Genomic DNA, 57671 nt, shown 5'->3' on the forward strand with positions numbered 1-57671 from the left:
TCGGCTGCTGGACAAGAAAAAATAGTTTTAAAAGCATTTGATCTTGGCGCGACTGACTTTATGAGTAAACCCTTAAGTCCAAATGAACTTTTGGTCAGAGTCAAGCGATTACTTCGTTAAAATCAAAATGAATCACCACTACCTTTCAATATGAATTCCTATCAATATTTAATTGATTATCTTAATAACTCTCCACTTATAATTGAGCTTGTATGGAGCATAAGTAGTGTGTTTTTTATACTTCTTATAACTCTGATTATTTATTTAAAATACTTGAGAGGATCCTTAAGAAAAAAAGAAAGGCTAACTGCTGCATACGAGAAAGAATATGAATCTAATCTTATCAATTACTTATATTCGGGAAATGAAGTCGATGAAATAAGTTTAGAACAACAAGCAATTATAGATCAGTTTAACGAGGATTCAAAAGATCCTTTTAAAAGAAAAATTTTAATTTCAGTTTTGGTGAAATTAAAAAATGAAATTTCAGGTGATATAGCTGACTCGGTTCAAAAACTTTATTTTCAAACTAAACTTGTACATTATGCCTTATCTAGATTAAGTCACAAAAAATGGTATGTTATTGCAAAAGGAATTCGAGAATTAAAGAAGTTTCACGTAAAGGAAGCTTACAAAGAAGTGCTTATTCATATTAACCATCCCAGAAGAGAGGTTCGAAAAGAAATGCAACTATACATGGTTGATTTATTTTATTTTGAAGGTCTTGATTTTTTGAATTTATTAGAAACTCAACTTTCTGAGTGGGATCAGATTCAGTTATTAGGAATACTGCAAAAACTAGAAAATCAGGATATTCCTAATATTAAGTCGTGGTTGAATTCCTCTAACGACTCCGTAATTATTTTTGCTCTTAAATTAGCGAAGACATACAATCAATTTGAAGCAAAAGATGAAATTACAATACTCTTAAACCACAGTACTAAAAAAATAAGATTAGAAACAATCGATGTCTTAAGTTATTTAAATGTATTAGAAGCTAAAGAAATTTTGAAAGCTGATATAGAAAACCGCAGTCATGAAGAACAAATTGCTTTTTTTAAAATGATGGAAAACTTATATGAAAGTAAAGACGAATCCTTTCTTGTCAAATATGTACATAATGAAATTTTTGAAATAAAAGTTTCAGCTTTAAAAATTATTAAAGCTCTCAATAAAGACAAATTCAACAATCTTATAGCTGAATCTTCTGATTATCAGTTTTTAAGAATCGCTAATTTCGTAGAAAAAAATTAGCTATGGGAGATTATGCGATATATATTACACTTGAAATTTTTCAGTATTTATTTATACTTTATGGTGTTGCTGCTATTGCTTCTTATCTTGTCCTCTCCGTTGTTTCTGCAATAGAAACTATAGAGTACAAGCGCAAAAATAGTTATGTTAATTATAAAGAAATAATGTCTTCTAACAATTCACCAACCATATCGATTATTGCCCCTGCATATAATGAGAGTTTGAATATTGTTGAAAACGTGCGTTCCTTATTGTCCAATCACTATGTAAATTACGATGTAATTATTGTAAATGATGGCAGTAAAGATGATAGCTTAGAAAAGCTAATTGAAGTCTATCATCTAGTGGAAGTTGATTATCTTATAAACGAGCAAATTCCAACCAAGCCTCTTAGAAAAGGAATATACAAATCAACAAACCCAGCATTTGAGAAACTAATTATTGTAGACAAGGAAAATGGAGGAAAAGCTGATGCTTTGAATATGGGGCTTAACATTAGTAACAGCGAATATGTAGCTTGCATAGATGTTGATTGCTTATTATTAGAAGATTCTCTACAAAAAATGGTAAAACCATTTCTAGAAGTAACTGATAGAAAAGTTATCGCTGCAGGAGGAGTTATCAGAATTTCAAACTCTTGTATTGTAAAAGAAGGGAAATTACACGACGTAAATTTTCCTAAAAAACTACTTGAACAAGGGCAAATACTCGAATACATACGAGCTTTCTTACTTGGAAGAATGGCTTGGAGCAGACTCAATGGTTTACTTGTGATCTCTGGAGCTTTTGGGTTATTTGATAAAAAAATCGCTATCAAAGTTGGTGGTTATGACAAGGACACTGTAGGTGAAGATATGGAACTCGTGGTAAGAATGAGAGGCTATATGGAGGAGCAGAAGAGAACTTATAAAGTAGCCTATATTCCAGATCCTCTATGCTGGACCGAAGCACCAGATAGCTATAAAATTTTTATTTCTCAAAGAAACCGATGGACCCGTGGAACGATTGAAACCTTAAAAAAACATCGAAAAATTGGCTTTAATCCAAAATATAATGTACTAGGCCTGATCAGTTATCCGTATTGGTTCTTTTTCGAAAGATTGGCTCCAATTGTTGAATTTGTTGGCATCATTTATTTTGCTGTATTGATCGCCACAAATAAAATTAGATGGGACTACGCTTTTGGATTTATTATTTTAGCTTATTTATTTACAGTTATATTTTCTTTAATCGCAATTATTACTGAAGAGTTAACCTATCATCAATATAAAAAGAAAGGCACTGGAATTCACTTAATCACGATTGCTTTTTTAGAACCTTTTGTTAACCATCCTTTTGTATTATATGCAGCAATTAGAGGAAATATTGATTACTATTTTAACAAAAAGAAAAAGTGGGGAGAAATGACCAGAAAAGGAATGAAAAAAGCATAAAATTAGAGCTAAATGAACCTGAAATTTAATTATAAAAATAATCTAGAGTATTTATACGCAACAATTTCGTTGATCGTACTATTTTGCTTATTGAGTTTGATTGAAATTTTCAAAAATTTTGGAATACAGTTGTTCGCCTTTAAATTAGTAAATGACGTTTTTACTGGATTAGTAATTGGACTTATATTTTTCCCAATTTATCTTTTTTTAAAACTCGTAAAAAGTAGTTTAGGAATCATTGTTATCAGAATTTTGTTCTCCATAATAGTACTTATGCAATTGGGATTGATTGGCTACAGTCTAACCACTCACATCAATCTAGGTGCTGATCTTTTGGGCTACTCATTGAGCGACATGTACACTACCGTAACGGCATCTTTATCAATATCTTTCATTACATTTTTACCCTTTATAATTCTACCCCTTTTTTATTTTGGATTAATAAAGTTATTTCATTCATTTGGACACAAACTTAATTCCAAGATTTTACTATTAATTTTACTCGTGTTTGGAAGTCTGAATTTAATAATTGCTGGAAGTAGCAAACCAACTGCTCAAAATAAAATAAATTTCTTGTTAAGTGATATCATACGCGCCAAGAATGAAAAAGCTTTAGCCTCTCAAGGAAATATAACTTTTAAGAAGGAATATCCGTTGGAAGAAGCTTCAGAAAACAGCAAAGATGTGTTAGCGCCTTTTTTTGACGTTAAGAATGAAAAGCCCAATATTGTATTTATTATTGTTGAAGGCCTAGGTAGGGACTTTACAGATAATGGTGAATATAGCGGTTTCACTCCTTATTTAGATTCCCTGACTAAGAAATCACTTTATTGGAAAAATTTTGTCAGCAATGCGGGAAGAACATTTGGTGCCTTACCATCACTAATGGGGTCTTTACCTTTTGGTGAAAATGGATTTATGGAAATAAATCCAATTCCTAAACACAATTCCTTAATTAGTATCCTAAAATCGAATGGCTACGCCGCAAATTATTACTGTGGTGATGAATCATCATTTGACAGAAAAAGCAATTTCTTAGAATATAATGGTATCGACAAAATTATAGATATCAATAAATTTGGACCTGGATATGTAATGACCAAAGCAAATTCTGGTGGATTTTCTTGGGGTTATCCAGATGCCGAAATATACCGCAAAACCTTATCGGAATTGAAGGATACTAAACAACCGAGATTGGACATTATAATGACTCTCACGAATCACGAACCATTTGATTTCCCTTCAAAAAAAGAGTATTTGACAAAAGTGGAGCAAATGATAAATACAAAATCTACCTCTGAAAAAGATAAGCTAAAGGATTACAAAGACATATTTGCCTGCTTACTTTATACTGATAATTCTATCCAAAACTTTATGGAAGCTTATTCTAAAAGAGCGGATTACAACAATACTATTTTTATAATTACGGGAGATCACAGATTAATTCCAGTACCTCAAAAAGATAATCTATCGCGTTTTCATGTTCCGTTATACATATACAGTCCGATGCTGAAGAAAACAGCAATATTCAAATCTATTTCTGCACATAGCGATGTAACGCCGAGTTTAGTTTCATTTTTGACGAACAATTATAAATTCAACAAAATAGAAAAAACAACCTGGCTTGCTAAAGGACTTGACACAGCAAGAACCTTTAGAAATGTAAATACTATTCCATTGATGCGGTATAAAGGAAGTATAAATGATTATATCTACAAGGAGTATTTTTATTCTGATGGGAATATGTTTAAAATTGATGAAAATTTCAATGTCAATGAAACTGGTGATGATATGAGAGAAACAGTCAACAGCTCATTTAATGATTTTAAAAGACTAAATTCTTATTTGACTACCAAAGACAAAATTACTAACATTACATCTAGTTTCAAGAAACCAGTTTATGACTTTACTAATGAAGAGCGTTCGACTATTAAAAAACTAACCAAAGGATTAGATCGAGATCAGATTTTCTTTTTAGCAAGAGATTTGGCATTCAAAAAAGAGCGTAAAACAGCACAGTTATTATGTAATTACATTTTAAATGATCTTCCTAATTATGGAGATGTAAGAACCCTAAAAGGCCGTGTCTTAGCTTGGGATGGCGATTATAAGAATGCCGAAAAAGAACTACTAGAAGTAATAGACAGAACTCCTTTCTATGGAGATTCATACTTGGCTATAATGGATGTTTATTGGTGGTCTGGCCAAAATAAAAAAGGAGTCGCAATAGGAAAGAAAGCATTAGGCAATCAAATAAACAATCCCGAATTAGGATATAAATTGGCGCAAGCCTACAAAAGAATGAATAATAATTCCGCTTCAAAGAAAACCATTGATAGTCTTTTAGTACTATATCCTGAAAATAAAGAATACTCAACTTTAAAAAAATCTTTAAAATAATGATTACAAAAATAATTACAAAACTGACTTTTTTAATCGTACTCTTTGGTTCCATTCAAATGCAAGGCCAAGAAAAGGTATATAATGGAAACCCTGACACTTCATTTGAGACTGCTCGAAATTTAGCTTTCAATCAGCAGCGCAAAGCGGCACAAGATACATTGATCAATATCTTGTCTAAATATCCTAATTATAATGAAATACGCTCGTTTCTAGCTACGACTTATTCATGGGACGGTGACTACAAAAAAGCAAGAAAAACATTTGCTGTTGTTTTAGAAAAAGATTCAAGAAGTCAAGACACTTGGATTGCTGCAATAAAAAATGAACTATGGGCCGATTTACCATATGCAGCATTAGAAATGACAAATAATGCTTTGAAAAAATTTCCTCATAACGCTGAATTTCTTTATTTAAAAGCAAGCGCAGAAGAAAGTACTAACAATCCGTTAGATACGTTAAGTACCATTCAATCCATTTTAAATCAAAATCCAGACGATCAAAAAGCTCAAGATTATAAGAAAAGTCTAAACACATTACTTCGAAAAAACTCAATTGGTATTAATGCTTCCGTTGATTTGTATTCTTCCGTTTTTGATCCAATGCAATATTATTCTATTAAATATAGCCGCCAAACAAAATACGGAAGTATTACTCCTAAGCTAAATTTAAACAGACGCTTTAATGAAAATGGAGCTCAGTTTGAAGTAGATTTATACCCTAAAATTAGGAAAGGATTGTATGCTTATGTAAATGTTGGAGTCGCTAATTCATTTTTATTTCCAGATGTAAAATATGGAGCTGAGTTATTCCAGTCTTTACCAAAAAGCTTTGAAGTGTCGGCTGGATTTAGAACTTTGAAATACTCATCAACCACAAATATTTACACTGGTTCAATAGGTTGGTATAGTGGTAATAGTTATTGGTCTTTCCGCCCTTATTTTACTCCGGGAGAAACTGGAACGAGTACATCAGGAACCTTGACCTATAGAAAATATCGCAGTGATGCCGATAATTATTTAGGTATTTCAGTTGGTATGGGATTCTCTCCGGAGTTCAATCAGTTTGCCTTTAGTGCAACCGATCCAGCAATTGTAAACCTTGAATCTCAAAAATTTAATATTGGATATTATTTTACTACTGCAAACAAGCAAAATGCCTGGGGAGTACAAATGGGTGTTGCACATCAAGAAATAATTTTTGACCAAGGAAATTTCTTTTGGATTTATTCTCTTGCCTTATCTTGGGACCTAAAATTCAAATAATAACCGATGAGATTTACATATTTTAAACAGTTATAATTTTATTAATGCACTAAGATTGTTGAATTTTTAATTATCGAATAATCAAATTCATTAGTACTGAAAACAACTATCATTTAATAGATTTTGAATGATTTTCAACATTACTTTCAAAAAGACTATCTTTGCAAAAAAATTAAGCAAATGACTACTTTTGAGCAATTCAATCTTCCTAAATCTGTACAAAAATCAATCGATGATTTAGGATTTACAACACCCACTCCTATTCAGGAAAAAACTTTTTCTGTGATTATGTCAGGGAGAGATATGATGGGAATCGCTCAAACAGGTACGGGTAAAACATTCGCTTACTTGTTACCGCTACTAAAATTATATAAATTTACTCCAGGACATACTCCTAAAATAGTAATTCTAGTTCCTACACGTGAACTTGTTGTGCAAGTTGTAGAAGAAGTAGAGAAATTGACAAAATACATGTCAGTTAGAACTATTGGAATTTTTGGTGGTGTCAATATCAATACTCAAAAGACTACTGTATATACTGGTTGCGATATCCTTGTAGGTACTCCAGGAAGAATCATGGATTTAACACTAGATAATGTGATTCGGTTTGAAGAAATGCAAAAACTAGTTATCGATGAGTTTGACGAAATGCTTAATTTAGGTTTTCGTACGCAACTGACATCTATTTTAGCTATGATGCCTAAAAAACGTCAAAACATTCTTTTCTCGGCTACAATGACAGATGAAGTGGATGCCATTTTGAATGATTATTTTGATTATCCTGAAGAAGTTACACTTTCGGCATCAGGAACACCATTGGAAAACATCAAACAAATTACGTATCAGGCTCCTAATTTCAACACTAAAATAAATCTATTAAAACATTTACTGCACAATAACGAGGAAATGAGCCGTGTTTTAGTATTTGTAAATAATAAAAAAATCGCCGATTTAGTTCAAGAACGAATCGAAGAGGAATTTGAAGATCAATTTGGAGTAATACACTCTAATAAATCACAAAACTATCGTTTGAGCACGATGGCCTCTTTCCAAGAAGGCAATCTTCGTGGTTTGATCACTACTGATATTATGGCAAGAGGTTTGGATATTTCCAACATTACTCATGTTATCAACTTTGAGATGCCAGAACTTCCTGAATTGTACATGCACAGAATTGGTAGAACGGGTCGTGCCGATGCCAAAGGAACTGCAATAAGCTTCATTGCCCCTCGCGAAGAAGAATCAAAAATAGAAATTGAAGTGTTGATGAATATGGAATTATCCATCGAGGAATTCCCTGAAACAGTTGAAATTTCAGCAAAATTAATCGAACCTGAAAAAGACAGACAACCGATTAAGTTTTTGATGAAAAAGAAAAAACTGGAAGGTGATGGTGCATTTCAGGAAAAAAGCAAAAAGAACAAGAAAGTAAACTTAGGAGGTCCTGGTGTAACCAAGAAAAAAACACACGGATCTGTCAATCGTAATATGCTTAAAACAAGAGATAAAAAACGAAAAGACAAAAACAAATAGCATAAAAAAAGGCTTAAAAATGAATTTCATTTTTAAGCCTTTTTCCTTTAAATCCTATCTAGTTTTCAGTAAATACTAAACAAACTGGAGAACACAATTCAATTTTTTTCCCCGTATCACTAATCGCACCCGTAAGTTGATCTCTTTTGAAAATCACAACATCATTAGTGTATTGATGCGCTACCAAAAGAAAATTCCCACTTGGATCTATTCTAAAACTTCTAGGTCCATTTCCTTTAGTGCTCATTTTACCTTTACTTTCTAATTTTCCATTTTTAAGGATTTTAAAAATCGAAATGTCATTTGCCGTTCCGCGATTAGATGCGTATAAAAATTTACCGTCAGGTGAAATATGAATATCAGCAGCGCCTACAGTTCCCTTAAAGTCTTTTGATACAACTGAAGTTTCTTGTATTTTTTTTAGAGTTCCGTTTGAATAACTAAAAACAGTAAGCGTTCCGTCTAATTCTTGCAATAAATAAACAAATTTTCCATCTTTACTAAAAGTTAAATGTCTTGGACCACTTCCCGGTTTTACAGAAATACTATCCTTTTTTTTCAAAATCTCATGAGGTGAATTTGGATTGTAGGCATAAGTGAATACTTTGTCAATTCCCAAATCATTCCCTAAAACGTATTTTTTATCTGGAGAAAAATAAACCATGTGTGCGTGAGGTCCTGTCTGATTTTGCGTAATTCCTTTGCCATAATGTTGTACTACTTGCTTGGCTTCCGTAATACTTCCATCATTATTCTTTCCATACACAGAAATGCTACCACTTGAATAATTAGCAATTATTACATTCTTATCGTCATTTATAATATAACAAGGATCAGTTCCTTTAGCACTTTCTTTGTTTATAAAATCCATTTTACCAGTAGAAGGAAGATAACTAAAAGAACTAACCATACTTTTATCCCCATTTTCATTAACAGCATAGATATAATTATTTTCCTTAGAAACACTCAAAAAACTAGGGTTAATTACGTTTTCTGTAGCATTTTTAAAACTAAAATTTCCTGTATTCGAATCAAAATCATATACATAAATTCCTTTACTATCGCACTTATTAGTATAAGTTCCGATTAATAAATTGAATTTATTTTTTTGTGCTTGTACGCTAGTAATAACGAAAATGAATAAAAGAAGAGCAACCGAATTTTTCATATTTTTAAATTTATTGAAAAGCTAAAATAACCATTATATTTAAAATTACGGAGAAACACTTATTTTAAAAAATCGAAAATATCGATAAATCACACTGAAAACACGAATTAGGATAATTGAAAGCTAGGTCAATCTTCCAAAAAGTAAAAATTTTGTGAAAATAATTTTTCAGAATCATCAGTATTAAGGTTTTTTAGTGAAATTCGTGTCGAAAAACTTTAAACAAATTTGTATTTTTGGCTAATAAATTTCAATGAGCTTCATTGAAATTAGAAACCAGTGAAGTAAATCCAAACTCAGAATGCAATTTAAACATCCCGAAATTTTATACTTTCTGTTCGCGTTAATCGTTCCTATTTTGGTTCACTTATTTCAATTACGCCGTTTTAAAAAGGAGGATTTCACAAATGTTCGTTTACTGAAGTCACTTTCTATTCAAACTAGAAAAAGCTCCACAATAAAGAAATGGCTGCTTCTTGCCTCTCGCCTTTTATTACTTACTTTTATTATCATTGCTTTTGCACAACCTTTTTTTGAATCCAAAGACAGTAAAAATGCTAATAACGAATTGTATATCATTTTAGACAATTCATTTAGCATGCAAGCCAAAGGAAATAAAGGCGAATTACTTAAACGAGCTGTTCAGGAATTGCTTGAAGAAACACCAGAAAACGTAAACTTCTCATTGCTTACCAATTCAGAAAACTATTGGAACACAGATATCAAGTCAGTTCGTAGTTCTTTGCAAAATTTAAAATACAGCGCTACTCCTTTTCAGTTAGATAATATTATGGCTAAATTAAAGGCACATAAATCAGCTTTTAAAAAGGATATTGTAATCATTACAGATGGAATTGGATTAGATAAAAAGCAACTTAAAAACATAGAAGCTGATAATACACCATATTTTATAATCCCTAAAGCAGTTCAAAAAAATAATGTTTCGATCGATAGTGTTTTTATCTATAAAACATTGGAGCAGTTTTATGAAATTAGTATACAATTGTCAGGACATGGAGATAAATTTGAAGCTATTCCTATTTCGCTATACAATTGCACAAAGTTAATTGCGAAAACCACTGTAACGCTAGATAGCCCCAAAAAGAGTGTTAATTTCACTATTCCAAGACAAGCTTTTCATGGTTATGTTTCAATAGTCGATAATGGTTTGCCTTATGACAACACTTTATACTTCAGTATTTCAAAAGCTAAAAAAACGAATGTAATTAGTATTGGTGAACCTACAAAAAACAATTTCCTGTCCCGAATTTACACTCCTGAAGAGTTCAATTTCAACAGCTACACTTTAAGTACATTAGATTACAACAAACTGGAAGAGCAAGATGCCATCGTTTTGAATGAATTAGATGAAATCCCGCAATCACTAATCACCACCCTAAAATCTTTTGTAGAAAAAGGAGGGAATCTTATTGTTATTCCTTCGGCATTATGCTCCATTTCAAATTTGAATTCATTGGTATCGAATTTTAGCAACCTAAAATTTGACGCTTTAGAAAACACAGAGAAACAGATTACTAAAATCAATTTCAATCATCCGATATACAATAGTGTTTTTGAAAAAACAGTAGTTAATTTTCAGTATCCAAAAACAAAAAAGTCATTTCCTTTATCGAGTTCATATCCTGCGGTTTTATCATATGAAGATGGAAGCATTTTCCTCTCTTCGACTAATAATCCAATTGGGACAGTAGCTGTTTTTGCGGCTCCTATTTCTATTGAAAACTCTAATTTTCAGCAATCCCCGCTCATAGTACCTACTTTTTATAAAATGGCAATGTACAATCATAGCAATGGTATTAATGCTTTAATCATTGGAAATAACAATCCACATTTAACTGAAACATCTTTAAATAAAGATGCTATTTTGACTGTAAAAAATTCCGAAGAGCAGTTTATTCCAATCCAGCAAATATTGAATAGTAAAGTCAAGATGACTTTTGGTGATTATCCCGAACAAGCTGGTAATTTTGTCGTTTATAATAAAAAAGAATGGATTGAAAATATCAGTTTTAACTACAATAGAACCGAAAGTGATTTGGCTACAGCCAATGAAAACTTGCTATCAGAATATAAAACAGTCGAATCTATAAAATCACTTTATAACACCTTACAAACTGATCGGGCGGATAATCAAATTTGGAAATGGTTTGTTATCTTTGCGCTGTTATTTCTAATAACAGAAATGGCCATTATAAGATTCGTAAAATAGAAATCGAAGTTCAAATAATTAAAAAGAAACATGAAATTAATCATCAGAGACGCCAAAATTATCGATTCAAAGAGTCCTTTTCACAACAAGACTGCAGATATTTTAATTGTTGATGGTTTTATAAAAAAAATAGGAACCTCGCTTTCCAATACTGAAAATGTAGAAGAGATAAAACTTGATAATTTACATGTGTCCCAAGGTTGGTTTGATAGTAGTATATCTCTTGGAGAACCCGGTTTTGAAGATCGAGAAACGATTTCGAACGGACTTAACGTAGCGGCTAAAAGTGGTTTTACAGCTATTGCCTTACAACCTAACTCCTTCCCTATCATTGACAATCAATCCCAAGTAAATTTTGTACTAAATAAAGCAACTGGATTTGCAACGCAACTGTATCCTATTGGTGCTTTAACTAAAGAAAGTGCAGGAAAAGATATGGCTGAATTGTTTGATATGCAAAAATCGGGAGCAGTCGCTTTTGGAGATTATAATAAGAGTCTAAGCAATGCTAATTTGCTAAAAATTGCATTACAATACGTTCAAGATTTTGACGGATTGATCCTAGCTTTTTCACAAGATGAAAATATTAAAGGAAATGGAGTGGCTAATGAAGGTGTTGTTTCTACTCGTTTAGGATTAAAAGGAATTCCAAATCTAGCCGAAGAATTGCAAATAGCAAGAAATTTATTTCTACTAGAATATACTGGAGGGAAATTACATATCCCAACCGTTTCTACTAAAAAATCAGTCCAATTAATAAAAGAAGCTAAGGCTAATGGACTAAACGTAAGTTGCAGCGTAGCAGTTCACCATTTAGTTTTGACTGATGAAAAATTAGAAGGATTTGATACAAGATATAAAGTGTCGCCGCCATTGCGAACAGAAACCGATAGAAAATCGCTGTTGAAAGGCATCAAAGACGGTACGATTGATATGATTACATCTGATCATAACCCAATTGATATAGAGCATAAAAAAATGGAATTTGATGGAGCCAAAAGTGGAACAACTGGTATGGAAAGTGCTTTTGGTGCTCTAATGACTGTTTTACCTTTAGAAATTGTAATCGAAAAATTAACTTCTGGAAAAGAAACTTTTGGTATTGAAATACAAAACATTAATGAAGGTTCAAGAGCAAACATCACTTTATTCAACCCTGAACCAAAAAATGTATTTACAAAATCATCAATACTTTCAAAATCTAAAAACTCTGCTTTTTTAGGAACACAATTACAAGGAAAAGTTTACGGTATTCTAAACCAAGGACAATTAATTTTAGCATAAAACAATGAACAACAGTACAGAAACAGGAAAAACGGCAGCAATAACGAGTTATATTTTAGGAATTGGCGTTTTTATAGCCATGTCAATGAACTCTGAAGATAAGAATGCATTTGCCTCTTTCCACATTCGTCAAGGTTTAGGTATAACATTAACTTTTATCTCACTGGGGCTTATTATTAGTCACTTTGATAGCTTAATGATTTCAGCGCCCATGTGGATTTTCGTCTTAGTACTTTGGTCTTATGGCATTACAAGTGCGATAAAAGGAGAAACAAAACCTGTTCCTTTATTAGGGACTTTTTTCCAGAAATGGTTGTCTAGTATATCTTAAATTTCAATTTCAGAGTCCAATATCTTTGCAAAACCAATACATTAAAATGAATTTATCTTTAGAATTTAAAATACGCGAACCGAAAGTAAAACTAGAAAAAAACCCGCTTTTACTTTTACTTCATGGATATGGCAGCAATGAAGCCGATTTATTCTCCTTTGCCGAAGAGCTTCCCGACAATTATTATATCATTTCAGCACGTGCACCTTATGATATGCAATATGGAAGTTACGCTTGGTATGCCATCAATTTTGATGCGGATCAAAACAAATTTTCCGACAATGAACAAGCTAAAACGTCTAGAGATTTAATTGCTACATTTATAGATGAGTTAATACAAACGTATCCAATAGACGCTAATAATGTTTCCTTAATTGGCTTTAGCCAAGGATCTATTTTAAGTTATGCAGTAGCACTTTCTTATCCAGAAAAAGTGCAGAAAGTAGTGGCAATGAGTGGTTACTTGAATCTAGATATTGTTACTGAAGATTATCTTAAAAACACCTTTAATAATTTAAAAATATTTGCTTCTCACGGAACTGTAGATCAAGTTATTCCTGTAGAATGGGCTAGAAAAACGCCTGCTATTTTAGAAAATTTAGGTATTGCCGTAACATACAAGGAATATCCTGTAGGTCATGGAGTTGCTCCTCAAAATTTCTATGATTTTAACAACTGGCTTTTAGTACAAAGATAATTAATTGTAAATCGCAGTTTTCAGAAGCCATTCTTGAAAACTGCGATTTAAAATAATATAAGTGACTACTTTTGTTTTTGATATAGTAAAGACTGATTTACTTCAAAAGAAATACTTTCATCTCCATTCACAAAGTACTTCAGCAAAACTTCACCCCAATATTCTCCATCGCTAAAATCAGCAATAATCCATCTGTGATTAAGGACTTTTACTTTGTTGATGATAAATTTATTTGCTCCAATTTGGTCTTGACCTGTGTATGGATTCCCTTTAGGGTTCGAATTCAGATCTAATAATTTTTCAGTAACAGCAGGAATTAATTTCTCGTACTGAATTGTTTTACTAGTACTTACTACATCAAAATAATTTTGTGCGTTTTCATTATTTTCCAATGAAAAATAGTTTGCATCCGCTAATTTAGTCTTTAAAAGTTGGATACTATCGCGCAGCTTTGTAGTCGTTTTTACATATCTATCTTGTTCAAATTTTACTTGTTTAGTCAAAAACATATAAGTAAATACAGTAAAAAGTAGCGTAAGAATAAATAAGTAGAGAAATAATGATTTTTTCATTTTTGAATATAATTATAATGTAATTTCTAAGTTATCATGTGCGAGGAAAACATTTGCAGGAAGTTTTTTTTGAACCTCTTCATGAAATCCCATAATATGACTAATATGTGTAAGATAAGCCTTCTCCGGCTTCAGTAAAGTTATAAAATCTAGTGCTTCTTGCAAATTGAAATGTGTATCATGAGGTTCTTCACGTAAAGCATTTATAACCAATACCTTTAGGTTATTTAGCTTTTGAATTTCGCTATCATCAATCGTTTTCACATCTGTCAAATAGGCGAAATCATCAATTCGGTATCCAAAAACTTGCAGATTTCCATGCATTACGTTTACAGGAATTGTTACTTTATTTCCAATGGAAAAAGGTTGGTTATTAATCACCTCAACGGTTATTACTGAAGGTGCTCCAGGATATTTATTAACCGTTTCAAAGACATAGCCAAATCGTTTTCTTAAATCATTTATAACTCTTTGATGTGCATAAATAGGTATTTCTCCTTGCTTAAAATTAAAAGGTCTGATGTCATCAATTCCAGCAGTATGATCTGAATGCTCATGAGTAAATAGAATTCCGTCAACTTTCGGACAATTGGACGCAAGCATTTGTTGTCTGAAATCTGGTCCGCAATCGATAACAAAAGAAAAATTGTCCCATGAAATCCAAATAGAAACTCTAAGTCTTTTATCTTTTAAATCAGTGCTTTTGCATACGGGATGATTGCTTCCAATTACGGGAATACCTTGTGACGTACCAGTTCCTAAAAAATATACCTTCAACTCTATCGATTTTATTTACAAAAATAGGATTAATTCTCTTTCATTAGAATGCTATTTCATTAACTTTGCAACATATTAGCCATATTAAAAGAAAATGGATACAGAAATAAAATTAAAAGGTGACAGAATCATCGAACAAATCCCTTCAATAAAAGATAAAGCACTCCGTATCAACTTGAACGAGAACATTTACGGAACTTTTGCAGAAATTGGAGCAGGACAGGAAACTGTAAGACATTTTTTTAGAGCTGGTGGTTCTTCTGGAACAATAGCAAAAGCAATGTCAGCGTATGACAAAGATTTTAGTGATGCCGTGTATGGAATCGAAGAAGATGGTCGATATGTTACGGAGAGCCGACTTAAAAAAATGCTTTCGCATGAAACAAACCTTATTGAGCAGCGCCTAAGCAGAGAAAAACATCCTAATAAAATGTTTTTTAGTTATGCAAATACCGTTGCTACTATTGATTTTGCTAAACAATTTAAAGGACACGGCTGGGTTGGAATTAGTTATCAAACAGAACCAGACGAAGCATACAACGAAATTATTCTTCACATTCGTTTTAAAGAAACAGATATACGTTTGCAACAAGAAACGTTAGGAATTCTAGGCGTAAATTTGATATATGGTGCGTACTATAAAAATGATGACCCTAAAAGATTGCTGCGCTATTTATACGACCACTTAGATAAAGATCAGTTAGAAATAGATACTATCAACTTCTCAGGACCTCGTTTTGCTGATGTTGATAATCGTTTGATGAGTTTGCAGTTAGTAAAAAACGGAATGACAGATGCGGTTATGTTTAATCCAGACGGTAAAAACATTCTTCCTGCAGCCATTTTATACAAGAAAAACATACTTGCTTTTAGAGGAAGTTTCCGTCCTGTTACTAAAGTAAATATGGACATGTATGAGAAATCATTAAAAATGTTCGTGAACGAAAATAAAGTAGAAAAGGAAAATACACTTGTGGTTTTCGAAATTACCTTATCAAATCTTCGTTCTGACGGTGAAATTGACGAAAGAGATTTCATGGATCGTGCAGAATTACTTTGTTCACTTGGGCAAACTGTAATGATTTCGAACTTCCAAGAATATTATAAAGTAGTTGAATATTTCTCTAATTATACTAAAGCCCGAATGGGATTAGCCATGGGCGTAAACAATTTAGTAGATATATTTGACGAGAAATATTACCGCCATTTAAGTGGTGGAATATTGGAAGCTTTTGGAAAATTATTTTACCGTGATATGAAAGTTTTCTTGTATCCAATGCTTGGGGAAGATGGCGATATTATCACTTCAGAAAATCTAAAAGTGCATCCAAGAATGAAAGAATTATACAAATTCTTCAAGTTCAATGGAAAAGTAGTAGATATTGATGATTACGATCCATCTATTTTAGAAGTATTCTCACGCGAGGTTTTGAATATGATTAATAATGGAAAACCGGGCTGGGAAATAATGCTTCCTTCAGGTATTTCAGAAATTATCAAGGAACACCAACTTTTTGGCTATGATCCAAATAAAGTTTTAAAGGAAATAAATTAAAATCTAGCAGTTAATACTAAAGATTTTAAACTAAAAAAGCCAAGAAGTACATGATACTGTCTTGGCTTTTTGATTCTTATTAGAAGCTAATCCAGCCTTACGCTATAGTCTTCACTCAAAAACTTTATTTTATTAGCTCGTAGTATGAACTTCCTCTAGTTGCTTTGCTTCTCACATAAAATATAGCTATTCCCATCAGGGCTGCCGCTATTGTCTGGGCCAAAACACAAGACTTTGGAAACATTCGCATTACCTTTAACTCTTGATTCGAATAAATAACCTTACTTCAAAATCTGCGCTGCGTGTTCCTTCGTTTTTACTTTTTCGATAACGTCATCAATAATTCCGTTCTCGTCAATTACAAAAGTAGTTCTGTGAATTCCGTCGTATTCTTTTCCCATAAATTTTTTAGGACCCCAAACTCCAAAAGCTTGAATTACTGATTTATCAATATCTGCTAATAAAGGGAATTGGAATTCATATTTATCTTTAAATTTAGTCTGCGCTACAGCTGAATCAGCACTTACGCCTAGTAGTTCATAATTATTTGCTTTAAAACGCTCATAATTATCTCTTAAGTCGCATGCCTCAGCGGTACAGCCAGGTGTACTAGCTTTTGGGTAAAAGAAAACCACTAATTTTTTTCCTTTATAATCTGCTAATTGGTGCAACTTTCCGTCTTGGTCTAGGCTTGAAAAATCAGGTGCTTTGTCTCCTTTTTTTAATGTTATCATGTTTTTTTATTTAACAGCAATGTGATCGACGTTTTTCTCGCAACGTTCATAAAGCTTTATTAGTACTTATAATTTCTTTGATTCCTATTTACTTCGCCCCAGATGGAAGTGAAAAGCCCAGACTGAAAAAAAGTTTTTTGAGGGAGGACTTGTAATGGACAGCTGGATTAGGCACATACTTAAAATTAAACTATTTTTACAGTCATAAAAATACAAAAATGAACAAACAGGAAAGGGTAACTTTTGTTATAAATACGTTAAAAGAACTATATCCCACCATTCCAGTGCCGCTGGACCATAAAGATCCGTACACCTTGCTGATTGCGGTTTTACTTTCGGCACAATGCACGGATGTTCGCGTAAATCAAATAACGCCTTTACTTTTCGCCAAGGCTGACAATCCGTATGATATGATTAAAATGTCAGTGGAAGAGATTAAGGAAATTATTCGTCCTTGTGGCTTATCGCCAATGAAATCTAAAGGAATTCATGGTTTATCTCATATTCTAATTGACAAACACGGCGGAAAAGTACCTCAAAGTTTTGAATTTCTAGAAGAATTACCAGCTGTGGGACATAAAACAGCTAGTGTGGTGATGTCACAAGCTTTTGGAGTTCCAGCTTTTCCTGTTGACACACACATTCATCGCTTGATGTATCGTTGGAATTTGACCAACGGAAAAAATGTGGTTCAAACGGAGAAAGATGCAAAACGCATTTTCCCAGAGGAAATATGGAATGATTTACACTTACAAATTATTTGGTACGGAAGGGAATATTCACCTGCACGTGGCTGGGATTTAGAAAAAGATATTATCACAAAAACAATTGGTCGAAAAACCGTACTTGATTCCTATTACAAGAAGTAAACAAAGATTTAAATTCAAAAATCCCACTACATTCGATTTGAATAGAGTGGGATTTTTTTTTAAAATTAGACTGAAATAGCGTTTGTCTATTTTTTCTAGTTTGAAATAATTTCGATATTTACATTATTAATTTTTATCACGCTCAGCGCTTTGGAGTAGCTTAATAAAAAAGAAATTGTTTCTTCTCTTGGTTTCATAGACTGTGAAACCGATGCTTTTTTTGAGTAAATTTTTGCCATAAAGTAATAATTATTTGCTTTTATATTACAACGCAGCAAGCTGTAATATATTGCTAATTGGTTAAAACAATTTGGTGCTTATCAATTACTTTTCTCAAATTCATCAATGCGTAACGCATTCTACCTAATGCTGTGTTAATACTTACTCCAGTAGATTCTGAAATTTCTTTGAAACTCATATCTTGATACATTCGCATGACCAGAACTTCTTTTTGATCAGCAGGCAATTCTTGAATAAGCTTTTGCAAATCCATTTCAACTTGCTCAGCAATGATTTTATTTTCGATAGTTAAAGAGTCGTCAGACATAATAGAAAAAATAGAAAACTCCTCTGTTTCCCTAAACATTGGCATCTTTTTATTCTTTCTATAGTGATCCACAACAAGATTGTGAGAAATACGCATAACCCAAGGAAGGAATTTACCTTCTTCGTTATAAGAATTTGATTTCAAGGTTTTAATCACTTTAATGAAAGTGTCCTGAAAAATATCGTTTGTTATATCTCTGTCTGGAATTTTAGAATATATAAATCCGTAAATTTTCGATTCGTGCCTCTTTATCAATTTAGTTAAGGCATCCTCATTACCTGCGACATATTCCTTAACTAATGACGCGTCTGGAAGTTGTATATTAACCATAATGTTACTTTTTAGTTTTAATTAAAATAGGTAGATTTCTCTAAAAAGTATTTTTTTATTATAGGCTAATTTTTTTTTAGTTTGTTAAGCGGTCAAATTTAACTAATTAATTGTTCAAGATGCAAATAAAATTAAGTAAAATTAACTTAAAAATTCTTGATTTATAATAAACAATGACTTATTTCGTTCAATAACGCAAAAAATAACAATAAAAAACGTACCTAAACAGATCCCTTTTCACAATTATAAATAGAGTTGTTAGCTGAAATTTGTGATTTGTTCATTCCCAGTTGTCTATTGAAAATTGTTTACTTTTGTGAAAATTATTATTTTTATGCAAGTTGACCTTTCTAAATTAGATCCAAAGAAAAATATCATCATAAAAGGAGCACAAGTACATAATTTAAAAAATGTAGATGTTGCAATTCCTAGAAATAAATTAGTGGTTATTACTGGACTTTCAGGCTCGGGAAAATCAAGTTTAGCATTTGATACTTTGTACGCCGAAGGGCAACGCCGTTATGTAGAAAGTTTATCTTCCTACGCCCGACAATTCCTAGGAAGATTAGACAAACCAAAAGTAGAATACATCAAAGGAATTGCTCCTGCAATTGCTATCGAACAAAAGGTAAATACTACAAATGCCCGCTCCACTGTAGGAACCTCAACAGAAATATACGATTATATAAAATTACTTTTTGCTCGAATTGGAAGAACGTATTCCCCAGTTTCTGGTCGTGAAGTAAAAAAAAATACAGTAACTGATGTTGTTTCAGAAGTAAAAACTTTTGAATTAGATAGTAAATGGTTGCTCCTCGCTCCTATTCATTTAGAAGAAGGCAGGAAACTCGAAGACAAACTTAAAGTACTTTTGCAACAAGGTTTTGCCCGAATTTTAGTGGACAATGAAATGGTTCGTTTAGACGACTTACCGGATTCATTAGATAAAAAAGAAATTCTTTTAATTATTGACAGAATTGTAGTTAAGGAAGAAGAAGAGTTTTACAATCGTCTTGCTGATGCGGTGCAAACTGCCTTTTTTGAAGGAAAAGGAATTTGCTATTTGCAAGAATTAAACTCGGATAAAAAGTATACGTATTCTAGTAATTTTGAATTAGACGGGATTACTTTCTTGGAGCCAAATGTTCATTTATTTAGCTTTAATAATCCTTATGGAGCATGCCCTGTATGCGAAGGTTACGGAAATATTATAGGCATTGATGCCGAATTAGTAGTTCCAAATACTACTTTATCCATTTTTGAAAATGCAATTTTCCCCTGGCGAGGTGAAAGCATGAGTTGGTTTAGAGATGAATTAGTGAACAACGCTTACAAATTTGATTTTCCCATTCACAAACCTTTCTTTCAATTATCTGAAGATCAAAAAGAATTAATTTGGAATGGAAATGAATATTTTCAAGGTCTAAATGGTTTCTTTAAAGAATTAGAAGAAAAAAATTACAAAATACAAAACCGTGTGATGCTCTCTCGTTATCGCGGGAAAACCAAGTGTTATTCTTGCAAAGGAAAGCGATTGAGAGTGGAAGCATCCTATGTAAAAATCAATTCTAAAACGGTTTCTGATTTAGTTGATTTACCTATTAAGCATTTAGTTCGCTTTTTTGACAGCATAGAATTAGATGTTTATGAAAAACAAATTGCAAAACGTTTATTAGTAGAAATCAATAACAGATTGTCCTTTTTGACAGAAGTAGGCTTAGATTATTTAACACTAAACCGAAATTCGGCAACACTTTCTGGTGGAGAATCCCAGCGTATTAATCTAGCGACTTCTTTAGGAAGTAGTTTGGTGGGTTCCATGTATATTCTCGATGAACCGAGTATTGGTTTACACCCAAAAGACACAGAAAGATTAATAAAAGTATTGATTTCACTTCGAGATTTAGGCAATACCGTTATTGTGGTAGAACACGATGAAGACATCATGAAAGCTGCAGATATGATTATCGACATTGGTCCAGAAGCAGGAACCTTAGGTGGAAATCTAGTGGCTCAAGGAACATTTGAAGAAATTCTAAAATCGACTTCACTTACTGCAAAATACCTTAATGGTGATTTAGAAATTTCTGTACCAAAGAAAAGAAGATTATTCAAAAATTATATTGAAATTAAAGGTGCTAGAGAAAATAATCTTCAAAATATTGATGTTACTTTCCCACTAGACGTTCTTACCGTAATCACAGGAGTTTCTGGAAGCGGAAAAAGTACACTTATCAAGAAAATTTTGTTTCCAGCAATGCAAAAAAAGCTGGAAAATGTAGGTGAAAAAGCAGGCCAATTTACGGAAATGACAGGTTCATTTTCACAAATCAAACATATTGAATATGTAGATCAAAATCCTATTGGTCGAAGTTCACGTTCTAATCCTGTTACGTATATCAAAGCGTATGATGACATTAGAGAATTATACGCCAAAGAAAAACTATCTAAAATAAGAGGTTATCAGGCCAAACACTTTTCGTTTAATGTAGATGGTGGTCGCTGTGAAACTTGTAAAGGAGAAGGTTCTATCAATGTAGAAATGGTCTTTATGGCCGATGTTCAGTTGCCTTGTGAAACTTGTAATGGAAAAAGATTCAAAAAAGAAGTATTAGAAGTGGCTTTTGAAGATAAAAACATACATGATATACTGACCATGACTGTTGATGACGCTATTGCTTTCTTTATCGCTAACAAGCAAGCAAAAATCATTCAAAAACTACAACCCCTACAAGATGTCGGATTAGGATATGTACAATTAGGACAATCTTCCTCTACACTTTCTGGCGGAGAAGCGCAACGTATTAAATTGGCTTCCTTCTTAGTAAAAGGAGCTACGAAAGACAAAGCACTTTTTGTTTTTGACGAGCCTACAACAGGATTGCATTTTCATGACATCAAGAAATTATTAACTTCGTTTGATGCTTTAATAGAGAAAGGACATTCCATAATTGTAATTGAACACAACCTTGACCTTATAAAGTGTGCGGATTGGGTTATCGATTTAGGCCCTGAAGGTGGAGAAAACGGTGGTCAGTTACTCGCTGTAGGAACACCCGAAGAAATTGCCAAAAACAAAAAATCAATTACAGGTGCTTATTTGAAAGCAGTTCTAAAGAAATAAAAAAAAAGCCGATAAATCCATTTCTAGACTTATCGGCTTTCTATTATTATTATAATGTTTCTAGAATCTATATCCTAAACTTAAACCGCTTCTAATCCCAGCCCATGGGCCGCTTATTTTTATTGTTGCGCCATTTGCGTTAGCTTTAGCTTCAATATCTCCTATAGGAAGATCAATATTATCAAGCTCTTTTTGAAGTTCGGCTTGCTCAAACGGAGTCAACGTTCTATCAGTTACACCTGCAAAATCACCTTTTGAAGTACCATAATGAGGTCCAGCAATCCACCAGTCTAAAATTATATTTTTACCCAAATTAAATTGAGCTCCAAACTGTAGTCCAAAAGTATTAGCAGTTAGTTTACCACCCATATCGATATCCTCCTGAGGACCTAAATCACTACTGAATGTAAAATTCACATCACTAATATCATATTTTAAATGCCTGTAAAATGGAGCGATATAAAATCCTTTTCCGTAGCCTTTTCCTAGATAAAATCGAACCTCAGGCGTAATAGCCGAATATCCTAATTGTGCATTGTTGAACATATCTTTGGTATCAGGATCGTCTGATACTAAATCATTTATCTGCGATTTAAAAGGCACGCTTCCTTTAGATATAAAACTATATCCAACTACAACGCCAATGCGTTTAGTCAGAATTCTTTCATATTGAAATTGAACATTTTTAAAAGCAAGACTTGTCAAACTAATTTTTACATTATTATTTTTTGTCATAAAGTCATCATTTGAATCCGCTGTTTGCGAGAAACCAATAAAAACGCTACAAAAAACAAATGTAATGGAGAGTAAAACTTTTTTCATAAATTTTGATTTTAAGTTATTTATGGACCAAATATAATACATTATCCCATATAACATTTCTCTTCGAAAGGATTTCCATCTTCATCTAATGCAACCAGTATTTTTTTAGCTTTTGAAGAAACTTGCGATATATAAATCCACACGATTGACCAAAGTCCAAGCGTGGCACAAAACATAAAAAAATTAGAAATGTGATCTACCTTCTTTTCACTTTTAAGTAAAATAGCATACGGCAATTTATCATTTCTCTCTAAAATCACAAATCCGTTGTTGGTTTTATTAGTTAAAATAGAGGAGAATTTTATTAAATTTTCGTCATTTACACTATTATTACTTTTCATAGTACCTAAGATTATTAACCTGTTAATTAGATTGTTAGTGCTAAAAATAGCAATCGCAAATTTAAAAGCTTATTTAGAATCTCACAATACCCACTTTTAGTGATATTTCGGCTAGATGATTTAGAAAAATTATTTTCTAACTTTTTTCAAAACTACATCTATAGCTTGATTGATTTCAGGAGAAATAGCGAATTTGTAATTAATGTAAACATACATAATGGTAACTAAAATTGATTTTAATCCCATTGAAATTATTGGATTAAAGGGAAATTCCCAGAAGTAAAAGACTAAGAATAATATAAATGTGATCCCAAGAGAATAGATAGTTTGCACTGTAAAAGGGAACAAATGCAGTCGTTTAACCACAAAAAGTAATTTAGCTACGCTATATAAGGTAATCGATAATAATGTCGCAAAAGCACAGCCCATAATACCATAACGTGGAATAAAAATCATATTCAAACCGATCGCTACTGCAACTAAAAGAACACCAAGAAACAGTACTGCTCTGTAGTATTTAGTATTAAAAATAATGGCATTATTATTCCCTAAAATCAAGTCGAAATATTTTGAAATTCCGATCATAAAAACAACTAAGATTCCTCCGCTGTATTCCTCAGGTACCATTTCATAAAGTTGATTAATATTGACAAAAATTCCTAACATCACATAACCACCTACAACTTGTAGGTTAATAGAGGTTTTCTTATACAGACTATCAAGCTCCTTAAATTTATTATCATGCATTAATTTTGCAGTAATGGGATATACAATTTGATGCATCGCACGACTAGGAACCGAAATCACTAAGGCTATAAAAGTAGCAATCGAATAAAAGGCAATGTTATCGATAATCATATACTGATTGAGCATAATTTTGTCTCCATCTAGAAGTAAATTTGCCACACTTCCTGATAAAATTATATAAAAAGTATAAGTAAGTATATCTCTGGTGTTTTTTGGCATTGCAAGTTGAAACGTGGGTTTCTGAATCTTAAAAGCATAAAACATAGTTACGATAAAAGCCAAAAAATACAATGCTGCAGTTCCATATACAAATCCTTCTACGCTCAACCATTCGAAATAAACACCTATCAATAGTATTAGTGAAAACATTCTCAAACCAACTTCCTTGATAAAATTACCGAAAACAGAATGCATATGTACTCTTGCCCAAGCGTAAAAAATTTCGAAATAAGCCATGCATAAACCGATAAATGGAATCAACCAAACGTAACTTTTAACGATCTCATTCTTCTTCGAGAGAAAAAATAAAATTTCATCATAGAAAAATAATGCGATAAGTAACATCGGAATTATTACAACTAAGGGAAACAACACCGTAAAAGATAAAAACCGAGATTTCTCATCTACTGTTTCGTACTGCGAGTAGAATTTGACCAATGTGTTTTGCATGCCAATAGCAAACAATGGCATAATAACATTGGCGCAAGAAGTAATATAATTCGTTAAACCGTAAAAGGTAGCACCCAAAAGAATAGGATATAAATACAGCGTGTTTATAGCTCCAATACCAAAACCCAAATAAGTAATTATTGTATTCTTTAAAGATTGATTTAATACGATTCCCATGAAAGGTTAGCAGTTATAGGTTGAATGTTAGAAATTAGCATGAATCAATTGAGCCAGTTCTTTGGTTAAACTTTTACGGGAATATTTTTGTAAACCCACTCCATTTGACTGTAATTTTCCTTCTAAAAATTGATTATAAAAGTCCAAAATTACACTTTTTAATTTCATTTTTTCCGAATACCTAAGGAACACACCAGTATTAGTACTAGTTATTATTTCTGCAAAATCAGAATCTTGAGGTCCAATGGCGATTATAGGCCTATTAGAGACCATATATTCAAATAATTTACCAGGAATTATACTTTTAGTATCTTCTGAATTAATCTCGATAAGCAACAAAACCTGAGATTTTCTTTGATGAGCAATGGCGACTTTATGTGAAACGTAGCCCAAATTATTCAAATACGGATTTAATCCAAATTGGCTTATGGTTTCTAAAACTTCTTGACTAACCGCTCCTATTAATTTAATTTCTAAATGGGATTTGAAATCAGGAATTTCTTGAATTAATTCAGTTAAACTTTCCCATAAAATCAACGGATTCCTTTCGGATAAAAAAGAGCCAATGTGAGCCAAACTGAATTTGGTATCCAAAGTTTGTTTCTCCACTTGCTCGGAATCGTAACCATTTGTTATAACACTGATAGGCTTAGTTGTAATGGCTTCAAATTCGGTTTTAGTAGTTTTGCTAGTTACAATAATTGTATCAGCGCAATTCAAAACCTTATGCTCTAAAGTTTTATGCTTCTTGGCAGCAAAATTCGACAAACGTAATGATTTATGATACCCAATTGTAGTCCAAGGATCACGGAAATCAGCAAACCATTTTAAATCTAATTTTTGTTTTAATTCTAATCCAATAAGATGCAAACTATGTGGCGGTCCCGAAGTAATGATTGTATCAATATTATTTTCTACAATATACTTTTCTAAATAGGAAACAGAAGGTTTTACCCAAAACACACGTGCATCTGGAATAAAAAGATTTCCTCGAATCCAAAGAAAGGTTTTATCTAAAAAGGACTGTTTCTTTTTATTAGGAATAATTCCTGAGCTGATTTTCTTAGTTTTATTTTTCGAAAGAAATGAAGCTAATTGATAGGGCTCAAATATTTTATTTCGTAGAATCATTGCCTTATCTGAAACTTCATTTACCAGATTTTCATCAACAATAGGATACGTAGGATTTTCAGGAATATAAACTATTGGCTGAATTCCGAAATCTGGTAGGTATTTAACGAATTTTAACCATCGTTGCACGCCAGGTCCTCCCGCAGGTGGCCAATAATAGGTTATAACAAGGATTTTTTTATTTTCCAAAAGTACATTTTCTATTAATATAATAAATGATTGCTGATTGAAGATTAACGAATTTTGAATGCAAATTTAAAAAATTAAAAATCTGCAATCGTTAACCAACAATCTTAAATCTTAACCTGTTTTTTCCTTTCAAAATAGACTCCTCCAATTAAAAGTAATAAGATCCCGAAACCACTGACCAAAGTAATAGTACTTCCTGTTTTTATAACTTGTGGTTCAAATTTGAATTCTATTGTATGTTTTCCTGCTGGAATTTGCAATCCTCTCAAAACATAATCTACTCTTATATGATCTGATTTTTTCCCGTCGATGTATGCATTCCATCCATTCTTATAATACATTTCAGAGAAAACAGCTAAACCTTCATTCGCATTATTTGACTTATAAATTAAATGGTTGGGTTTGTAAGAATCCAAAGTAATTGTTGCCGAACTGTCTTTGGCGAAAGCCTTAACGCTAATTATAAACTCTTTCTCATTGACAATTGCTACATTTTTAGAATCTAAACTGTCCAACGCTTTCATCTCTTCGTCAGGAGTTGTTACTAATTTCACTTGACTCACAAACCAAGCATTTCCGTTAGCATCTGGGTTTGTAGTTGGAAACTCTTTCCCTTCTTTATCTCTTTGAATAACATATTTCACATTAAGCATGCTTAATACTTCAATATTGCTTTTTACAATTTGGTAATCGATCAATTGCTGCATTCTTCTAGGACGAACGGCACTATAACCTCCAATAGATTTATGAAAATAAGAAGCTCTTGCTCCCATTATATCTCCCACTTCAAAAACTCTATAATTTGAGGTATCTCTCAAAATTTGTTCGTCAGATGGTGTTTCTTGAAACGGCATTGTAACTTCACTTCCTCTCACAAAATCCTTAGCGGAAACATAATTTTTATCTACAAAAAACAAGTCGGAAACCATGATTACACCAACAATAATAATCGCTGTTTTCTGCGCTAATTTATCTTTCATTGCAAACCACAGAACTCCAGCTGTAATTAGCATAAAGAAAGCGGAACGCAATAAGTCAGCACTATACAAACTCATTCTATCTAGCTTCAACGCATCAACAAATGCAGGCCCATAACTTTCTCTGTAAGCAGCGTCATTACCACCAGAAAAACTAAACATACTTTTGCTAAGGAACAAGATTATAATAATTCCTAAACCTAGAATAGCAGTTTCATAAAGTGCTTTCAATTGTGATTTTTTATCCAATTGAAAGAAAGATTGTAATCCCATAATTGCCAAAACAGGAAAACATAACTCCAAGACAACTTGTATCGAAGAAACTGCTCTAAACTTATCATATAACGGAATGTAATCTATAAAAAAGTTAGTTACTAGAGGAAAATTTTTTCCCCAAGAAAGAACTAAAGCAACTAATGACCCCGCAAGGAATACATATTTTATTTTACGTTTATCAATAAATAAAGCCAAAACTGCCAAAAAGAAAACTACAGCTCCAATATAAGCTGGCGCAGCTACAATAGGTTGATCACCCCAATAGGTTGGCATTCCTGAAACAAAATCAGTTGCTTGTGCTTCAGGAACTCCTTGACTAATCATGAATTCGAACATATGACTGTCCTTACCCACGGCTTCATTGTTAGATCCACCAAAAATTCTTGGCGCAATCAAATTGAAACTTTCCATAATCCCATAACTATATTCCGTGATGTAGTCTCTACTCATGGCACTCGTAGTTTCATTCTTAGAGCCATTTGGATTGAAAGTCAATTCACTTTTACCACGAATACTGAAATCAGCATATTCTGTTGTTGCTAATAAATTTGTAGCATTGGCACCAATGGCAAAAAACCCTGCAATTGCTAAAGTTCCAAAAGAATAAAGCATCGCTTTGTAATCCTTTTCTTTAACTTGCTGATAGATGAAATAAGCGCAAAGTATCAATAAGAAAATCAGTAAATAATACGTCATTTGGAAGTGATTGGCACTGATTTCTAATGCTGTCGCAAAAAGTGTTATCAGTCCACCGAGAATATATTTTTTTCGAAAAACCAAAATAAATCCAGCAATAACCATTGGCATATAGGCAATAGCATGCGCTTTAGCATTATGCCCAACACCCAAAATTATAATCATATAGGTAGATAACCCAAAGGCTAATGCACCGAAAAAAGCTTTTAATGGATCTATTTTTAGAACCAGCATTAAGCCATAAAACCCAAGGAAATATAAAAATAAATAATCTGCAGGACGCGGTAAAAAACGCAAAACATCATCAATCGCTCCTATATAATCATGAGGATATTTAGCACCTAATTGATAAGTAGGCATTCCACCGAACGCAGAATTTGTCCAAAAAGGCTCTACATTATCCGTTGCTCTAAAGTCATTTTGTTCTTTAGCCATTCCTGTGTATTGCACAATATCTGATTGTGAAATTTGTTTTCCTTGCAATACAGGGTAAAAATAGATCACTGAAACAAGTACAAAACCAAAAATGGCAAGTGCGTGCGGGTAGAACTTATTAAGTTTTTTCAATTTAAAAAAAGTTTGGATTAAAGTAAAAAGCTTGTTAAAAACGCAAACTTAATCTATTTCTTCGTAATCAACATAATCCCCAACTTTTTTGGTTTCGCGTGGATTCTTGGCATTTGCAGTATTGTATATCACTTCTTCTTTGGTTTGTGATTTTTGCCAAGTATTTTGTTGTTGTTTTTGATGTTGCTGTTGCATATTTTGGCCTGCTTTTTCCACTACTTTCTTAACTAGTAAAGGCAAAAACAATTTTGCTAAAAAGCGGAAAATATAGTAGAAAGCAATCATGTAAAAAATTGCTTTTATAAAACCAGTAAATGAAGCTGTTTGCATAAATATATTTTTTTTTCAAAATTAAGAAATCAAACGGTCAAAAGTAAGTTATCATTCTTAAATAAATAATAAAATATAGTACATTTGAAAAGCGTTATTACTTTTTAACCCAAAAATGATATGTCTATAATCAAAACTACACTTCTTGCAGCTATTTTCTTAATTCCAATGTGGCATTATGGACAACATACGGATCAAATAAACTCCAACAGACCTGGAGAAACAATGTCTGCTTTTGCAGTTGGAAAATCCGTATTTCAAATGGAGACCGGCATTTACGGAATTAAAGAAAAACACGAGTTACTAAATTATGAAAATAAGGGACTAGGGCTAGATGTGATGCTACGCTGGGGATTATTTTTTGAGCAATTAGAATTAATTGCTGATTTGCAGTACCAAAATCAACAACACCTGGAAAACTTTGTAATGGACCAACAATCAGGATTAAAAAAGACCGTTTTTGGAGCTAAATATTTGATATTCGATCCTTTCAAAAATTACGAGAAAAAAGTTAATCTTTACAGTTGGAAAGCCAATCGAGCTTTTGACTGGCACCAATTAATACCTGCCGTTTCTGTATTTGCAGGTGCTAATCTTACTATGTCTAACAATCCCTATTATTTTTCGCCAAAAGGAGAAATATCACCAAAAGTGATGTTGATTACACAAAACCATTTAGGCGATGGTAAATGGGTTTTTGTAACAAACATCATTGGTGATTACATAGGTACTGATTTTCCAAGTTATGGTTATGTACTAACTTTAACGAGAGGTTTTAACGATAAATGGTCTGGATTTATTGAAAATCAAGGTTTCAAAAGTGATTTTTATAGCGATGCAATTATTAGAGGTGGAGCTGCTTTTTTATTAAACAAAGACATGCAAATTGATGCTTCAATTAGTAACAGTTTAAAAAACACTCCTTCGATGCTTTATGGAGGCATAGGTTTCTCTTGGCGCTATGATGCAAATTACAAAGAGGTGAGAATGAAGATAAAATAAAGCGAACATAAAAAAAGCGCAAAACATAAAAAAAATAAACATAGAATTTCAAACAATAGTATGATTACAATACAAGAAGCGAAAACAAAAAGCGAATTAAAAGAATATATAAAATTTCCATTTAAGCTATATAAAAATAATAAAAACTGGGTTCCACCGCTAATTACTGACGAGCTAGAAGGTTTTGATAAGGAAAAAAATCCCGCTTTTGAAACTGCCGAAGCTTATTTTTATGTTGCTAAAAGAAATAACGAAATAGTTGGTAGAATTACTGCCATAATAAATTGGAGCGAAGTAAACGATCAGCAAAAAAAGAAAGTTCGTTTCGGGTGGTTTGATGTAATTGATGATATCGAAGTAACAAAGGCATTACTAGAAAAAGTATATGAACTGGGACGTAAACACAATTTAGAGTATGTAGAAGGTCCAATTGGTTTCTCTAATCTAGACAAAGTAGGCGTTTTGACGGAAGGATTTGAGGAGATAGGAAATATGATTACGTGGTATAATAATCCCTATTATGCAAACCATTTCGAAGAGTTGGGTTATGTTAAAGAAAAAGAATATATCGAAAGTAAATTCCCTTTTTCAAACGTAAAACCGGAGTTTTTTGAAAAAGCAAATGACTTGGTTAAAAGAAGATATTCTTTAAATCCACTCAATTTTAAAACAACAGCAGAAGTAATGCCTCACGTGGATAAAATGTTTGATTTATTCAACGCATCTTACGCATCATTATCCTCATTTGTGGCCATTTCTGATTCTCAGAAAGAATATTTCAAGAAAAAATACATCAGTTTTATCAATCCAGAATTTATAAAATTCGTGGAAGATAAAGATCATAATATTGTTGCGTTTAGCATTGTTATGCCATCTTTCACAGAAGCATTACAAAAAGCAAATGGGAAATTATTCCCGTTTGGTTTCCTACATTTACTTAAGGCAAAAAAGCACAGTAAAGATGTGATTTTCTATCTAATTGGTGTACTTCCCGAGTATCAGAACAAAGCAGTAACAGCTGTTATTTTCAAAGAATATTATGAAACTTTCAAGGAAAAAGGAATCGTAAATTGTTTTAGAACTCCCGAACTAGCGGATAATGCTGCAAGTATCAACTTATGGAAACATTTTAATACCGTTGTTCACAAAAGAAGATGTACTTATAGAAAAGACCTATAAATGAAGTACTCTTTGTGCTTTATAACAATTTAAAAAACAAAGCTGTAAATAGCGCTATTGATTTATAAAACAGTACTTAGTAATAAAAAATCATTTTTCTTCACTAAAAAAGTTTACATTTATCAAATGATAAAAAAAGCACTGATTTTCTTCCTTTTGATTTTTCCAGTGCTAAGTAATTCACAAGAATATGTGGATTTGATCAACGTAAGTTATGCCAAATCAGGTGAAACAAAATTCAGAAACAGTCCTGAAAAAACTACAGTTTCTATTTTTGACTCAAAAGTGCTTTTGCCCATAGTTTTAAATCCTAAAACAGCGATCATCACTGGGTTTGATTTTAATATTAAAAATCTTCAATTATTACCTAATGCTGAGTTCAGTGACTTGTATTATACTCGCTTAAAATTGGGTGTCAATACAGAGCATTCGGATAAATGGACGGGATCGTATGCATTACTTCCTGTGATATCATCAGACTATAAAAAATTGAGTTTTGATGATGTTTATATGGGCGGAATAGCGATCTTGACCTATAAGAAAAACAAAAGCTTAAATTATAAATTTGGAGTTTATACAGGAACGGAAGCTTCAGGATATTTTATTACTGCATTACTAGGTATGTATTATAAAATTCCAAATTCTGATTTTGAAATTACTGCATTAATGCCTGGAATTCTTGATGTGAATTATGGTATTTCAAGTAGCACTAAAGTAGGGATTGATTATAAAGGGAGTTCTGAAGCCTTTAAATTTCATGATGAAAATATACTTAAGACGTACGTAGAAAATAGCACTTTAGAGTTTTCATCATATATTGAAAACAATTCATTAACTAAAAACTTACTTCTTCGTTTAAAAGCTGGTCTGGCGACAAATAGATATGATGTTTACGCTGTAGACGACAAATTTGATTTAAATATAACACCATTTAAAATTGGAGACGATAGAACGAAACTTAACGAAAAAATGAATAGTAGTGCGTTCTTTAGATTTGAAGCGATATACCGTTTCAACATTCCTTCGAAGTAAAAGAAGATAAGGGTTTACCAGTTATGGATATTGATACTTTTACTTATTAAAATACTTTCTACGTAAAATAAGTGTATTGTAATCCCATAAAAATACCCCCAAAAAGCTTATCACTTTTTGGGGGTATAATTCAAACATAAACTTACAAGATCATTTTAGATTGAAAATTGAGCTTTGTAACCTCAACATTCAACTTCGTTGTATCCCGTACTTCAAAACCTCGTTCCTTATTTAACGTCCATTAATTCAACATCAAAAATCAAAGTAGCGTTTGGCGGAATTGCTCCTCCAGCTCCACGAGATCCGTATCCTAAATGTGATGGAATTACAAAACGTGCTTTATCACCTACTTTCAGCAAAGCAATACCTTCGTCCCATCCTTCAATAACTTGACCTTGACCTAATCTGAAATCGATTGGTTTTTTTCTTGGATAAGAAGAATCAAAAACTTTACCGTTTTCTAATGATCCTTCATAGTGAACTGAAACCGTTTTACCGTTTTCCGCTTGTTTACCTTCACCCCTTTGAATGAATTGGTAACGCAAACCACTTTCTGTTTTCTCAAAACCAGCAGCTAATTTTTCCATTGCCGCTTCTGCTTCTGCTTTCAAAGCGATATCACGTTTGTTACGCGCTCCTTTGAAAGTGATAAAAGCTTCAATTGCATTCCAGTTTTCAGCTTCTTCACCTACTCTCACGATTTCAATTGACTCTAAAGCATCTCCCTGATCAACAGCATCAACAACATCTTGCCCTTCAACAACATGACCAAAAACAGTATGTTTGTTATCTAACCAATCCGTTGGAATATGAGTGATATAAAACTGTGAACCGTTTGTTCCAGGTCCTGAGTTAGCCATTGCTAAAACTCCTGGACGATTGTGTTTTAAACTTGGGTGAAATTCATCATCAAATTTATAACCTGGATCTCCAGTTCCTGTTCCTTGTGGACAACCACCTTGAATCATAAAATCAGGAATTACTCTATGAAATTTTAATCCATCGTAAAATTTAACTCCTTGTGGTTTTACTTTATTCTCTAATTTTCCTTCAGCTAATCCTACGAAATTCCCTACTGTTCCAGGAGTCAAATCATGTGTCAATTTTACTAAAACAGCCCCTTTTGTGGTGTTGAATTTAGCATATATTCCATTTTCCATTTCTGTATAATTTTTATTGAAATGCAAATTTACGAATTTAATTATAGAATTACCAATAGTTAACTTTTACGACTAATTCTCCTATCTAGAAGAAAGCAATAGGAGATTACAACAATTATAAAAAAAACAGTTTTATCGTTTTTTTTGATTCTAATTTATAAGTCATATTAAACGTTAACCGCGTTAATGTTCTTAATACTCATATAGAATTCTACTTACGAATCTTTTCAACAATTTTATGAAATTAATACTCCAAAAAATAGAGAATTGATTAAAAAAGCAACTTAACAAAAACCATAATCGAACATTTTTAATAATTATTTCAATATTGCAAAAACTTAATTACTTTAGTGCCACAAAACATTTCACAATCAAAAACTAACAAACCAAGATTACATGAAACATTTTCTACTTATCTGCCTTTTATTTTGCGGAATTGTTAATGCACAGCAAAAGCCAACCTTAGAATATTATTTACCAGAGAATGACACTTACAACAAAAACATACCTACACCCAAAAGTATATTCCATTTTGAATTAGGTGAAATGCACACCGATCATACGCAAGTGGCACATTACATGAATGAAGTAGCAAAGGCTTCTAACAGAATTTTTATTGAAACTACCGGCTATACTTACGAAAACAAACCACTACAGTTATTAACGATTTCGAGTCCAAAAAATTTAGCAAACCTAGACGAAATTCTTAAAAGACATCAAGCAGTCACAGACGCTGGAGCTAATAACAAGGACGTTTCTGATATGCCTATTGTTGTATATTTAGGCTATTCCATTCATGGAAATGAATCTAGCGGAACAGGCGCAGCCATTGCGTTAGCTTATTATTTAGCCGCCTCAGAAAGTCCAGAACTTGAAAAAACATTAGAAAAAACAATCATATTATTAGATCCTTGTTTTAATCCTGACGGATTGCAACGTTTTTCTACTTGGGTTAATAGCAATAAAAGTACAAATTTAGTAACTGATCCTAACGATAGAGAGTTTAACGAAATGTGGCCTCGTGGACGATTTAATCATTATTGGTTTGATATGAATAGAGATTGGCTACCTGTACAACTTCCAGAAAGTCAAGCAAGAATTAGATCCTTTAGAAAATGGCAACCCAATTTATTATGCGATTTTCATGAAATGGGAACCAACTCAACTTACTTTTTCCAGCCGGGAGAACCAAGTCGAACCAATCCGTTGACCCCAGAATTAAATCAAATTCTAACGCACAAAATTGCTGGTTATCATGCTAGAGCATTAGACAAAATAGGGAGTTCGTATTTTATAGAGAAAAATTACGATGATTTTTATTATGGAAAAGGCTCCTCCTATCCTGATATTAACGGGTCAATAGGAATTTTGTTTGAGCAAGCGAGCTCAAGAGGTCACGCACAGGAAAGCGCTAACGGAATTTTAACTTTCCCTTTTACAATTAGAAACCAGTTCACAACCAGCTTATCTTCTATAAAAGCCTCTTATGAAATGCGCAAAGAACTATTAGAATATCAAAGAGATTTTTACGTAAAAGCAAAAAGTGATAGCAAAAAAAGTAAAACAAAGGCTTATATCTTTGGTGACGAAAAGGATGCAACTAGGGTAAATGAGTTAGCAAAAATATTAGATCAGCACAAAATTGAAATGCTGAAATTGAAAGAAGATATAACATTTAATAAGAAGAAATTTGATAAAAACGTAAGCTATATTATTCCTGTAGAGCAAAAAAACACAAAGCTAATCAATGCGATTTTTGATAGAGAAACTAAGTTTAAAGACAGTTTGTTTTATGATATTTCTACTTGGAGTTTTGACCTAGCTTTCAATTTGAATTTTGAAGGAATAAATTCTCTTGCTCAAGCAGGCGAAAAGTATGAGCCGCTTAAAAAAAATGGATTAGTTACTAAAAAAAGTGATATTGGCTACTTAATCGAATGGACAGATTACGAGTCTCCTAAACTTTTAAACCTAATTTTTTCTAAAAACTTACGAGTTAGAACGACTAAACAGCCTTTTATCTCTGCTGGTAAAACCTATTCGTATGGAAGTCTTTTCATTCCCGTTCAAAACCAACAAATAGATTCTGATGCGATATTCAACTATTTAAATACAATAATTACAGATTACTCGATCGAAATCGCTGCAGTAGAGACAGGATTCACGGAAGGTATTAATTTAGGAAATCCAAATTTTATAACTCTTTCTCAACCAAAAGTGGCGATGATAGTAGGACAAGGTGTAGATGCATCTGACGCAGGAGAAATTTGGCACTTATTTGATCAAAAAGCCGCAATGCCTTTGACTAAGTTAAATATAGATCAGTTGCAAAACAGCGATCTTAATAGATATACTACTTTAATTCTTCCCAATGGAAATTATTCTGGAATCTCTGCCAAAGTAGTTTCTAAAATTGAACAATGGACACAAAATGGAGGAACTCTTATTGCTTATCAAGATGCTATAAAATGGTTAAATGACGCGAAGTTTATAGACTTAACTTTTAAAACAGTAAAAAGTGAAGCTAAAAAAGTTTCTTTCGAACAAGCTTATGATTATAGAGGTGCGCAACTTATTTCCGGAGCAATATTTGAAACTAAATTAGATTTGTCACATCCTATTAATTTTGGTATGCCTAGAAATACAATGCCTATTTTTAGAAATACATCGATAATTATAGAGCCAAACAAAAACAGCTTCAATAACCCTATCCAATACACGAAAAATCCATTGATCAGTGGATATGTTTCCAAGCAAAATTTAGAATTATTAAAAGAAAGCGTACCTTTTCAATCGATAAAAAAAGGGGATGGAAAAATTATTGTTTTTACGGACAACACTAATTTCAGAGCATTCTGGCTTGGTACAGAAAAATTATTATGGAACGCTATATTTTTCAGTAATTTAATGTAACTAATCTTGTTACTATTTAAAGTAATCAGTTCTTATAAAACTTTTTAAAAATCAAAAAAAATTCCTGCTTCATAAATACTTGCAGGACTTTTTCATACTTACAAAATTGATTGATTAATAAAACGATAAAAACTGACGATAAAAACATTGTACCTTTGACCTCTCAAAACTTACAAATAAATTATGCGCATTGATATTGTTACACTTTTACCAGAATTATTACGAAGTCCATTTGAGGCTTCTATTATGAAACGTGCTATCGATAAAGGATTAGTAGAAGTTCATTTCCATAATTTACGTGATTACACGACTAACAAACAAAAGAGTGTCGATGATTATCCTTACGGTGGTGGCGCTGGAATGGTAATGACAGTACAACCTATTGATGATTGTATTTCGCATTTGAAAAGCGAAAGAGATTATGACGAAATCATATATATGTCGCCTGATGGGGAAACACTAAATCAGAAAATGGCAAATACAATGTCAATGCATGAGAATATCATTATTCTTTGCGGACATTATAAAGGAGTAGATCAGCGTGTGCGAGATCATTTTATTACTAAGGAAATTTCTATAGGAGACTACGTTTTATCTGGTGGAGAATTAGGTGCATTAGTATTATCAGATGCCTTAATCCGATTAATTCCAGGAGTTTTGAGTGATGAAACATCAGCATTGACAGATAGTTTTCAAGATGGATTATTGTCTGGACCTATATATACAAGACCAGCTGATTATAAAGGATGGAAAGTTCCAGAAGTTTTGACCAGTGGGAATTTTGCCAAAATAGACAAATGGCGTGAAGACACAGCATACGAACATACTAAAAACAGAAGACCTGATTTATTAGAGTAATTTAAAAGTGGGGAGTATTTAGTGTTAAGTTTTAATTTGTTTTTAATAACAGTTTCAGTGACAGCTATAAGACGATATTTTTAGTTTCTATTTTTAAATTTGTGAACCCACATATATTTAAAAAAACCATAGGTGAATACTAAAAAATAAACCTTGTAAATTAAAACAATAGTTCTATATTTGCACCCAAATTTAGATCAACCTCTGGCGAGATCCGCGAATGTTGATTTGATAAAACCATAATTAAAGATATCATGGCAGATTTAATGAAATTCGTTCAAGACGAATTAGTAGCAAAAAAAGATTTCCCAGTTTTTGCAGCTGGAGACACTATCACTGTTTACTACGAAATTAGAGAGGGTGAAAAAACTAGAACACAGTTTTTTAAAGGAGTTGTTATTCAAAGAAGAGGTTCTGCTAATACAGAAACTTTTACAATTCGTAAAATGTCAGGTGCAATTGGAGTTGAGCGTATCTTCCCAGTAAACTTGCCTGCTTTACAAAAAGTTGAAATCAACAAAAAAGGTGCAGTTCGTAGAGCTAGAATTTTCTATTTCAGAGAACTTACCGGTAAAAAAGCTAAGATTAAAGACAAAAGAAGATAGTTTACTATCTCTTTACCATAAAAATCCCATCCTGAACCATCAGGTTTGGGATTTTTTTTTGCCCATCTTTAAAATAAAACCAAAAAAAACTTATTTTATCTCCAAAAAATAAGAAAAAATCATTTTACAACTACCAACATAATAATCTCATAATTCCCATATTTCTGCATGAAACTTAAGCTAATTTCAGTCTGATTTTCATATATTTGCTTCGCCAAATTTTAGGCAAAATATACATTTCACATCCTAATTATTAAGGATACGATTATAAAATAAAAAAAATGACACAAAAATCAAAGATTGTTTACACCTTGACTGATGAGGCGCCTTTGTTAGCGACTTATTCTTTTTTACCAATTGTACAAGCATTTACCGCTACAGCAGGAATCGAAATAGAAACCGAAGACATTTCATTAGCGGCAAGAATTTTATCAAACTTCTCAGATTTTTTGGATGCTGACCAAAAAGTAAAAGATTCCTTAGCCGAACTTGGTAAACTAGCTACTTCGCCAGAAGCAAATATCATTAAGTTACCAAATGTTTCGGCCTCAGTTCCTCAACTAAAAGGAGCCATTGCTGAATTACAAGCTCATGGTTATAAAATCCCAAATTTCCCTGAAGATCCTCAAAATGATGCAGAAAAAGAAATTAAAGCTAAATATTCTAAAGTTTTAGGTTCTGCCGTAAACCCAGTTTTACGTGAAGGAAACTCAGACCGTAGAGCTCCAAAAGCAGTAAAAAACTATGCTAAAGTAAACCCACACTCTATGGGTGCTTGGTCAGCTGATTCTAAAACTGAAGTTGCTTCAATGGAAAATGGTGATTTTTACGGAAGTGAAATATCATTAACTACTGCAGAAGCTACTGATGTAAAAATCGAATTTATTGCTGAAGATGGAACAACTACTGTTTTAAAAGCAAGTACTCCATTAAAAAAAGGAGAAATTATCGATAGCTCGGTAATGCATTTAAATGCTTTAAAAACTTTTGTCGCTAAAGCAATTGAAAAAGCTAAAAAAGAAAACATATTGCTTTCTGTACACTTGAAAGCGACGATGATGAAAATATCTGATCCTATTATTTTCTCCGCTATTGTAGAAGTTTACTTTGCAGCTGTTTTCGAAAAATACGCTGCCTTATTTGACGAATTAAACATTGATACCAGAAATGGTTTAGGTGATGTTTATGCAAAAATAGCAGGTAATGCAAAACAAGCTGAAGTAGAAGCTGCCATCAATCAAGCAATTGAAAACGGACCTGCCTTAGCCATGGTTAATTCTGATAAAGGAATTACAAACCTTCATGTTCCTTCGGATGTTATTGTAGATGCTTCGATGCCAGCTATGATTCGTACTTCAGGAAAAATGTACAACAAAGAAGGCAAATTAGAAGATACTATTGCTATTATTCCAGATCGCTGTTATGCTGGTGTATATGAAGCTACAATTGATTTCTGTAAAAAGAATGGCGCTTTTGACCCAACAACAATGGGAAGTGTTCCAAACGTAGGCTTGATGGCACAAAAAGCTGAAGAATATGGTTCTCATGATAAAACTTTCCAAATGACTGCAAACGGAATTGTTCGCGTAGTGGATACAAATGGAACTGTTTTAATGGAACAAGCAGTAGAAGCAAAAGACATTTTCAGAATGTGTCAGGCTAAAGATGCTCCTATTCAAGACTGGGTAAAACTTGCTGTCAACAGAGCGCGTTTATCTAGTACTCCAGCCATTTTCTGGTTAGACGAAAATAGAGCACATGACCGTCAAATTATTGAAAAAGTAAAAACATACTTAAAAGATTACGATACAACTGGTTTAGACATCAGAATCTTAAATCCTATTGAAGCTACTAATTTCACATTAGAAAGAACAAAAGCTGGATTAGACACTATTTCTGTAACTGGAAATGTATTGCGTGATTATCTTACCGATTTATTCCCTATTTTAGAATTAGGAACTTCAGCAAAAATGTTATCTATCGTTCCGTTGATGAATGGTGGTGGATTATTTGAAACTGGTGCAGGTGGATCAGCTCCAAAACACGTTGAGCAATTTACTCAAGAAGGATACTTACGTTGGGATTCTCTTGGAGAATTCTTAGCATTAGGAGCTTCTTTAGAACATTTAGGACAATCTTTGAACAATTCAAAAGCGATCGTTTTATCTGAAACGTTAGATCAAGCAAATGATGCTTTCTTGAAAAATGATAAATCTCCAGCTAGAAAATTAGGACAAATCGACAACCGTGGTTCTCATTTCTATTTAGCAATGTATTGGGCTGAAGCGCTTGCTGCTCAAAAAAATGATGCAGAATTAAAAGCAACCTTTACGCCTATCGCAGCAGCATTTGAAACTAACGAAGCTAAAATCAATGCCGAATTAATTGCAGCACAAGGAAAACCTCAAGCACTTGGTGGTTATTACCAACTAACTCCTGAGTTAGTAAGCCAAGCAATGCGTCCTAGCGAAACATTTAATAGCATTTTAGCTAAAATAGCATAAATCTATTTTTAGAATGATACAAAAGGCAACTGGAAACGGTTGTCTTTTTTTTTACAATACAAGCATACATTAACAATTGTTAAACAAAAAATAACGCTATTTTTATTGTAATTTGCCACTCAAAATCCAAGAAATGTTTATAAAGAAACACGTACTACTTTTTGTTATAATTTTATTTGCTACAACTGCTTTCGCCCAAGAGAAATTCACTATTAGTGGAACTATTATGGATGCGAATACTAATGAAACCTTAATAGGCGTAAACATCATTATTCCACAATTAAAAACAGGAGTTACAACTAACGAATATGGCTTTTATTCGATAACAGTGCCTCAAGGAATGCATACTATTCAAGTTTCTTCTTTGGGATATATTACGGTAGAAGAAGCAATTAGTTTGAATACAAATAGCAAGAAAAACTTCAACCTTTACAGTAACGAAACTGCCCTTAAAGAAGTTATTGTAAGCGGAAACAACACAAAAATAGACATCAAGAAACCAGAAATGAGTGTTAACAAACTCTCTATTTCTGCTATAAAAAAAATGCCCGTTGTTCTAGGTGAAGTTGATATTATAAAATCACTTTTGCTACTTCCTGGAGTTACTAATGCTGGCGAAGGTGCTTCTGGTTTTAATGTACGCGGTGGTGGCGCGGATCAAAATTTAATATTACTAGACGAAGCTACTATTTTTAATTCTTCTCATGTTTTCGGTTTCTTCTCGGTATTTAATCCAGATGCTATCAAAGATTTAAAGTTGTACAAAGGGGGAATTCCAGCACGCTACGGAGGAAGAGCTTCTTCTGTTTTGGACATTTACCAAAAAGATGGGAGCAGTAAAGGTTTTCATGTCAATGGAGGAATAGGATTAATATCGAGTAGAATTCTGGCCGAAGGACCAATAGTTAAAGATAGAGGCTCTTTCTTAATAGGAGGTAGAAGTTCCTACGCCCATTTATTCTTAAAACTGTCTGAAAAACAAAAAAATAACGCTGCATATTTTTATGACTTAAACACTAAATTAAGTTATAAATTAAATCCTAACAACAATTTATATTTATCCAGTTATTTTGGTAGAGATGTATTTTCGTTAAACAAAAGCTTTACTAATATTTATGGAAATTCTACTTTAAACTTGCGATGGAATCACTTATTCTCTGATAAATTGTTCTCGAATTTATCGCTGATTTACAGCGATTATTATTACGGATTGGATTTAGATTTTGTTGGTTTCAAATGGGATTCTGGTATAAAAAACTACAATATCAAGTACGATTTCAAAAATTACATTTCCGATAAATTCAAATTAAACTATGGTGCAAATGGAATTTATTACCAATTCAATCCAGGAACTATAAAGCCCTCTAACGAAAATTCAGGAATCAACTTTGATCAATTAGATAAGAAATACGCATTTGAACCCGCATTATATCTAAATGCTGATCACGAAATTTCTGATAAAATATCAGTTTCCTACGGTCTGCGTTACAGTTTATTCTACCGTTTGGGGCAATCAACTGTAAATATTTATGAAAATAACAATCCGGTAACTTTTAATCCTGATTTACAGATTTATGAAAAAGCAACTCCAATAGGAACAAAATACTACGAAAAAAACAAAGCTATAAAATCCTATAACAACTTCGAACCTCGTTTTTCTTTTGCGTACCAACTCAATGATGATCAATCAATAAAAACGAGTTATAACAGAATGGTTCAGTATTTACAGTTGATTTCAAATACGTCATCACCTACTCCACTTGATATCTGGACGCCTAGTGACAATTTTATAAAACCACAAATCGCTGACCAAGTGGCCCTGGGTTATTTCAGAAACTTTAAAGACGGTGATTATTCATTGGAAGTTGAAACCTACTATAAGAAAGTAAAAAACAGATTGGATTATATTGACGGAGCAAATTTAATTGCAAATAAAGCAATTGAGCAAGTCGTATTAAATGGTCAATTACGCTCTTACGGATTAGAACTAATGTTCAAGAAAAATGAAGGTCGATTAAATGGTTGGATTTCCTATACACTATCAAAATCCGAACAACAAACTCCTGGAAGAACAGCTGCTGAGACAGGAATTAACAATGGCGCTTGGTACAATTCAGTTTATGACAAAACGCACAATCTCGCTATTACAAGTGCTTATAATCTTAATGAAAAATGGTCTTTTGGAGCAAATTTTGCCCTGCAAACTGGTCAACCAGCTACTTTTCCAAATGGCAGGTACGAATACCTAGGTATTGCAGTTCCTAGTTATGGATTGCGAAATGAAAATAGACTTCCAGCCTATCATCACTTAGATATTTCTGCAACGCTAACACCAACAAAAAATGCGAGTAGAAAATGGAAAGGTGAATGGGTTTTTAGCATTTACAACTTGTACAATCGCAAAAATGCCGCTTCTATCAATTTCAGACAAAATGCAGATTCTGGAAATAACGAAGCCATAAAAACTTCTATTTTCGGAATAGTTCCAGCAGTTAGTTATAACTTCAAACTTTAAGTACAGTAGCTCTAAAAAGGGTGAACAAAAAAATAAATATCATGAAAAAATTAACATTATACATAGTACTTTTTTTGGCTATTATATCAAGTAGCTGCGAAGATGTAATTGCCTTAGATTTGAATACTGCTCCACCTAAACTAGTTGTTACTGCAGCTATCAATTGGAAAAAAGGAACATCTGGCAAACAACAAAAAGTGACTTTAACGACAACTACTGGTTTTTACAGCACGGAAATCCCACGAGTTTCTCAAGCAACCGTTACAATTAAAAATAGCAATAATGTAGTGTTTAACTTCGTAGAATCTGCTGTTAAGGGTGAATATATTTGCAATAATTTTATTCCAGTTTTAGATGAAACGTATACATTGACCGTTATTAGCAAAGGGGCTACTTACACAGCAACAGAGACCCTTAAACCAGTTCCTCCTATAACAGAAATCATTCAGAACGATAAAGGCGGCTTTACTGGAGACCAGATTGAAATCAAAACATTTTACATGGATCCTGCAAACGAAACCAATTATTACCTTTATAAATACGCATATTCCAACCAAATAAAATCAAATTTTTATGTGGATTACGATGAATTTTTCAACGGAAATAAATTTTTTAGTATTTCCCAAAATGATGAATTAAAAATAGGCGATAAAATTGAAGTTACCCATTACGGCATTTCAAAACCGTACTACAATTATATGAATATTTTAGTTACTATTTCAAGCAACAGCGGCGGAAGCCCTTTTCAGTCGCCACCAGCTACCGTAAAAGGAAATATTATCAACACTACAAATACTGCTGATTTCCCATTGGGCTATTTCTCGTTAAGCGAAGTCGATGTGAAAAATTACACTATACAATAATCAGTGTAAGTTTAAGGAGCAAATCCGGATTTCCATTTCAAGTTCTCTTGCCAAAAAAGTTTTTATCTATTGTCCTTGCAAGAGCTTGCTCTGGTCGCTTTGGAAGAACAAGAAAAAATACTTTTTCACTGCGAGAAGCTTTTCATTGCAATCCGGGCTAGGCGTATTGGTTTTCAGTTGCTATTTTTTTACCTAACTTTACAATCTACAAATCAAAAAATATTTATTTCTTATCTAGAAAATCTGAAATCTGAAATCTGAAATCAAAATTCTAAAATCTAAAATCTCAATGTCCTCACACCATATCGTACCCGACGACCAAGAACCTGCTTTAATCATTGCTAATGGTGCTGCATGCCATCCTGAACTGTTAGGACAATTATTAGAATGGTCTCCTTTAGTTATTGTATTAGACTCTGCGATGGAAAGAGTAATGGAATTAGACATAAAAGTTGATGTTCTCTTAGGAGATTTTGATCGTGGATTTAATCCAGAACAATATCAAACGTCACAATATCCTATTGAAATAATTCATACACCGGATCAAAACAAAACAGATTTAGAAAAGGCATTTGATTATTTAATAGATAGGAAAATCCCAGCTGTAAATGTTGTTTGGGCTACAGGAAAAAGAGCTGATCACACTATTACTAATATTACGAACATAACAAGATACCGCGAGACATTAAAAATTGTTATTCTCGATGACCATTCTAAAATTTTTTTATTACCTAAAAAATTTGAAAAATGGTACACCGCAAATACTCCTATTTCGTTAATTCCTGTCGGTCAAGTTACAGGAATACATTCTGAAAATTTGTTTTATCCATTACAAGATGACTCCTTAACTATAGGTTATAGAACCGGTAGTAGTAACCGAGTTACTAAAGATGGCATAGTAAAAATTCAACACGACAAAGGTGATTTATTGATGATGGAATGTATGGATTAGTATTGAAATCCTAATTAAAATTATCTTCTATATTGATAAAAAGAGAATACCTATCTTTGCATCGAAATATAGAAAATGAAAGCGAAAACCAATTCAGAAAAGACGAATTTACATCCACGAAATCTTGATAGATTTGGATACAATTTTGAACAATTAATTAATGTTTCTCCTGAACTACAACAATTTGTTGCAGTCAACCAGCACGACATTGACTCGAGCTATAGCGAACAGGCGAAGCAAACCATAGATTTTAGTAATCCTGAGGCTGTAAAAGAACTCAATAGGGCGTTGCTAATACACCATCACAACATTCAAGATTGGGATATTCCTCAAAACTATCTTTGCCCTCCAATTCCCGGAAGAGCTGATTACCTGCATTACATTGCTGATTTATTAGCCACAACGAATAATGGAATAATCCCTGAAGGCGAGCTCGTTCAAGGATTAGATATAGGTATAGGAGCAAATTGTATTTATCCTATTATTGGAAATTCCGCTTATGGCTGGAGTTTTGTTGGAACTGATATTGATGAAAATGCTCTTCAGAACTGTAAAAAAATAATAGCTAGTAATCCAAAACTTATGGATCCTATTAGTTTACAATTGCAAACCGAATCTCGTTTTATATTCAAAAATATAATTACCCCAGAAGACCGATTTGCTTTTACTATTTGCAATCCCCCATTTCATTCTTCTCAAGATGAAGCTACTAAAAGTTCGCTACGCAAAGTAAATAATCTAGAATCGAGAAACGTCATTACTAAAACCACTAAACCTGTTTTAAATTTTGGTGGACACAATGCTGAATTGTGGTGTGAAGGTGGTGAACTAGGATTTATCACTCAAATGGCTTACGAAAGTGCTAAATACCCAATGCAATGTTTATGGTTTACAACTTTGGTATCCAAAAAAGAAAACCTTTCGAGCATTTATAAAACCTTAAACAAGGTAAGTGCTGTCGAAATTAAAACAATTGATATGGCTCAAGGCCAAAAGACCAGTCGAATTGTCGCTTGGACATTTATGAGCCCAGCCCAACAAAAAGCGTGGAAATTTGAGTAATAAAAAATATCTCTTAGTCATAAGAAATTCATTTACATTACATTAAATATTAAATTCTTTATCATATCACGAAAAACAATATGATAAATTGTGATTACGTGAAAACCGGAACGAAAAAAGAATAATTCAACAATTAATACATGTTTAGTTAGAAAAAAGTAATTTTAACGTTATTTATGTAGTATTTTAGCACTCATAACCATAAATAACTAACTATGAAAAGATTTTTAATTATTCTAACCTTAATTTTCTCGGTCGTATTGACCGCGCAGGAAATTAAAATTTCTGGTGTAGTCACCGATGAATCGAAAGCCACTTTACCCGGTGTAACCATTATCGTTAAAGGTACAAAAAAGGGAACTACATCAGATAGTGATGGTAAGTACACAATGAGCGCAAATAATGGTGATGTTTTACAGTTTTCCTATGTAGGACTTGAAACTAAATCAGTTACTGTGCGAGGAGCCATCATAAATGTCACTTTAACAGGAAGTGGTGAAACTTTGCAAGATGTAGTGGTCATGGGAACTCGTAACCCTACACGTACAGTGACAGAATCTGCAGTACCTATTGATGTAATTGCAATGAAAGATATCGCATCGCAAGGACCACAAATTAACTTAACTCAAATTTTGAACATGGTTGCGCCTTCATTTACGTCTAACTCTACGACTGTAGCAGATGGAACGGATCATATTGACCCAGCGCAATTAAGAGGTTTAGGACCAGATCAAGTTTTAGTTTTGGTAAACGGAAAAAGAAGACATACTTCTTCTTTAGTAAATATAAATGGCTCCCCTGGTAGAGGATCGGTAGGAACAGATTTGAATGCTATTCCTTCTTTCGCTATCGAAAAAATCGAAGTTTTAAGAGATGGTGCCTCAGCACAATATGGATCTGATGCTATTGCTGGTGTAATTAACATTAATGTAAAGAAAAACACCAACAAATTAGATGTAAATCTTTTCTCGGGAGGAAACTTTTCTAAAGGAGCAAACGACCATTCTGGTGGAGTTGACGGTGGAAATTATCAATTAGATTTAAACTACGGAACAGGTCTTGGTAAAGAAAAAAGTTTCATCAATGCTACCGCAAGTTTCCAATTAAGAGATGCTACTAGCAGAGCGAAAGATGTAACTGGAACTTTATTTAATGCCTATAATGCAATAGAAGATAGGGCTGCAGCAGCAGGAACCAATATCAATGCTTTATTTGGTAACATTACAAATACGCCAAACGCAGCGCAAATATTAACTGCAATAAAAACATATTCTCCATCCGTAAGTTATTTTACAGCGGCACAGCAAACTGCAATCAGTGGAGCAACTACAATTGCACAAATGCAAACTGCTTTAAACTTTGATGCTACAGCAGGTGAATTAGCGTATAGAGGTTTAGAAAGAAAAGATTTTAATATGAAAGTTGGACAATCTTCTCTTAAAAGTGCTCAAGTATTTTTGAACGCTGCTTATCCTATAAATGATAAACTTGAAGCGTATGCTTTTGGAGGAACAAGCTATAGAGATGGTGAGGCCGCAGGTTTCTACAGAAGACCGAATCAATCAAGAGGGTATTCTGGATTGTATCCAAATGGTTTTTTACCTGAAATTCATACTACAATTAATGACGTTTCGATTGCTGCTGGTCTTAGAGGATTAATTTTTGAAAGCTGGAACTTTGATTTAAGCAATACTTTCGGAAAAAACTCAATAGATTACTCTATTGAAAATACGGTGAATTCATCAATGAGAGAAAATTCTCCAACGAAATTTGATTCAGGTGGTTTGGCTTTCGCCCAAAACACAACTAATTTTGACGTAAACCGTAAATTTGGAAATTTGAACGTTGCATTTGGTGCAGAGTATCGTCATGAAAATTTTACAATAAATGAAGGTGTGCCAGATTCATATAACTTGTATGACATTACAGGAGGTATTGTAACTGGAACGACACCAGCTAATATCAAAGTGACTGACTTTTATAACTCAGCAAGACCAGGTGGAGCACAAGTTTTCCCAGGATTTAGACCAGCAAATGCTGTTGACAAAGGTCGTAATAGTTATGCTTTATATACCGATTTAGAATACGATGTTACTGATAAATGGTTATTAAACGGAGCACTTCGTTTTGAAAACTATTCTGATTTTGGAAATACAACTAACTTTAAAGTAGCAACTCGTTATAAATTAACGGATAATATTAATTTACGTGGAGCGGTTTCGACAGGTTTTAGAGCACCTTCATTGCACCAAATCTACTTTAATTCAACAGCTACCCAATTCGTAGGTGGAGTACCGTTTGAAGTTGGAACATTTAGCAACGACTCACAACCTGCACAATTATTGGGAATTCCAAAATTAAAGCAAGAGGAATCTAAAAGTGCAAGTATCGGTTTTACTGCCAAAATTCCGTCGGCAAATCTTACTTTAACTGCCGATGCTTACATTGTACAAATTGATGATAGAGTCGTTCTTACAGATCAATTTTCAAGACCAGGAGGAAATCCAGCGCCAGGAACTGCAAATGCAAATTTAAATGCTTTGTTTGATACTGCTGGTGCAACTGCTGCTACTTTCTTTGCTAATGCTATTGACACGGAATCAAAAGGTATTGATGTTGTACTAAGCCATAAAACAAGCTTTGGGAACAACGTTTCTTTAAAATCAGATTTATCGGGAACATTCTCGAATACCTATAGAGTCGGTAATATTCACGCTTCTCCAATTTTAGAAGCTGCGGGTCAAGTGAACAGATACTATTCGGAAGCTAGTAGAGTATATTTACAAGAAGCAATTCCTAGAGTAAAAGCAAATTTGACAAATTCACTTTCTTATAAAAAATTCGATTTCTTCTTGAGAAACGTTTATTTTGGAAAAGTAACGGATCCTAACACAGCTGATGTAAATGGAGATGGAAGAGTTGAAGGAGCAATTATTAATGGTCAAGTGGTAGAAGTAGAACACCCAACTTGGGGAGCAAAAATAATCACTGATTTATCAGTTGGTTTCAAAGTTACACAGGCTGCTAAAATTGTAATTGGTGCTAATAATATTTTTGATATCTATCCAGATGAAAACTTAGGTACACAATCAGTAATTAGGCCAACATTAGTTGGTGGAGCTGTTGCTTACACTGCAGCGCCTTCAACTATTGATTTATCTAATGCTAATCAATTTGTGTATTCAAGAAATACTTCTCAATTTGGTATGAATGGACGATTCCTTTTTGCTAGATTAAGTTTTAGTTTCTAAGAACTTATATTTTATTATAAAAACCATCACGCAGGTCGTGATGGTTTTTTTTGGCTTAAACTTAAGTATAAAAAGACTTCAAACTTTGTACCTTTGCTGTTCTAAATATTTGCCCCTTAATTACATGAATTTCCAAGTAGTATCCGATTATCAGCCTAAAGGCGACCAACCGCAAGCCATAGAAAAATTAGCCCAAGGAATTATTGATGGTGATCCATTTCAAACACTTTTAGGAGTTACCGGTTCGGGAAAAACGTTTACCGTTGCTAATGTAATTCAGGAAGTACAAAGGCCTACATTAGTTTTGGCACACAACAAAACATTGGCTGCTCAATTGTACTCGGAATTCAAGCAATTTTTCCCTAATAATGCGGTGGAATATTTTGTTTCCTACTACGATTATTACCAACCAGAAGCTTTTATGCCTGTAACAGGAGTTTTTATTGAAAAAGATTTATCTATCAATGAAGAACTGGAAAAAATGCGTATGTCAACTACCGCTTCGTTGCTTTCTGGAAGAAGAGATATTTTAGTGGTCGCATCGGTATCGTGTTTATACGGTATTGGAAATCCTGTAGAATTTCAGAAAAATTTAATTCCAATTGAAAAAGGACAAATGATTTCTCGTACCAAATTATTACACCAATTAGTACAGAGTTTATACTCTAGAACAGAAGCTGATTTTAATCCGGGAAGTTTCAGAATAAAAGGTGATACGGTAGATGTATATCCGAGTTATGCTGATGAAGCGTACCGAATCCACTTTTTTGGTGATGAAATTGAAGAAATAGAAAGTTTTGATACTAAAGATTCTAAAGTCCTTGAAAAATTTGAAAGGCTTACTATTTATCCAGCCAATATGTTCGTGACTTCACCTGACGTATTGCAAGGAGCCATTTGGGAAATCCAACAAGATTTGGTTAAACAAGTTGATTATTTCAAAGAAATTGGAAAACATTTAGAAGCAAAACGATTAGAAGAGCGAACCAATTTTGATTTAGAAATGATTCGGGAATTAGGTTATTGTTCTGGAATTGAAAATTATTCGCGATATCTAGATGGTCGTTTACCTGGAACAAGACCTTTCTGTTTGTTAGATTATTTCCCTAAAGATTACTTAATGGTGGTCGATGAAAGTCACGTAACGCTTTCACAAGTGAGTGCGATGTATGGAGGAGACAGAAGTAGAAAAGAGAATTTAGTTGAATATGGTTTCCGACTTCCTGCAGCGATGGACAATCGTCCGTTGAAATTTGAGGAATTTGAAGCGATGCAAAATCAAGTGATTTATGTATCAGCAACTCCAGCTGATTATGAATTAGAAAAAACGGATGGTGTTGTCGTAGAGCAAGTAATTCGTCCAACAGGATTACTAGACCCAATTATTGAAATCCGTCCAAGTTTAAACCAAATTGATGATTTGATAGAAGAGATTCAAGTTCGAGCTGAAATTGATGAACGTGTTTTAGTGACCACACTAACGAAAAGAATGGCCGAAGAATTAGCTAAATATTTAACTAAAGTAAATATTCGTTGTCGTTATATTCACTCCGAAGTAGATACATTGGAACGAATTGAAATTATGCAAGATTTGCGTAAAGGAATTTTTGATGTATTAATTGGTGTCAATTTACTTCGTGAAGGATTAGATTTACCAGAAGTATCACTCGTAGCAATTTTAGATGCGGATAAAGAAGGTTTTTTGCGAAGTCACCGTTCGTTAACACAAACTATTGGTCGAGCAGCGAGAAACTTGAATGGTAAAGCCATTATGTATGCGGATAAAATTACCAAGAGCATGCAAAAAACCATTGATGAAACTACATACAGAAGAACCAAACAAATAAATTACAATACAGAACACAATCTAGTTCCGATGGCACTTAATAAGAAAATTGAAAGTGCATTTACTAAAAATCCATTAGTAGATTATGAACTAGGACTAACAGTAGATGCAGCCGCAGAACCAGAAACTACTTATATGGCTAAGCCAGAAATTGAGAAACTTATCAGGGAAAAACGCAAATCAATGGAGAAAGCTGCAAAAGAATTAGACTTTTTGCAAGCAGCTAAACTACGTGATGATATTAAAAGACTGCAAGGACAGTTAACTTAATTATGTTGCTCTTGAAAAATACTCAATATAACTTTAGGTTCTATCATAGCGTTAGGCGCTTCGTTCATTAGTTTTAAAATACGGTTGGTAGCAACTGGACTAAGCCCCATTTGCATAGCTATTTGTTTTATGGCAGTAGCTTCATTTTTATGCAAAACGCCATCGCAATACATTAATAAAGCTAAACGATAAAATTGTTGTATCCGTTGAAATTCTGATTTTATGGGTAACGACGGTAATTCCTGATGAAAAAAATCTTTGAAAACTTCGTTGTCAAAACTCAGTTCTTTTGCTACAATTTCTAGAAACTCAAATTCTTTCTTGTGCAAATGTCCATCTACAGTAGAAAAAGCAATCATCTCTAGAAGCAAACTCCTCTTTTCTTCGAATGTATTCATGAAATTATATTTTCAGCTAAAATATCGTTTTTAAACTAGAACGCAAAACGAGCTGACACAATTTGATTTTTAAGAATATTCAAAATAAATCTAACAAAAAGATAGAATATAGCGAGATTTTAAACAATAATTCATTAATTTTAATCTTTAAATTTAGCATTAAATGAAACTAGTCCTTAGAGAATATAACCTTAAATTAAAACATACGTTTACAATTTCAAGAGAGTCAATTGACTTTCAACCATCATTAATTGTAGAATTACAAAACGGAGAATTTTCTGGTTTTGGCGAAGCTACTTCTAATCCTTATTACAAGACCACCGTTCCAGTAATGATGCAGGATTTAGAAAAAATTCGTAGCCTTATTGAAGCGACTACAAATGAAACACCAGAAGATTTTTGGGCAAAAATCCACCCGCATTTAAAACACGATATGTTTGCTTTGTGCGCATTAGATATGGCTTACAATGATCTTTATGCACGCCAAAAAGGAAAAAAACTATACGACTTGTGGAACTATAGTACTGAGAAAAATCCACTAACCGATTATACTATTGGTATTGCTTCCATTGAAAAGATGGTAGAAAAAATGCAAGAACTTCCTTGGCCGATTTATAAAATAAAATTAGGTACTAAAGAAGATATTGCCATTGTAACAGAACTTAGAAAACATACTAATGCAATCTTCAGAATTGATGCTAATTGCGGTTGGGATGTCGAAGAAACTATAAAGAACGCTGTAATATTAAAAAAATTAGGTGTAGAATTTTTAGAACAACCTTTAAAAGCCGACAATTGGGACGGACATAAGGAAGTTTTTAAACATTCTGTTTTACCTATTATTGCTGATGAAAGCTGTATTATTGAAGAAGATGTAGCAAAATGTCACAATCATTTTCATGGTGTAAATGTCAAGTTAGTAAAATGTGGCGGTCTCACTCCGGGGCGAAGAATGATTCAAGAAGCCAAGAAGTTAGGTTTAAAAACTATGGTGGGGTGCATGACCGAATCGACTGTAGGAATATCTGCAATTGCACAATTATTACCACAACTTGATTATGTTGATATGGATGGCGGACTGCTTTTAGCAGAAGATATTGCAACTGGTGTAACAATAGATTTTGGAAAAATATCCTATTCTGAACTCAATGGAACTGGCGTGACTTTAATTTAATATTATAATGAAAGTCAACCAATTTCCGGATCGAATAATTGAAGTCGACAATAAAGAATTTTTATATTTTGGTGGAACGGCTTATTTAGGTCTACCTGCAAATGCAGCCTTTCAGCAATTGGTCATCCAAAATATTTTAAAATGGGGAACCGCTTATGGCAGTTCTAGAAGTGCTAATATCCAACTAACGGCTTACGAGAATGGTGAAAAATTTTTAGCAAACTATATTAAAGCAGAAGCTGCACTTACAGTTTCCTCAGGAATGCTGGCTGGAAAATTAGCGCTTGAAGTTTTAGCTCGTCAAACGGATTGCTTTTTTCATTTTCCTGATACACATGCGGCACTTAAAGTACCTTCTAGCCTACCTTTTTTTGTCGGAAATAAATTAAATCCTCGTTTGCTAGATTCTGTGTCTGAAAAAATCACGATTCTAACAGATACTGTTCCGTCTTTTCGTACCCAAGCAATAGATCTTTCCATTTTAAATTCCATTCCTGCAAATAAAGAAATTACTTTGCTAGTGGATGAATCGCACTCACTAGGAATTCTAGGGAAAAATGGTTGCGGAATTTATTCGGATATTTCGCTTCCTACTATTAAAAGCAAAATTATGATAGCTTCATTAGGAAAAGCCTTTGGACTAACAGGCGGTGTTATTGCAGGCGACAAAGATTTTATAAATGAAATGAAAAACTTAGATACTTTTATTTCTAGCGCAGGCATGAATGCGGCATTTGTGCAAACTATGGCTGATGCAGCAGCAATTTATTTGCAACAGCATCAAAAATTAACAACTAACTTAAAGTATATTGACACCTATTTAATCAAAAATAAAGCAATTCATTTTAATATTAATTACCCATTAATTTATCCTGAAATTGACGCAATCAAGGAAATTCTGCTTGCCAATAAAATTATAGCTACTAATTTCAAATACCCAACAGACACAAAGGATTTGAATCGAATTGTAATCACTGCCAATCACAAAAAAGAAGATTTAGATCGCATAATTACTATTTTGAACCAAAATCAAATGTGAATCTAATGTAGTGGTGCAATTGCATTTTAACCGTACATTTGTAAAAAATTAAAATGATGACAAACAACGATATCTTTAAAAAACTTCGTGTAGCTTTAATGCTTCGTGACGATCAAATAGTTGAAATATTAGAACTGGTAGATTTTAGAATCACTAAATCAGAATTAGGTGCTTTTTTCCGTGATGAAAAACATGAAAACTATATGGAATGTGGTGACCAAGTGTTGCGTAATTTCCTAAATGCATTAGTAATTCATTTACGTGGAACAAAAGAAAACCCGAAAAATCCAAACGATGTTTTAGCCAAACATAAAGCACAAATCCCTGCAAAAGAAGGATCAAAAGACAGACCTGAATTTAAGGCAAAACCAAGAGACGAAGAAAAGTCAAGAGGAGATGAAGCGCCTTCAAAATCAAGACCTGCGACAAAAAACACTTCTAAAAAGCAATACCCAAAAGGGAATTCAAAACCTCAAGTTGTAGAGAAAGTGAAATTTAACTTCGGTAAGAATAAAAAATCATAAGCGTGAAAACGGCATTGGTAATTGGTAGTACTGGTTTAATAGGTTCACATCTATTGAATTTACTTTTAGAAAGCTCCCAGTACGATAAAGTAGTCACTTTCGTAAAAAGAGATACAGGAATAACGCATCCAAAATTAAGGCAACACATCATTGATTTTGACAAGCCGGAAACCTACAAGGAATTAGTTTTTGGTGATGATTTCTTTTGTACTATTGGTACCACTATCAAAAATGCAGGAAGCCAACAGGCTTTTAGAAAAGTTGATTTTGAATACCCAAAACAGTTTGCCAGATTTGCGTTACTAAATAAAGTGAAACACTATTTGATTATTTCATCTCTTGGTGCTGATGCAAAATCCGGAAACTTCTATTTGAAAACCAAAGGAGAAATTCAAGATTTACTTAAAGATTGTAATTTCGAAAGTGTGTCTGTATTGCAACCTTCATTGCTATTAGGAGATCGAACTGAATTCAGATTCGGAGAAAAAGTAGGTGGTTTTTTCATGAAAATGCTTCCTTTTTTATTCTTTGGGAATTTAAAAAAATACAAACCTATTGAAAGTACAACAGTAGCTAAAGCTCTTTTAAAAATTGCTCAAAATAACAACAAAGGTTTCAAAATATACGAATCAGATCTGATTCAAGAAATTGGAGAATAACTGAAAATCAAAATCCTGTTCCTAGCGAGCAGGATTTTTTTTGTTATATTTGAAAAGAGTAAAAAATAATATGAGAATAGTAAACTGGAATTGCAACGGTGCATTTAGAAAGAAATTTAGTTTGCTTCAACAATTCGATGCTGATATTATTGTAATTCAAGAATGTGAAAATCCTGAAAGATCAAATGATAAATTGTATAAGGAATGGGCAACTAACTTTATCTGGATTGGAGAAAATAAAAACAAAGGACTTGGAATATTCTGCAAAGACTCTTTAAAACTTTCAAATAATAATTGGGAAACAAATGAACTTAAGTATTTTATTTCTGCGACTATTAATGAAGATTTTAATATAATAGGATTATGGAATCATCATGCAAACTCACCTACTTTTGGCTATATAGGACAGTTTTGGAAATACTTACAAATCAATAAATCATTAATGCAAAAAACTTTAATTGTTGGTGACTTCAATAGTAATAAAATTTGGGATAAGTGGGATAGATGGTGGAATCACACCGATGTAGTAAGGGAATTAGAAGAGCTAGGAATTAGAAGTTTATACCACGAATATTTTAACGAAGAACAAGGCGAAGAAAAAACTCCAACTTTTTATTTGCAGAAAAACAGTTTAAAACCATATCATATTGATTATGTATTTGCAGATAAAAAACTTTTCGAAAGCGCAAAAAAATTTGAAATTGGAGAAAAGAATAAATGGTCAGAATGGAGTGATCATATGCCTATATTAATTGAACTATAATTTGTAAATAGAAACAAAATAATTTAAAAAATGAAACCATTCCTAACCAGCGTAATTTTATCGATAACATCATTATTTTTCGGACAGGCTAATAAAAGCAACGAAGCGGCTTATCTACTTGATTATAAATTAGTTTCGCAGAAAACAATAAGCTACATAAGTCCTGATGAAATAGACTCCGTAAATGTCAAAAAGAACGATACCATAATTAATAACAAGCACTTTTCTGGGGTACTTTACGTCACTACTAAAAATCGAGATAAATTTGATTTTTTAAATTTAGAACAAATCAAAAATGATTTTACTTCTATTAAAAAAAGTGACGTGGTCTATATGATAAATGGCGATTTTATCAAAGAAGACCTAAAGGCTATCTTATTAGATCGCAATTATATTTTAAAAGTTGAAGTTACAAATTCAAACGATTTTTACAATTTAAGAGAAAGCAATACTAAATTTGATATCATCAATATCTTAGGGAAAACAAAAGAAAATTTAGATGCAAAAAACAACATTATTTTAAGAGGTCACGAAGCAATTGGGGTTAAATAGAATGTAATTTAAGAACTACAACTCAACATCGAGCACCCAACTTTATCTCTAGCCCAATCAGGTCTTTTAGCAAACCACTTTTGGAAATCAAGTTGCTCATCATACGGTTTTTTAAGCATTTCGAATAGTTCATTTAGCAACGAATAATCTCCTTTATCAGCATCATCAATACACAATTGCGTCATATAATTCCGCAATACATATTTAGGATTTACAGCATTCATTTTATCTTTTCTGTCTAAGTCGGATTGTGTTTGCTCGTTGATTCTAAAATTATAAATTTCAAACCAATCGTACCAATCTTTTAAGATTGTTTCATTCAAATCTTTTTCGTTATAAAAAGCATCTCTTATTGTATCAAAAGATTCAGAAACTGAATTTTCTTTATTCACGTTGCTCAAATTTCTAAAGAAAATAGTCATATCTATTTCTTCTTTTTCAAGCAATTCAGTCAAACGGTTCACTAAAAACAGATCATCATCAAGTTTGTCTTGTAAGCCAAGCTTATTTTGCATCATATTTAAGTATTCCTTTTCATAATCAGAAGCATAAGCATTTAAAATAGCTTCAAGTGGTTTAGCATCATTGATGAGTGGATACAAAGCGTTCGCTAATTGGTATAAATTCCAAAGCGCAATTTCAGGTTGGTTCCCAAAACGGTATCTTTTATGTTGGTTATCCGTAGTATTTGGCGTCCAATTAGAATTATAATCTTCTAGCCAACCGTAAGGTCCGTAATCTATCGTTATGCCATGAATGGACATATTATCCGTATTCATAACGCCATGGACGAAACCAACACGTTGCCATTCGACTATCATCTTGAGCGTATTTTGGGTAACTTCTTGGAAAAAGGCCAAATATTTTTCGACTCCTTCCACTTTAATATGATGAAAATGATGCTTGATAGTAAAATCTGCCAATAATCTGAGATTTACAAGATCTTCTCTAGAAGCAAATAATTCAAAACTACCAAAACGAATAAAAGAAGGAGCCACTCTACAAACGATAGCGCCTTTTTCGTAGGCAGGATTTCCATTATACAATACATCACGAAGGACTTGGTCACCAGAAAGCATCAACGAAAGCGAACGTGTGGTAGGAACGCCTAAATAATGCATCGCTTCGGCGCACAAATACTCACGAATAGAAGAACGCAAAACGGCAAAACCATCTGCTGTTCTGGAATATGGCGTAGGCCCTGCTCCTTTTAGTTGCAAAGTGTATGACTTATTTTCATGAAAAACTTCGGTAAGATTGATCGCACGTCCATCACCCAATTGTCCAGCCCAATTCCCGAATTGATGTCCAGCATAACCCAAAGCATACGGTTTCGTGCCTGAGTAAATTGTATTTCCTGAAAAAATATTTAAAAATTCAGTTGAAAATATATCTTCTTGGGATAATCCTAAAGAACTAGCCACTTCCTCTGAAGCATGAATTAGTGACGGATTTGAGGGCTTTTTGGGTAAAACAAAGGAATAACAAGCTTGCTCGACTTGTCTTGGAATATTTATCTCGCTAG

General features: G+C 32.9%; 47 protein-coding genes (2 of these 47 only partly in view). 32 read left to right on the top strand and 15 right to left on the bottom strand.

Features of this window, described 5'->3' with window-relative positions; translation table 11 throughout:
* The 6 genes from LNP27_RS13455 to LNP27_RS13480 all read left to right on the top strand — a co-directional run.
* Positions 1–120, top strand: partial view of a response regulator transcription factor gene (locus LNP27_RS13455; protein ID WP_229942158.1) — the final stretch only. Its footprint begins 249 nt before the window's first position; 120 of the gene's 369 nt are visible here — the last part of the coding sequence; the start codon falls outside the window, past its left edge; the stop codon is at positions 118–120.
* 153 nt (positions 121–273) lie between these two features.
* Complete coding sequence (locus LNP27_RS13460) at positions 274–1254, top strand: HEAT repeat domain-containing protein (RefSeq protein ID WP_229942159.1); 981 nt, start codon at positions 274–276, stop codon at positions 1252–1254.
* A gap of 2 nt (positions 1255–1256) precedes the next feature.
* On the top strand, positions 1257–2687 hold the full coding sequence (locus LNP27_RS13465; RefSeq protein WP_229942160.1) for a glycosyltransferase family 2 protein: 1431 nt from the start codon (positions 1257–1259) through the stop codon (positions 2685–2687).
* Between the two features lie 12 nt (positions 2688–2699).
* Positions 2700–5087 (top strand): LTA synthase family protein, encoded by a 2388-nt coding sequence (locus LNP27_RS13470; protein ID WP_229942161.1) that lies wholly within the window; start codon positions 2700–2702, stop codon positions 5085–5087.
* On the top strand, positions 5087–6352 hold the full coding sequence (locus LNP27_RS13475) for a YaiO family outer membrane beta-barrel protein (protein ID WP_229942162.1): 1266 nt from the start codon (positions 5087–5089) through the stop codon (positions 6350–6352). The genes LNP27_RS13470 and LNP27_RS13475 overlap by 1 nt, the downstream gene beginning before the upstream one ends.
* 180 nt (positions 6353–6532) lie before the next feature.
* On the top strand, positions 6533–7885 hold the full coding sequence (locus tag LNP27_RS13480) for a DEAD/DEAH box helicase (protein WP_229942163.1): 1353 nt from the start codon (positions 6533–6535) through the stop codon (positions 7883–7885).
* A gap of 58 nt (positions 7886–7943) precedes the next feature.
* Here LNP27_RS13480 and LNP27_RS13485 read toward each other — a convergent pair whose 3' ends face one another.
* Entirely contained in the window at positions 7944–9053 is a 1110-nt protein-coding gene (locus LNP27_RS13485; protein WP_229942164.1) for a lactonase family protein, read from the bottom strand.
* Between the two features lie 301 nt (positions 9054–9354).
* Here LNP27_RS13485 and LNP27_RS13490 point away from each other — a divergent pair, with 301 nt between their 5' ends.
* From LNP27_RS13490 to LNP27_RS13505, 4 genes are read left to right on the top strand one after another with little or no spacing between them, the layout of a single operon-like run.
* Complete coding sequence (locus LNP27_RS13490; protein ID WP_229942165.1) at positions 9355–11283, top strand: BatA domain-containing protein; 1929 nt, start codon at positions 9355–9357, stop codon at positions 11281–11283.
* A 30-nt stretch (positions 11284–11313) separates the two neighbouring features.
* Positions 11314–12567, top strand: a complete 1254-nt coding sequence (locus LNP27_RS13495) for a dihydroorotase (RefSeq protein ID WP_229942166.1) — start codon at positions 11314–11316, stop codon at positions 12565–12567.
* 4 nt (positions 12568–12571) lie between these two features.
* The gene (locus LNP27_RS13500; RefSeq protein ID WP_229942167.1) at positions 12572–12898 is read left to right on the top strand and encodes a hypothetical protein; all 327 of its coding nucleotides are present in this window, start codon (positions 12572–12574) and stop codon (positions 12896–12898) included.
* A gap of 46 nt (positions 12899–12944) precedes the next feature.
* Positions 12945–13595 (top strand): alpha/beta hydrolase, encoded by a 651-nt coding sequence (locus LNP27_RS13505; protein WP_229942168.1) that lies wholly within the window; start codon positions 12945–12947, stop codon positions 13593–13595.
* 65 nt (positions 13596–13660) lie between these two features.
* Here the strand turns inward: LNP27_RS13505 and LNP27_RS13510 are convergent, their stop codons facing one another.
* Together LNP27_RS13510 and LNP27_RS13515 are read right to left on the bottom strand one after the other, a co-directional pair.
* Positions 13661–14167, bottom strand: coding sequence for a hypothetical protein (locus LNP27_RS13510; RefSeq protein WP_229942169.1), 507 nt, complete (start codon positions 14165–14167; stop codon positions 13661–13663).
* 12 nt (positions 14168–14179) lie between these two features.
* Positions 14180–14944 carry an MBL fold metallo-hydrolase gene (locus LNP27_RS13515; protein WP_229942170.1) on the bottom strand — a complete coding sequence of 255 codons (765 nt, stop codon included), beginning with the start codon at positions 14942–14944 and terminating at the stop codon, positions 14180–14182.
* Between the two features lie 94 nt (positions 14945–15038).
* Here LNP27_RS13515 and LNP27_RS13520 point away from each other — a divergent pair, with 94 nt between their 5' ends.
* Positions 15039–16499, top strand: a complete 1461-nt coding sequence (locus tag LNP27_RS13520; protein WP_229942171.1) for a TonB-dependent receptor — start codon at positions 15039–15041, stop codon at positions 16497–16499.
* A gap of 281 nt (positions 16500–16780) precedes the next feature.
* On the opposite strand, the gene bcp is transcribed toward LNP27_RS13520, so the two are convergent.
* Positions 16781–17233, bottom strand: coding sequence for a thioredoxin-dependent thiol peroxidase (gene bcp / locus LNP27_RS13525; RefSeq protein ID WP_229942172.1), 453 nt, complete (start codon positions 17231–17233; stop codon positions 16781–16783).
* A 218-nt stretch (positions 17234–17451) separates the two neighbouring features.
* Between bcp and LNP27_RS13530 the strand changes: the two genes are divergently transcribed.
* A complete protein-coding gene (locus LNP27_RS13530) occupies positions 17452–18102 on the top strand; it encodes an endonuclease III domain-containing protein (protein ID WP_229942173.1) in 651 nt (216 codons plus the stop codon).
* A 95-nt stretch (positions 18103–18197) separates the two neighbouring features.
* Here LNP27_RS13530 and LNP27_RS13535 read toward each other — a convergent pair whose 3' ends face one another.
* Both LNP27_RS13535 and LNP27_RS13540 read right to left on the bottom strand, forming a co-directional pair.
* Complete coding sequence (locus LNP27_RS13535) at positions 18198–18341, bottom strand: hypothetical protein (protein WP_229942174.1); 144 nt, start codon at positions 18339–18341, stop codon at positions 18198–18200.
* Positions 18342–18394: 53 nt separating this feature from the next.
* Positions 18395–18979 (bottom strand): RNA polymerase sigma factor, encoded by a 585-nt coding sequence (locus LNP27_RS13540; RefSeq protein ID WP_229942175.1) that lies wholly within the window; start codon positions 18977–18979, stop codon positions 18395–18397.
* A 334-nt stretch (positions 18980–19313) separates the two neighbouring features.
* Here LNP27_RS13540 and uvrA point away from each other — a divergent pair, with 334 nt between their 5' ends.
* Entirely contained in the window at positions 19314–22103 is a 2790-nt protein-coding gene (gene uvrA, locus LNP27_RS13545) for an excinuclease ABC subunit UvrA (protein WP_229942176.1), read from the top strand.
* A 60-nt stretch (positions 22104–22163) separates the two neighbouring features.
* On the opposite strand, the gene LNP27_RS13550 is transcribed toward uvrA, so the two are convergent.
* From LNP27_RS13550 to LNP27_RS13575, 6 genes are all read right to left on the bottom strand, one after another.
* Complete coding sequence (locus LNP27_RS13550) at positions 22164–22925, bottom strand: DUF3575 domain-containing protein (RefSeq protein WP_229942177.1); 762 nt, start codon at positions 22923–22925, stop codon at positions 22164–22166.
* 41 nt (positions 22926–22966) lie between these two features.
* Entirely contained in the window at positions 22967–23266 is a 300-nt protein-coding gene (locus LNP27_RS13555) for a hypothetical protein (protein WP_229942178.1), read from the bottom strand.
* A 129-nt stretch (positions 23267–23395) separates the two neighbouring features.
* Positions 23396–24859: a lipopolysaccharide biosynthesis protein gene (locus tag LNP27_RS13560; protein WP_229942179.1), complete on the bottom strand. Its 1464-nt coding sequence runs from the start codon at positions 24857–24859 to the stop codon at positions 23396–23398.
* 27 nt (positions 24860–24886) lie between these two features.
* Positions 24887–26179, bottom strand: coding sequence for a glycosyltransferase family 4 protein (locus LNP27_RS13565; RefSeq protein ID WP_229942180.1), 1293 nt, complete (start codon positions 26177–26179; stop codon positions 24887–24889).
* Between the two features lie 104 nt (positions 26180–26283).
* Entirely contained in the window at positions 26284–28695 is a 2412-nt protein-coding gene (locus LNP27_RS13570) for a YfhO family protein (protein ID WP_229942181.1), read from the bottom strand.
* 48 nt (positions 28696–28743) lie between these two features.
* Positions 28744–29025 carry a DUF4834 family protein gene (locus tag LNP27_RS13575; protein ID WP_229942182.1) on the bottom strand — a complete coding sequence of 94 codons (282 nt, stop codon included), beginning with the start codon at positions 29023–29025 and terminating at the stop codon, positions 28744–28746.
* Positions 29026–29145: 120 nt separating this feature from the next.
* Between LNP27_RS13575 and LNP27_RS13580 the strand changes: the two genes are divergently transcribed.
* The 3 genes from LNP27_RS13580 to LNP27_RS13590 all read left to right on the top strand — a co-directional run bounded on the left by LNP27_RS13580 (position 29146) and on the right by LNP27_RS13590 (position 32238).
* On the top strand, positions 29146–30027 hold the full coding sequence (locus LNP27_RS13580) for a transporter (protein WP_229942183.1): 882 nt from the start codon (positions 29146–29148) through the stop codon (positions 30025–30027).
* Positions 30028–30087: 60 nt separating this feature from the next.
* Positions 30088–31206 (top strand): GTP cyclohydrolase, encoded by a 1119-nt coding sequence (locus tag LNP27_RS13585; RefSeq protein ID WP_229942184.1) that lies wholly within the window; start codon positions 30088–30090, stop codon positions 31204–31206.
* A gap of 126 nt (positions 31207–31332) precedes the next feature.
* Complete coding sequence (locus LNP27_RS13590; protein ID WP_229942185.1) at positions 31333–32238, top strand: DUF6268 family outer membrane beta-barrel protein; 906 nt, start codon at positions 31333–31335, stop codon at positions 32236–32238.
* 227 nt (positions 32239–32465) lie between these two features.
* Here the strand turns inward: LNP27_RS13590 and LNP27_RS13595 are convergent, their stop codons facing one another.
* Positions 32466–33398: a peptidylprolyl isomerase gene (locus LNP27_RS13595; protein WP_229942186.1), complete on the bottom strand. Its 933-nt coding sequence runs from the start codon at positions 33396–33398 to the stop codon at positions 32466–32468.
* Positions 33399–33794: 396 nt separating this feature from the next.
* Here LNP27_RS13595 and LNP27_RS13600 point away from each other — a divergent pair, with 396 nt between their 5' ends.
* The 10 genes from LNP27_RS13600 (at position 33795) to uvrB (ending at position 51037) form a co-directional block, all read left to right on the top strand.
* Positions 33795–36311 (top strand): M14 family zinc carboxypeptidase, encoded by a 2517-nt coding sequence (locus tag LNP27_RS13600; protein ID WP_229942187.1) that lies wholly within the window; start codon positions 33795–33797, stop codon positions 36309–36311.
* A 183-nt stretch (positions 36312–36494) separates the two neighbouring features.
* Positions 36495–37169 (top strand): tRNA (guanosine(37)-N1)-methyltransferase TrmD, encoded by a 675-nt coding sequence (trmD, locus tag LNP27_RS13605; RefSeq protein WP_229942188.1) that lies wholly within the window; start codon positions 36495–36497, stop codon positions 37167–37169.
* 254 nt (positions 37170–37423) lie between these two features.
* Positions 37424–37774 carry a 50S ribosomal protein L19 gene (gene rplS, locus LNP27_RS13610; RefSeq protein WP_229942189.1) on the top strand — a complete coding sequence of 117 codons (351 nt, stop codon included), beginning with the start codon at positions 37424–37426 and terminating at the stop codon, positions 37772–37774.
* A 281-nt stretch (positions 37775–38055) separates the two neighbouring features.
* Positions 38056–40278, top strand: coding sequence for an NADP-dependent isocitrate dehydrogenase (locus tag LNP27_RS13615; protein WP_229942190.1), 2223 nt, complete (start codon positions 38056–38058; stop codon positions 40276–40278).
* 133 nt (positions 40279–40411) lie between these two features.
* A complete protein-coding gene (locus tag LNP27_RS13620; RefSeq protein ID WP_229942191.1) occupies positions 40412–42793 on the top strand; it encodes a TonB-dependent receptor in 2382 nt (793 codons plus the stop codon).
* Positions 42794–42834: 41 nt separating this feature from the next.
* Positions 42835–43656: a DUF4249 domain-containing protein gene (locus LNP27_RS13625; RefSeq protein ID WP_229942192.1), complete on the top strand. Its 822-nt coding sequence runs from the start codon at positions 42835–42837 to the stop codon at positions 43654–43656.
* A gap of 289 nt (positions 43657–43945) precedes the next feature.
* Complete coding sequence (locus tag LNP27_RS13630; protein WP_229942193.1) at positions 43946–44608, top strand: thiamine diphosphokinase; 663 nt, start codon at positions 43946–43948, stop codon at positions 44606–44608.
* Positions 44609–44683: 75 nt separating this feature from the next.
* A complete protein-coding gene (rlmF, locus tag LNP27_RS13635; protein WP_229942194.1) occupies positions 44684–45670 on the top strand; it encodes a 23S rRNA (adenine(1618)-N(6))-methyltransferase RlmF in 987 nt (328 codons plus the stop codon).
* A gap of 215 nt (positions 45671–45885) precedes the next feature.
* On the top strand, positions 45886–48921 hold the full coding sequence (locus LNP27_RS13640) for a TonB-dependent receptor (protein WP_229942195.1): 3036 nt from the start codon (positions 45886–45888) through the stop codon (positions 48919–48921).
* A gap of 124 nt (positions 48922–49045) precedes the next feature.
* Positions 49046–51037 carry an excinuclease ABC subunit UvrB gene (gene uvrB, locus LNP27_RS13645; RefSeq protein WP_229942196.1) on the top strand — a complete coding sequence of 664 codons (1992 nt, stop codon included), beginning with the start codon at positions 49046–49048 and terminating at the stop codon, positions 51035–51037.
* Here the strand turns inward: uvrB and LNP27_RS13650 are convergent.
* Complete coding sequence (locus LNP27_RS13650; protein WP_229942197.1) at positions 51034–51435, bottom strand: excinuclease ABC subunit B; 402 nt, start codon at positions 51433–51435, stop codon at positions 51034–51036. The two genes, uvrB and LNP27_RS13650, sit on opposite strands and share 4 nt — an antisense overlap.
* 163 nt (positions 51436–51598) lie before the next feature.
* Between LNP27_RS13650 and LNP27_RS13655 the strand changes: the two genes are divergently transcribed.
* The 6 genes from LNP27_RS13655 (at position 51599) to LNP27_RS13680 (ending at position 56146) form a co-directional block, all read left to right on the top strand.
* Entirely contained in the window at positions 51599–52609 is a 1011-nt protein-coding gene (locus LNP27_RS13655; protein ID WP_229942198.1) for a dipeptide epimerase, read from the top strand.
* Positions 52610–52616: 7 nt separating this feature from the next.
* A complete protein-coding gene (locus LNP27_RS13660) occupies positions 52617–53648 on the top strand; it encodes an aminotransferase class I/II-fold pyridoxal phosphate-dependent enzyme (RefSeq protein WP_229942199.1) in 1032 nt (343 codons plus the stop codon).
* A 56-nt stretch (positions 53649–53704) separates the two neighbouring features.
* The gene (locus LNP27_RS13665; protein WP_229944074.1) at positions 53705–54172 is read left to right on the top strand and encodes a DUF1456 family protein; all 468 of its coding nucleotides are present in this window, start codon (positions 53705–53707) and stop codon (positions 54170–54172) included.
* A gap of 2 nt (positions 54173–54174) precedes the next feature.
* Entirely contained in the window at positions 54175–54831 is a 657-nt protein-coding gene (locus tag LNP27_RS13670) for an oxidoreductase (RefSeq protein WP_229942200.1), read from the top strand.
* 70 nt (positions 54832–54901) lie between these two features.
* Complete coding sequence (locus tag LNP27_RS13675; protein ID WP_229942201.1) at positions 54902–55594, top strand: endonuclease/exonuclease/phosphatase family protein; 693 nt, start codon at positions 54902–54904, stop codon at positions 55592–55594.
* A gap of 30 nt (positions 55595–55624) precedes the next feature.
* The gene (locus LNP27_RS13680; RefSeq protein WP_229942202.1) at positions 55625–56146 is read left to right on the top strand and encodes a hypothetical protein; all 522 of its coding nucleotides are present in this window, start codon (positions 55625–55627) and stop codon (positions 56144–56146) included.
* Positions 56147–56154: 8 nt separating this feature from the next.
* Here LNP27_RS13680 and LNP27_RS13685 read toward each other — a convergent pair whose 3' ends face one another.
* Positions 56155–57671, bottom strand: partial view of a protein adenylyltransferase SelO gene (locus LNP27_RS13685; RefSeq protein WP_229942203.1) — the 3' portion only. Its footprint extends 49 nt past the window's final position; 1517 of the gene's 1566 nt are visible here — the last part of the coding sequence; its start codon lies off the right edge, out of view; the stop codon is at positions 56155–56157.

The sequence above is a fragment of the Flavobacterium galactosidilyticum genome (assembly GCF_020911945.1).
Taxonomy (GTDB): domain Bacteria; phylum Bacteroidota; class Bacteroidia; order Flavobacteriales; family Flavobacteriaceae; genus Flavobacterium; species Flavobacterium galactosidilyticum.

Bases quoted from the DNA above. Each gene is read 5' to 3' on its own strand.
- LNP27_RS13530 (WP_229942173.1), top strand. From the start codon at position 17,452: ATGAACAAACAGGAAAGGGTAACTTTTGTTATAAATACGTTAAAAGAA.
- rlmF (WP_229942194.1), top strand. From the start codon at position 44,684: ATGAAAGCGAAAACCAATTCAGAAAAGACGAATTTACATCCACGAAAT.
- LNP27_RS13520 (WP_229942171.1), top strand. From the start codon at position 15,039: ATGGATACAGAAATAAAATTAAAAGGTGACAGAATCATCGAACAAATC.
- rplS (WP_229942189.1), top strand. From the start codon at position 37,424: ATGGCAGATTTAATGAAATTCGTTCAAGACGAATTAGTAGCAAAAAAA.
- LNP27_RS13625 (WP_229942192.1), top strand. From the start codon at position 42,835: ATGAAAAAATTAACATTATACATAGTACTTTTTTTGGCTATTATATCA.
- LNP27_RS13665 (WP_229944074.1), top strand. From the start codon at position 53,705: ATGACAAACAACGATATCTTTAAAAAACTTCGTGTAGCTTTAATGCTT.
- LNP27_RS13485 (WP_229942164.1), bottom strand. From the start codon at position 9,053: ATGAAAAATTCGGTTGCTCTTCTTTTATTCATTTTCGTTATTACTAGC.
- LNP27_RS13475 (WP_229942162.1), top strand. From the start codon at position 5,087: ATGATTACAAAAATAATTACAAAACTGACTTTTTTAATCGTACTCTTT.
- LNP27_RS13495 (WP_229942166.1), top strand. From the start codon at position 11,314: ATGAAATTAATCATCAGAGACGCCAAAATTATCGATTCAAAGAGTCCT.
- LNP27_RS13555 (WP_229942178.1), bottom strand. From the start codon at position 23,266: ATGAAAAGTAATAATAGTGTAAATGACGAAAATTTAATAAAATTCTCC.
- LNP27_RS13620 (WP_229942191.1), top strand. From the start codon at position 40,412: ATGTTTATAAAGAAACACGTACTACTTTTTGTTATAATTTTATTTGCT.
- LNP27_RS13650 (WP_229942197.1), bottom strand. From the start codon at position 51,435: ATGAATACATTCGAAGAAAAGAGGAGTTTGCTTCTAGAGATGATTGCT.
- LNP27_RS13630 (WP_229942193.1), top strand. From the start codon at position 43,946: ATGTCCTCACACCATATCGTACCCGACGACCAAGAACCTGCTTTAATC.
- LNP27_RS13550 (WP_229942177.1), bottom strand. From the start codon at position 22,925: ATGAAAAAAGTTTTACTCTCCATTACATTTGTTTTTTGTAGCGTTTTT.
- LNP27_RS13675 (WP_229942201.1), top strand. From the start codon at position 54,902: ATGAGAATAGTAAACTGGAATTGCAACGGTGCATTTAGAAAGAAATTT.
- LNP27_RS13505 (WP_229942168.1), top strand. From the start codon at position 12,945: ATGAATTTATCTTTAGAATTTAAAATACGCGAACCGAAAGTAAAACTA.
- LNP27_RS13585 (WP_229942184.1), top strand. From the start codon at position 30,088: ATGATTACAATACAAGAAGCGAAAACAAAAAGCGAATTAAAAGAATAT.
- LNP27_RS13470 (WP_229942161.1), top strand. From the start codon at position 2,700: ATGAACCTGAAATTTAATTATAAAAATAATCTAGAGTATTTATACGCA.
- LNP27_RS13540 (WP_229942175.1), bottom strand. From the start codon at position 18,979: ATGGTTAATATACAACTTCCAGACGCGTCATTAGTTAAGGAATATGTC.
- LNP27_RS13590 (WP_229942185.1), top strand. From the start codon at position 31,333: ATGATAAAAAAAGCACTGATTTTCTTCCTTTTGATTTTTCCAGTGCTA.
- LNP27_RS13480 (WP_229942163.1), top strand. From the start codon at position 6,533: ATGACTACTTTTGAGCAATTCAATCTTCCTAAATCTGTACAAAAATCA.
- LNP27_RS13500 (WP_229942167.1), top strand. From the start codon at position 12,572: ATGAACAACAGTACAGAAACAGGAAAAACGGCAGCAATAACGAGTTAT.
- LNP27_RS13640 (WP_229942195.1), top strand. From the start codon at position 45,886: ATGAAAAGATTTTTAATTATTCTAACCTTAATTTTCTCGGTCGTATTG.
- LNP27_RS13595 (WP_229942186.1), bottom strand. From the start codon at position 33,398: ATGGAAAATGGAATATATGCTAAATTCAACACCACAAAAGGGGCTGTT.
- LNP27_RS13655 (WP_229942198.1), top strand. From the start codon at position 51,599: ATGAAACTAGTCCTTAGAGAATATAACCTTAAATTAAAACATACGTTT.
- LNP27_RS13660 (WP_229942199.1), top strand. From the start codon at position 52,617: ATGAAAGTCAACCAATTTCCGGATCGAATAATTGAAGTCGACAATAAA.
- LNP27_RS13615 (WP_229942190.1), top strand. From the start codon at position 38,056: ATGACACAAAAATCAAAGATTGTTTACACCTTGACTGATGAGGCGCCT.
- uvrA (WP_229942176.1), top strand. From the start codon at position 19,314: ATGCAAGTTGACCTTTCTAAATTAGATCCAAAGAAAAATATCATCATA.
- LNP27_RS13510 (WP_229942169.1), bottom strand. From the start codon at position 14,167: ATGAAAAAATCATTATTTCTCTACTTATTTATTCTTACGCTACTTTTT.
- trmD (WP_229942188.1), top strand. From the start codon at position 36,495: ATGCGCATTGATATTGTTACACTTTTACCAGAATTATTACGAAGTCCA.
- LNP27_RS13560 (WP_229942179.1), bottom strand. From the start codon at position 24,859: ATGGGAATCGTATTAAATCAATCTTTAAAGAATACAATAATTACTTAT.
- bcp (WP_229942172.1), bottom strand. From the start codon at position 17,233: ATGATAACATTAAAAAAAGGAGACAAAGCACCTGATTTTTCAAGCCTA.
- LNP27_RS13600 (WP_229942187.1), top strand. From the start codon at position 33,795: ATGAAACATTTTCTACTTATCTGCCTTTTATTTTGCGGAATTGTTAAT.
- LNP27_RS13490 (WP_229942165.1), top strand. From the start codon at position 9,355: ATGCAATTTAAACATCCCGAAATTTTATACTTTCTGTTCGCGTTAATC.
- LNP27_RS13575 (WP_229942182.1), bottom strand. From the start codon at position 29,025: ATGCAAACAGCTTCATTTACTGGTTTTATAAAAGCAATTTTTTACATG.
- uvrB (WP_229942196.1), top strand. From the start codon at position 49,046: ATGAATTTCCAAGTAGTATCCGATTATCAGCCTAAAGGCGACCAACCG.
- LNP27_RS13465 (WP_229942160.1), top strand. From the start codon at position 1,257: ATGGGAGATTATGCGATATATATTACACTTGAAATTTTTCAGTATTTA.
- LNP27_RS13535 (WP_229942174.1), bottom strand. From the start codon at position 18,341: ATGGCAAAAATTTACTCAAAAAAAGCATCGGTTTCACAGTCTATGAAA.
- LNP27_RS13580 (WP_229942183.1), top strand. From the start codon at position 29,146: ATGTCTATAATCAAAACTACACTTCTTGCAGCTATTTTCTTAATTCCA.
- LNP27_RS13680 (WP_229942202.1), top strand. From the start codon at position 55,625: ATGAAACCATTCCTAACCAGCGTAATTTTATCGATAACATCATTATTT.